This window comes from Hyalangium gracile (genome assembly GCF_020103725.1).
GTDB lineage: Bacteria > Myxococcota > Myxococcia > Myxococcales > Myxococcaceae > Hyalangium > Hyalangium gracile.
Map to the genome: position 1 here is coordinate 56,683 of NZ_JAHXBG010000008.1, position 56,563 is coordinate 113,245.

Sequence of the window (56,563 nt, forward strand, 5' to 3'; positions counted from 1 at the left end):
TGCGGCCCGGTGACGAGCACGAAGCCCGTCTGCGGATCCTTCAGCAGCTCCTTCACGCCCCTGGCCCGCTCGCGGAAGCCCTCGTTCATCGAGGAGATGGCCAGCATGAAGGCCGACAGCTCCTGCAGCGTCTCCACCCCGGTGAACTTCGACAGCGCCTTCGTCGCGTAGCTGCTGCCCAGGTTGAACAGCGACAGGCCGATCTTCCCCGCCTTCAGCGCCGGGGTGAGCAGCCACTTCGCCGCCTCGTTGTCCAGGAAGTCCAATATGCGGTTGGGCGCGTCCAGGAAGTCCAGCGCGTGCGCCGTGGGCGGGGTGTCCAGGACGATGAGCTCGTACGCGCTGCGGCGGCGCAGGTCCCACAGCTTCTCCAGCGCGATGTACTCCTGGCTGCCCGCCAGCGCCGTGGACAGCGACTGGTAGAAGCGGTTGCCGAGGATGCGCTCGCGCTGCTCGGGCGGGGCGAACCGGGTGATGAGCTCGTCCCACGTCTGCTTCATGTCCAGCATCATCGCGTGCAGCGAGGCCTTGGGCTTCACCCCCAGCCCCTCCAGCACCTGCGCCGGCACCTGAGACTCCGCGTTGCCCAGCGCCGACAGCCCCAGCGAGTTCGCCAGCCGCTTCGCCGGATCGATGGTGCACACCAGGCTGGAGCGGCCCTCCACCGCCGCGCGCAGGGCCAGCGTGGCCGCCACCGTCGTCTTCCCCACGCCGCCCGAGCCGACGCACACCAGGACGCGCTTCTTGGCCAGCGCGGGGCCCAGGGAGGTGGTGCTCATTTCGCTCCCGTCACCAGCTGCTCGAGGTGTCCCATCACCTGCTCGATGGCCGCCCGTCCGAACGTGGGGGTGAAGATGCGCGGCACCGTGAACACCGGCGCCTGCAGGTTGCGCTCCAGCTTCGTCTCCGCCAGCACCGCCAGCGCCACCCGGTCATGGTGCGCCTTGGCCACCCGGTGCAGCTCCGGGTGCCCCGCCAGCGCCTCCAGGTCTCCCTCGTTGAAGCGCTCGGTGAAGACGCCGTTGAGCACCGCCGCGTGGGTGCGGATGCGGACGTTGTCCCGGAGCGCCGCGTGCAGCTCCAGCGCCTCGTTCACCGGCAGCTCCTCCGGCAGCGCCACCAGCACCGCCGCCGTCACTTGCGGGTCCACCAGCAAGTCCCTCATCTTCAGCGCGTCGCGCGCCAGCGGGCCGGGCGGCACCGTGCGCAGCAGCACCTGCGGCACGTTGAGGAAGGTGATGGCGTGCCCCGTGGCCGGCGCGTCCAGGACGATGGTGTCGTAGCGGTAGCTCCCGTCCGGCAGCGTCTCCTGCAGGTGGTAGAGGATCTTCCCCAGCATCACCAGCTCCTGCAGCGAGGGGATGAAGCGCAGGAAGTAGCGCACCAGGCGGTTCTCGAAGACCGTCTTGTAGAGCGTCTCGAAGCGCAGGACCATCAGCGCGTACTCGCGCATGGCCTCCTGGGGCCGTACGTCCACCGCCCACAGGTTCTCTTCCAGCAGCGTGACGTTGGGGCCGGCGGCGGGGCGCTCGAGGAAGCGGCTGATGCGCTCCTGGGTGTTCACCTCGCACACCAGCGTGCGGCGGCCCGCGCGCGCGGAGCGCAGGGCCAGCGCGGCCGAGACGGTGCTCTTGCCCACGCCACCCTTGCCGGAGACGATCCACAGGCGCTTGTCGAGCAGGCCGGGCATAAGGGAGCGGCGAACCGTAGGGATGGGTCCGCCCTCTGTCAACGCACACTTTGCCCTGCTTGACACGTCGCGTTGGCCGCCCCCACAGTGCGCAGTCTTCTTCTCGACTCGCCGGTGCCCGGCGGGCCCCCCTGAGGACCCAAGACGATGCTCAAAGACAATCCGGTGATGAAGAAGCTGGTGGAGACGGGCGAGGAGCGCATCGGGAAGATCGCTCAGCAGCTGCTCTCCAATGAGAAGTTCGTCGCGATGGTGCAGTCCCTGGTGTCGCGCTCGCTGGCCGCCAAGGGCACCCTGGACACCGCCCTGCGCACCACCCTGTCCGCCATGAACCTGCCGTCCACCGCGGACCTGGAGCAGCTGCGCGCCAAGGTGGATGACCTGGAGAAGCTCCTGGCCTCCGTGGAGAGCAAGGTCGACACGCTGGTGGACAGCAAGAAGAAGTAGCCATGCGGCGCATCGCGTTCATCAACGAGAAGGGTGGCACCGGCAAGACGACGCTCGCGGTGAACACCGCCGCGTGGCTCGCCCGGGAGCGCGGGCTCAAGGTGCTCCTCGTCGACCTGGACACCCAGGGCCATGCCGGCAAGTCGCTCGGGGTGGATGTGCGCACGCTGCCGCGCAACGTCTTCCACCTGCTCACCGAGGACGGGGTGCGCCTGGAGGACGTCGTCCAGCCCTCCGCCGTGGACGGGCTGAGCGTGCTGCCCTCCTATAAGGAGATGGCCGACTTCCCCGTGGCCGTGGCCCAGGACGCCCGCCGCGCCCACCGGCTGGCGGACAGGCTCGCCCCCGCCGAGGCAGCCGGCTACCAGGCGCTCGTGTTCGACGCGCCGCCCTCCATGGGCCTCACCACCCGCAACATCCTCGTGGCCGCCACCGAGGTGGTGGTGCCCGTGGCGCTCACCTACCTGGCGCTGGATGGCTGCGCGGAGATGGTGGAGACGGTGCGCAAGGTGGGCGAGGCCGAGGGCCGGCCGGATCTGCGCGTCACCCGCGTGGTGCCCACCCTCTACCGCAAGACGGCCCTGGCCGACGCCATCCTCGAGCGCCTCAAGGCCTACTTCCCGGACTCCCTGGCCTCCACGCCCCTGGGCTTCAACGTGAAGATCGACGAGGCCCAGAGCCACGGGAAGACGATCTGGGAGTACGCCCCGCGCAGCCGCGGCGCGGAGATGCTCGCGGCCATCGCCGAGGAGATCCACGACGCGCCCACCCCCAGGAAGGGGAGGGCGCCTCGGGTGGCGTGAGCCCCCGCCGGGCGGCTCAGGACTTCTTCTGCTTCTCCAGCTCGTCGAGCTTCTTCTCCAGCTCCTCGAGCCGCTGCGTCAGCGTCGCCATGTCGCGGCCGAGCGCCGGCAGGTTGCCCGTCAGCCCCTCGACGACGTGCTTGACGCGCTCGTCGATCTTCCGCTGCCACTCCTCGAAGGCGCGCTGGCTGGCCTTGAGCAGCTCCGCGGGGTTGATGCCCGGGCCGCCCGCCGCGGGCGCCTCCGCCTCCGGCTCCTGCTGCGCCGGCTGGCCCTCCTCGGGCGCCCTGGCCTCGTCGCCGCGCTTCTCGTCGCGCCGCAGCAGCTTGTCCAGGCGGCTCTCGGCCTCCTCCCGGATGGAGGCCACGCGCGGCGTGACCTCCTTCTGGATGAAGCCCGAGATGGACTCGCCCGGGTGGCGGATGATCTCCCGCAGCACCGCCAGCGGCATCTGGTTCTTCTTCTTCTCTTCCTCGAAGATGATCTGGGCCAGCGTCACGGAGGTGAGATCCTCCTTGGTCCGATTGTCGACAATCCGGACCTCGACGCCTTCCTTGATCATCGCGGCGATCTCATCCAGCGTGACGTACCGGCTCTCCACGGTGTCGTAGAGCTTCCGGTTGGTGTAGCGCTTGATGACCTTGGGCTCCTTGTTGCTTGGAGCGCTTGCCTGCTCTGCTTCGCTCATGATCGGTTCTTCCTCCGCCCACGTCCGGGGAGCCTTCCGCGTGAAGCCAGGAAACTCCGACCCTGTAGCAAAGGGGGGATGGGGGAGCAAGCTGGCTCGGTTGCTTGCTCGCGATAGACGGGCCGGCGGCCTATAGTGCCCGACCTGAGCGAATGATCGTCAAGTGCGAGCAGTGCCAGACGCGATTCAAGATCCCCGATGAGAAGGTGACGGACAAGGGGGTCAAGGTCCGCTGCACCAAATGTAGCCATACCTTCCGCGTGACGCGGGAGTCGGCGGCGTCCGCCCCGGGAGCGCCTGTTGCGGCCCCCGCTGCGCCCGCTCCGGCCCCCGCCGACGGCGGGTTCGATCCCTTCGAGCGCTTTGGCACCGCCCCCGAGCCTCCCAAGGGAGTCCACATCACCCGTCCCGGCTTCTTCGCCGAGGGGGTCGAGGCCAGTCGCGCCACGCCACAGGGTGCCGGCGCTCCACCGCCTCCGGCGCCGTGGAACTCGGCGGACTCGGGGCTGCAGCAGGAGGTCTTCGAGGAGACCACCCGCGTGATGCCCTTCCAGGTGCCCACGGAGGCGCGGCCCCCCGTGCCCTCCCTGCCGCCCCTGCCTTTCGACGCTCCCGGTCAGGGTCTGCCCGGACCCGGGGCCGTCTCGTTCCGTCCGTCGGCGCCCGCGGGGGGCGTGCCGGGCGTTCCGAGCGTGGCTCCCTCCGTCACCCCGGTGGGGGCCCGAGGCCTGCCGACTCCACCCCCGGTGAAGCCCGGGCAGCTCGCCGCGCCGAAGTCGCCGAGTGGGTCCACTCCGAGGGTGCTGGCGCCTTCCGCGGTGCCCGTGCCCACGGCCGCGGCTCCCGCCGGCGGCGCGCGCCCCGGGCCGAAGACCCTGGCTCCGGCTCCCGCTCCGGCCCCCGCTCCGGCGGTGCCAGCGGCGGCGGACCTGTTCACGGAGTTCTTCGCCAATCCCGCCGGCGGCGCGGCGCCTCCGATGCCGCTGCCGGACCTCCCGCCTCCGGGCCCGTCGCCCGTCAGCGCGGCTCCAGCCCCGGCCCGGCCGGCCCCCTCCGCTCCCGCGTTCGGGCCTCCGGATGACGATCCGTTCGGCTCGGTGGGCGGCGATCTGAGCGAGCCCGCGCCGGACCTCGGGCCCGCGCCGGAGTTCGATCCCACGGCCATGTTCTCGGATCCGCCGCCCGCGGCTCCGCCCATGGCGCCGCCCGTGAGCCGGCCGGCGCCCATTCCGGTGGCCACGGCTCCCGCGCCCGTGGGACGGCCGCTGCCCGTGCCTCCGACGTCCGCGGCGCCTCCCATGGGCAGAGCGCCCGTGGCTCCGACGCCCGCTCCCATGCCAGGCCGGCTGGCTCCCTCGCCCATGGCGGCCCGGCTGGCGCCTTCGGCGATGCCTCCTCCGGCCGTTCCGGCGCCCGCGCCCGCGCCCGCGCCCGCGGCCATCCCGGACGATCCGTTCGGCCCGTCCAACGCCGACCTGAGCGCGCCCCAGAACGAGTTCGGCTTCGATGCCGATCCCGCGCCCGCGCCCATGGCCGCGCCCGCTCCGATGGCGATCCCGGACGATCCGTTCGGCTCGGCGGGGGTGGATCTCGGCGGGGCGGGGGATGAGCACGCCGCGCCCGCTCCGCAGTTCGCGGCTCCGGCGCCCATGTCGGCAGGGCCCGCGCCCGATGAGTTCGGTCCGAACTTCGGCTCTCCCGCGCCCCAGGCGCAGGCCTCGCCCCCGCTTCCGGCGAGCTTCACGCCTCCCACCAACATGGACTTCGGCATGCTCGGCGACGAGCATATGCCGGCGGGGGCGGATCCGTTCGCGGCTCCCGCGGGCGCGCCGGGCATGGCCGATCCGTTCGCGGCTCCCGCGGGCGCGCCGGGCATGGCCGATCCGTTCGCGGCTCCTGCTGGAGCGCCGGGCTTCGCCGATCCGTTCGCGGCGCAGGCGGCCCAGGCCTCGGGGATCCCGGATCCGTTCGCGGCTCCCGCGGGAGCTCCTGGCTTCGCCGATCCGTTCGCGGCGCAGGCGGCCCAGGCCTCGGGGATTGCGGATCCGTTCGCCACGGCGGAGCCTGCCTTCTCGCCCACGACGACGGGGCGGCAGATGCTCGGCAGTGGGAGCCCCTCCGAGGGCTTCCTCACCCAGACCGATACCAGCCACCAGACCATCGGCCCCACCGAGACGGGGCGCCACCGGCTCGACATTCCGCAGCCCGAGGGCGCCCAGCCGGGTCCGGGCGAGGAGTTCGGTGCGCCCGCGTCCCGCGAGCTGATCGATCTGCCGCAGCAGCCCCAGGAGGCCGCTGCGCCAGAGGCGAGGCCCGTGCCGACGCTGGCCGCTCCCGCCATTGCCCGCCCCGCGGGCCGTCCGGCGGACATGGGCATCCCCGAGCGGCGCAAGCCCACCGCGGCCCAGCAGGTGACGGGACAGGTGGCCTACCTGACCATCGCCGCCGGGTTGCTGCTGGCGCTCACGGCCGTCGGTGGCGTGTACCTGAAGGAGGGCAAGGTGGACGCGGACGCCCTGTCGCCCGCGCACCTGATGGAGCTGCTGACGCCCCGCGACTTCGTCATGCGCAACGTCACCAACGGCCTCTATGACACGCGCGGCGGCGGCTCGGTCTTCTATGTCCGCGGCGAGGCGGAGAACCGCAGCTCGAAGCCCGTGAAGGTGAAGGTCCAGGCGGGACTCTTCGATGGCGGTCAGCGGGTGAAGTCGGCGGAGGGGCTCGCGGGGGCGATCCCCTCGCCCGAGGAGCTGCACGCCGTCAACAGCCCCGAGGCCGCAACGCAGCTGCGCACCCGGCTGGACGAGAGCGCCACGGTGGTGGCTCCCGGCGGCAAGGCGCCCTTCTTCATCGTGTTCCAGGAGTACCCCCAGGAGCTCAGCGCGTTCCGGCTCCGTGTCACCCTGGAGCCGGCTCCCGAGGAGGGGAGCAAGCCGTAGGGAAGCAGCGGCCATGCCCACCCAGGAACAGGCCCGGAACCTCGCGCTGCGGCTGCACGGCCTGGGCGGCGGCAGCGAGATCCTCCGCAAGGCGGCGGCGCGCGAGCTGGCGCGGTTCGATCCGCTCGACGCCAACGAGCTGATCAGCCACCTCATCTCCCTGGCCCGCCTGGGCTGGGAGCCCGCGACGCACGTGCTCTCGGCCTTCGTGGCCGCCCTGGGCATGGAGGCGCAGCAGATCCCCTACGCGGACGAGCTGCGGCGGCTGGCGCAGATCCAGTCGCTGCCCACGGTGGCGGACCTCTTCGCCCAGGGCCCCGCCCGCCAGGAGCTGGATGCGGGCGCGGCGGCCAAGGCGGACGCGCGCCTCTTCACCCAGTCGCTGGGGCACCTGAAGCAGCAGGCGCGCCTCACGAGGGATCCGGACGTGCTGTCCCGGCTCGCCACGGCGAGCAACCCGTCGGTGGTGCGCAACGCGCTGCTCAACCCCCGCCTCACCGAGCCGCTCGTGGTGCGCATGGCCGCGCGCCGCCCGGCTCGGCCGGAGCCGCTGGTGGAGATCTGGAAGTCTCCGCGCTGGTCGATGCGCCACTCCGTGCGCCGGGCGCTCGTCTTCAACCCGTACCTGCCGCCCGAGGTGGGGGCGAAGATCGTCCCCCTGCTCAACGCCACGGACCTGGCGGAGCTGGCCGCGGACTCCTCCGTGCACCCCTCGCTGCGGGAGCAGGCCGCCCGGCTCCTGGAGCAGGGGCCGCTGAGCGGGTAGGGACTGGCGCTGCTGGAGCCTCCAGCGTTTCATGGGGGCGCCAAAGCGCCCGTGCTCACCTTCGAGCCGCTCCCTGCAGAGCCCCTCGGGTCCCAACACTGGAGATGCATCGCATGAGCAAGCATCCGTTGCCTGGACTCACCCGTGTCGATCACGTCGGCCTGACGGTGCCGGACCTGGACGCCGCCGTGAGCTTCTACACGGAGACGCTCGGGGCCACCGAGCTGTTCCGCCTGGGGCCCTTCGACGCGAAGGAGCTGCCGCGGATGGCGGATGGTCGAGACTGGACGGAGGCCCACATCAACGTCCCGGGCGCGCGGCTGTCGATCGCGATGCTCCAGCTCTGCGCCAACCTGAGGCTGGAGTTGTTCCGGTACGAGCTGCCCCAGGACGCGCGGACCACGCCGCCGCGCAACTGCGACATCGGCGGGCATCACCTGGCGCTCAAGGTGAGCGATCTGGACGCGGCGGTGGCGCACCTGCGCTCGCGAGGGGTGCGGGTGATGGATGGGTGCATCGCCGTGCCCAGGATGGGGCTGCGGGCCCACTACTTCCTGGATCCGTGGGGCAACCAGCTCGAGCTGGTGGAGTACAAGGACTAGCCCTTCTTGGGGTCCGTGTAGTCGGCGTCGGTGGTGCCGCGCCGGCTGTTGGGAGGCAGGGGCTTCACGTCCACGAAGTCCTCGCCCTTGGAGGCCTTCTTGAAGGAGTAGACGAACTTGCCCACGGCATTGCCGAGCTGACCCATCCTCGAGGCGGAGAACACCACCACCAGGATGAAACCGAGGACGATCATCTCTCCGAGGCCCAGCCCGAACATGGGCCCAACAGTGCAGCAAAGCCCTGGGCGAGGCAAGCCACCTGTCGGTGGAAGACGGAAGGGCGTACTTCTCCCGTCCCTTCGGGGCGGTTCTGACGCAGACTGGCCGCATGCTCCTGCTCGCTCACCGGGGCGCCAGCGCCGACGCCCCCGAGAACACCCTGGACGCCTTCACCGAGGCCGTGAGGCAGGGGGCCGACGGCGTCGAGCTGGACGCCATGGTGTGTGGCTCCGGCGAGGTGGTGGTCTGCCACGACGAGCGGCTGGACCGGCTCGCTCGCCTGCCCTGGGAGGTGCGCACCACGGCCTGGTGGAAGCTCCAGCGGGCGGACGTGGGCACGCCCCTGGGGTTCCGCCCCGCCCGGATTCCCCTGCTGGAGGAGGTGCTGGACGTGCTGCCCTCGCACTTCCTGGTCAACATCGAGCTGAAGTGCGACCACTTCGATGATGGGGGCCTGGCGAAGAAGGTGGCACAGATCGTCACGCGGCGGAGGATGGCCGAGCGGGTGGTCATCTCCAGCTTCAACCCGCTGTGCCTGTTCCGGCTGCTGGCCGCCGCGCCCATGCTGCGCCGAGGCTTCCTGATCGATCCGGACAAGCCGTGGGGGCCACAGGCGTACGTGGTGAGCCCACTGGTGTCCTCGCACTCGGTGCACCCCTTCCACGAGGCGTGCACGCCGGAGCGGGTGGCGCAGTGGACCGCGGCGGGCCTGCGCGTGGCCGTGTGGACGGTGGATGACCCGGAGCGGGCCCGGCAGCTGGAGGAGCTGGGCGTCTCCTACCTCATCACCAACCGGCCCGGAGCCATGCGCGAGGCCCTGCGCCGGGCGGCGTAGAGACCAGGGACCATGCAACTGGGGCAGCAGAAGCACGTGCTCGCCCTTCAATGCGTGCAGGAGGAGCTGGAGCAGCTGTGGCCCGCGCCGTTCAGCTGAGCCGCGGTGGACACGGTATCGAGAGAACAGTGCCTATGCTGGTTTCAGCCAGGGGGAGATCTATCAGCAAGCGCTGGGTGCAAAGGCAGTGATCCTCTCGCCACGGTCGGGGGTGATTCGGTGAGGGGGCACATTCCCGTCATCCGCTTGCGGAACAGGAGTGGCGTTCTGATGGCCCGTGACGGCGTCGTCGTCTGCTTCTTCATGCGCCGCCCCCATGGCGAGGTCGCGGCGCCTACTGGCTGACCTTACGGCGAAGCCCCAAAGCCTGCCGCGGTATCGGGCGCTGGCACACCTGCTGGAGCCCTTCCTCTATGAGGAGCGCACCGGCTGGTTCTCCCAGGACAAGGAGAACCTGCGGCGCTGGCTGCGGCGGCTCTGCCAGTGACGGGCAGAGGCCGTGAAGCTGCTGAGCCTAGAAGTCCAGGCCCAGCGAGGTGTTGAAGGTGACGACGGTGGGCAGGGCCCGCGTCTCGCCCTCCTCGGCATTGGGGTCCAGCTTCACGCTACCCAGCCGAGAGAAAGAGATCTCCGCGCCCAGCTGCAGCACGCCGCCGATGAAGCGCGCGCCGCCGTAGATGCGCTGGGTCATGTTGTCCGAGAGCTTCACGCGCTTGTAGACGCCCGTGTCCTGGAACGCGGCCAGCGAATCTCCCTCAAGCGACTCGTTGTAGGGGCGGTCCGGGTTGAAGTCGAGGGTGCTCGTGTCGGCGCCGACGAAGTTGAAGTCCAGGCCGCCGTACGGGGTGAGGGTGATCATCCCTCCCAGCGGGAACTGCTTGCCGATGCCCAGATCCAGGCCCGCCGACGTGAGCCCGAAGTCGCGCACGCCCATCAGCCGCGTGACGTGGGCGCGCACGCCCAGGTCCGGCAGGTACGTGAAGCCCTCGTTGACGGCCCACTTCAGCTCGCCGGTGGCCGCCACCATGCGGCTCTTCTCCACCCAGCCCACGCGCCCGCCCATCTCGATGGAGAAGGGCAGTCCCTTGCGGATGTGGAACGAGGGCACCAGCACCGTGCTCGGCTGCGTGCCCTCCGTGGGGATGGCGATGCTGCTCGGCAGGCTGACGACGGACAGCTCCAAGTTGAGGTTGAAGCCCGCGTGCCCCAGCGTCTCCGGCGGCATCAGGTTCGTCGAGGCAATGCCTGCGGCGAAGGCGCGCGCGAAGGCCTGGAACCGCGAGTTGCCCGTGGCGCACGTCTCCAGCTGCTCCTGGTTGCACTCCCCCGGCAGCTCATCCGGCTTACCCAGCAGGGTGATCCGCAAATCGTTCTGATCCGCGTACGCGGCGACCCCCGACAGGAGCGTCGCAAGGGCCAACCACCGACTGAACGCGTGCATCCTCAAACTGCCTCCCAGGCCCCTGCCGGCAACAGGTGCCAATCCGGCAGGACGCTAACGTGCGCTCGCCGAGAGCGTCAACAAAACGGGCGGCCCGCCAGGAGGCCTACGCCTCCGGGAGAGCCGCCCGGGATGAGCCCTGAATGTGGGTGCGGTTACTGCGCCTTCGGAGTCTCCACCGGGGTGGGCGTCGCCAGCTTCTGCGCCACCGCCTCCGGCCGGCGCCGGATGACCAGCGTCTTCCGGCTGGCGAAGTCCTGGTCCTCGCGCGCCACCACCAGCACGTTGTTGTTGCCCTCCTTCAGCGCGAACTCCGCAGTGAACTTCATCTTGCGCGGCTCCGTGCTCTTCGGGTCCGACGCCTTGAAGTACACCTTCTGGTCGTTCACCAGCACGTACATGTCCAGCAGGCCCTGCGGGTCCGCCACCGTGCCGCTGAGGGTGTAGCGATCGCCCGCGGCGATCACCCCGCCGCGAGAGGTGTCCACATCCAGGTGGATGTCCGGCGGCTGCAGGCTGGTCACCCAGTCCACCTTCTTGGGCAGCACGGCCTTGCCCACCCGCTGCTCCTTCGCGTCCGCGGTGCGCACGAAGGCGAAGCGGTCATCCTGCAAGGAGACCTTGTAGAAGCCCTTGCCCACCGCCACCGCGGGCAGCACCGCCTGCGTCGGCACCCGGGCCACCGCCAGCGCGTCCGGCAGCGGCGAGGCCAGCAGCTCCGTCTTCTCCGCCAGCTTCACCATCGTCTTGGTGGGCTCCAGCGCCAGGGCGGGCGCGTCACGCACCGGCAGCTCGAGCTTCTCGGTGACGAACTCCTCCAGCGGCTCGTCGATGATGGCCAGCTTCAGCGGGAAGGTGTCGCCCTTGTAGCCCTTCTTCACCTGGAGCTGGAAGCGCGCGGACTTCGTCTCGCCAGCGGCCAGCTCGCCCAGCTTGAAGCGCCCCTTCTCGATGAAGACGTTCGGGTCGCCCGCGTTCTTGATCTGCGCGAACGAGTCCATCGCCACGCCGGTGCCCACGTTGGTGACGTCGAGCACCACGGTGATGTCCTCGCCCAGCTGCGCCACGCCGTCGCCGTTGCAGCCGGAGCAGTCATCCAGCACCTGCCAGTTGAAGGCGAAGGCCGGACGCGGCAGCTCCAGGAAGCCCACCTCGCTCACCAGTGTCTTGTTCAGCGCCCCGCTGTCGTCGAAGAACTTCACCGTCACGTCGTCCCGGCGCGAGGTCAGGTCCTTCGGCAGCTTCACCGGCACCTTCCACGTCTTCTTCTCGCCCGGAGCGATGGCGCCGAAGATGAACTCGCGGCGATCGATGAAGACGTTGTCGCTCTCGGTCCACGCGCGCACGCGCTTGAGCGGCTCGGTGCCCTTGTTCTCGGCGGTGATGACCAGCTCCAGCGTCTCACCGGCGCGCACCGGCTGATCGGCGCCCGGAGAGAAGGTGGCGTCCAGCTGCACGTTCTTCGGCGTGGGGCCCGCGCTCCAGTCCACGCCCAGCCCCGCGATGGCGGAGCTGATGCGCTGCTCCTCCTCCTGGCGCTTCTGGTCGATGAAGGCCTTGCCCTGCTTGAGCTGCTGCAGGCGGTTGGTGGAGGTGGCCTTGAGCACGAAGTCCCGGGCGAACGTCACCTCGAAGTCCTCCTTGATCTCGTCCTGGCTCTCCGCGTCGAGCTGATCGTCCAGGTCCTCGGTCTGGCCGGCCACGTCCACGTCCAGCAGCGGATCCTTCTCGCCGTGCTTGGCGGCGTCCTTCGGATCCTTCTGGGCGGTGCGCGGGTTCTTCTCGGCCGTCTCCTTGTCCTTGGCCTTCTTCTCGGCGGCGGCCTGGGCCACCTTCTTCTCGTCGATCTTCAGGTACTTGAGGCTCTCGGCGGCCTTCTCGCGATCCAGCACCTCCTCGCGCTTCTTGGCCACCTTGTCCGAATCCGGGTTGCCGAAGTGCTGATCCAGGTCCGCCTCGCCGATGGAGCGGCGCGGAGCGAACACGTCGATGCTGGCCTGGGTGACGCGCGTGGGCACCAGCTGGATGTCCGGGATGATGCCCACCTCCTGGATGGAGACGTCGCCCGGCGTCAGGTACTTGGCGATGGTCAGCTTCAGCGCGCTGTCGTCCGGGAAGTCATACAGCACCTGCACGCTGCCCTTGCCGAACGTCTGCCGGCCGATGATGACCGCGCGGTTCAGGTTCTTCAGCGCGCCGGCCACGATCTCGGAGGCCGAGGCGCTGCCGGAGTTCACCAGCACCGCGATGGGGAAGGCGTCCTCGCCCTCCTGAGCCCGCGCGCGCTTCTCCTCGCGCAGCTTGTCGGACAGGCCCACCGTGGCCACCAGCACGCCGTTGGAGATGAAGGTGTCGGACACCTGGATGGCCTGCTCCAGCAGGCCGCCCGGGTTGCCGCGCATGTCCAGCACCAGGCCCTTCATGGTGCCGCCCTTGGCCTCGGCCTGCTTGCGGATGTCCGCCAGCGCCGCCTCGAGGTCCCTCGTGGTGTTGCCCTGGAAGTTCTTCAGGCGCACGTAGCCGACGTTGTGGGCCAGCAGCTTGTGCTGCACGCTCTCGATGGAGATGGTGGCGCGGCTGAGCGTCATCACGTGCGGCTTGTCCCAGCCCTTGCGCTCCACGGTGATGGTGATCTTGCTGTCCACCGGGCCGCGCAGCTTGGACACCGCCTCGTTGAGGTCCATGTTGACGGTGGACTCCTCGCCAATCTTCTTGATCTGGTCGTCCTTCTGGATGCCCGCGCGGTGCGCCGGCGTCTTGGGCAGCACCTTGACGACGGTGAGGTTGCCCTCGCGCATCTGGATGACGAAGCCCAGGCCGCCGAACTCACCCTTGGTGGACAGCTTCATCTCCCGGTAGAGCTCCGGGCGCAGCAGCACCGAGTGCGGATCCAGCGTGGACAGCATGCCGTTGATGGCCGCGTACTCGATGTCGCGCGTGTCCTCCATGGGACGCATGTTCTTGGAGATGAAGTCGAAGACGTCCTTGAGCGTGAAGGACAGCTTCCAGGGCGAGTCCACGTGGCTGATGTCGAACTCGCGCTGCTTGCCGTTGACGTTGAGGCTGAGCTTGCCCGTCTCGGCGTTGCCGTCCACGAGCACGTCCGGCACGCTCTTCTCCACGTACTCCAGCGCGGCGATCATCATCTCCTTGGGCTTCACGCGCTTGGGGTCTACGTAGTTGTCCTTCACGTAGAGGATGACCTTGGTGAAGACGCGCAGGGCGGACAGATCATGCTGAGGCTTCTCGCCCTTCTGCTGGGCGAGCGAGCCCTGCCAGCCTTGACTCGCCTGGGCGGCCCCCATGGTGAGGGGAATGGGCGCCCGGTCACTGCCCACGAGGGCCCAGGCGCCGAGGAGGACAGCGACGGCGATGATCCGGCGAAGCATTCGCGGCATTGGTTCATCCAAGCTGGGGCGGGTGGCGCCCCGGGGTGTTGCGTGAAGAAAAACCTTTAGATTTCAGGTGCTTGTCGAGGAAAGAAGAAGATCGAAAGCAGCCGGCCAAGCCTAATCATGGACTTCGGGTGCTTCAAGGCGTCCGCTGCTCGGTATCGATCAGGAACGTTCCTGGGAGGCACTGCGTTCCCGGGGGCCATTGGAGGCAGGGGGCGTCTTCCAGCGGAGACACCTGGGGCGGGCGTTTATTTCAGGAGCGGGTCGGGGTCGGGGGGCGGGGGCAGCTGCCCCGCGGCCACCAGGCCCCGGTAGAGCAGCGTCCCGGCGACGATGGCCACCGGCAGGAAGAAGGTGTTGAGGACGGGCACCCAGAGCAGCAGGTAGACGCCCGCGCCGAACCCCAGGCAGAGGGCCGTGCGCTGCCGCAGCATTCGACGCACCTCGGCAAAGGGGTAGAGGTGGCGCGTCATGGGCCCGGCCAGGTGCTCGCCGGCCATCCACATCATGCTCCACAGGCTGCCCAGCACGGTCCACAGGATGCTGCCTGCGACGGGGATCAGGTTCAGGGGCAGGAGCACGAGCAGCCCCAGCAGCAGGAAGAAGATGCGGGCCAGGGTGTGTGCGATTCCCGTCACCAGCCCCCGGAGGAAGCCCCCCAGGCTGAAGGGCGGGGAGGGCGGGCCGCCGCACAGCTCCTCGGTCGTCTCGGACAGCGGGTCCTGCAGCGGCGCCAGGAGCAGGGGCGGGACGGTGTTGGCGCCCACCACCAGGAGCACGACGAAGGTGAGGGTCAGCACCGCGTACCACGCGGCCTTGCCGTACCAGGCCTCCGGGCGGGCGAAGAAGCTGCCGACCAGCTCCGGGGTGTAGCGCCACAGCAGCGCCACCAGTCCTACCAGGGCCACCAGCGTGACGAGGGCGCACAGGGCCGACAGGAGGAAGAGCTTGCCGGAGCGGAAGATGAGGCCGAAGGCGCGCCCCAGCAACCCGACTCCCTGGAAGAAGTCCTTGAGGGAGGGGCGGGCGGCGATCTGCGGGACCAGGGAGGGTGGATTCATCCGGGGGGCGGTGCGTAATTGGGAGCGACGGGTTCAACGCACGTTATATAGGCGCGGCCATGTCCCTGGATCTCAAACGAGCGGTCGCCCAACCCATTACCTCCGTTGACGCGCTGGTGGACGTGTTCCGGGAGGCGGAGAAACCCCGGGCCGAGCACCGGCTGGGCATCGAGCACGAGAAGTTCGTCTACCCCAAGGCGGTGGCGAAGCCCGTGCCCTACGAGGGGCCGTCGGGCATCGGGGCGCTGCTGGAGAAGATGGCGGCGGGGGGCGGCTACACCCCGTTCCGCGAGACGCCGGACTCGCCTGTCATTGCGCTCCAGCGGGGCATGGAGACGGTGTCCCTGGAGCCGGGCGGGCAGCTCGAGCTGTCCGGAAGTCCCTTCTTCACCGCGCGTGAGGCCCACGCGGAGAACCTGCGGCACCTGGCCGAGGCGAAGGCCGCCGGCGATTCGCTCGGGCTGCAGCTGGTGGCGCTGGGGTACCGGCCCTTCGGTACGACGGCGGACATCCCGTGGATGCCGAAGACCCGGTACAAGGTGATGCGGCGCACGCTGCCGGAGCGCGGGCGGCTGGCGCTGAACATGATGCTGAACACCTCGACGGGGCAGGCCTCGTACGACTGGGCGGACGAGGAGGACTGTGTCCGCAAGACGGTGCTGGTGGCGCGGCTGGCCCCGCTGATGGTGGCCCTGTACGCCAACAGCCCGCTGGTGGAGGGCAAGCCCTCGGGGTGGATGACGTTCCGCAGCCGCGTCTGGGAGGAGGTGGATCCCACCCGCTGTGGCTACCTGCCGGCGTTCTTCGACGGCTCCTTCTCCTACCGGGCCTACGTGGAGTGGGCGCTGGATGCGCCGCTGCTCTTCCTGCGCCGGCGTGGGGAGTACCTCCACCCGAAGCTCTCGTTCCGCCAGCTCCTGAAGGAGGGCTTCGAGGGCCAGCCGGCGGACATGGGCGACTGGACGGACCACCTGTCCACGCTGTTCCCCGAGGTGCGGCTCAAGAAGGTCATCGAGGTGCGCGGCGCGGACTGCGTGTCGGCGGAGATGACGGGGGCGCTCGGCGCGCTGTGGCGCGGGCTGCTGTACGACAGGACGGCGCTGGAGGAGGGCGAGCGGCTGCTGCCGAAGCTGTCCTTCACCGAGCACCAGGCCTTCCATCAGACGGCGCGGCAGCAGGGGCTGGCCGGACGGCTGGGCCAGCAGGAGCTGCACCGGCTCACCGCGGAGATGGTGGCGATTGCGCGCCGTGGGCTGGAGCGGCTGGATCCGCGGGATGCGCCGCTGCTGGAGCCGCTGGCGCGGGTGGCGGCCTCGGGTCGGTCGCCGGCCCAGGCGGTATTGGATGCCTGGGAGAAGGACCCGCGCCCGGAGGCGCTGCTGTCGCGCTTCACGCTCTAGGCGCGGGTCGGAGGCCGGGGCGGGCTAGAAGCGTCCGCCCAGGGTGACGCTGGCGTTGAGCAGGTTGCCGCCGTTGTTGCCGGGGAAGGCGTCGTCGGCGAAGCCCTCGTTGAACATCAGCCGGTAGGTGGCTCGCGCTCCGGCGAAGATGTTGCCGAAGTTGTAGTCCAAGCCCGCGGCGAGGGGCACTTCCTGGGTGATGTCGTTGTCGAACACCGCCTCCGCGCCATCGCTGGCGTTGAAGTAGCTCAGGCCCACGCCCGCGCCGACGAAGGGCCGCCAGTGCCGCTCGATGAGCGGGCCGGCCTTGGCCAGCAGGCCCACGTTGTGGCGGTAGAGCGCCTCTCCGTCGCCCACGAGCGTGTCATTGATGGGGAGACGCTGTCCCTCGTAGCCCACCTCGACTCCGAGCAGGGGGTAGATCTGCGCTCCCGCCGCGATGCCCAGGAGCGGACCTGTGTCGAGCTGGTCTCCGATGTCGCCCGTCATCCCTCCCAGGCCGAGCCGGACATCCAGCCCCACTCGAGGCTCCTGCTCGTCGAGCTTGAGCCTGCTGCCCACCTCCGTGGCTTCCACCGCCAGCGCCGGGCCCGCGCACAGCACGAGGGCTGCCGCCAGGCCTCCCATCACCGAACGAATCGTCATCACGTCCTCCCGAAATGTGATTCAGGGGACAATCTCTGGACCCGCCCTTCTCAGGGGAAGAGGCGGCACAGGTGGGAGCCGCTCGAGGGGTGGCGCGTGCGCGAGGTGCCCGAGGTGGAGGGCCGAGGCCCGACTGCTCGCATGCGGCGCGAGGGAGGGGGCGCCTACTTCTTCCCGAAGAGCTTTCGCAGCCCGGAGAAGAGCCCGGCGGGGCTCTCCTTGGTCTCGGTCGCGAAGGGAGAGCGGGCGATGAGGGCCTCTCGGGCCGCGTCGTCCAGCTCCTCCGTGGCGAGCGTCACCGGCTGCCGCTTCGCTCCAGGCAGCGTGGCCGCCAGCGAGAGGGTGCCGTCCTGGGACAGCGAGAAGTGGATCTCCGCCTCACCCGCGCGCTCGAGCTGGAAGTGGAGCGCTCCGAGGTACTCGTTCTCGGAGGTGACGGGAGAGGACCCCTGGAAGAGGGCCAGCGAGAGCGGGCCCGGGGTGACGGGGATGACGAGCGTCTTGTCGGCGGGCAGGCGCGTGTTGCGCTCGAAGACGCGGCGGAGGCCTCCTCCGCGCTCCGCCACGCCGAGCGGGACGGAGAGGACGTCCGACACGGTGGCGCCCGGCTTGCCGGAAGCGATCTGCAGCAGCGAGTGACCCAGCAGCGCCGCGCCGAGCGCCACGGCGCCGAGCGGATCCACGTCCGAGCGCACCGGCACGCCCAGGCTCTCCTCGAGCCGCCGCCGCACCAGCGGAGCCCGGCTCTGGCCGCCCACCAGCACCACCGCGTCGAGCCCCTGCGGCGTGAGCGAGCTGGACTCGAGCACCTCGCGGGTGGCCTCCGTCACGCGCTGGGCGAGATCCGCGGTGAGCGCCTCCACGCGCTCGCGGTTGAGGGTGGGGCCGGTGCCTTCCCGGAGCCGGACGGGAGCCTCCTCCTGCTCGCTGAGGAGCACCTTGGCGGACTCGGCCGCGGCGCGCAGCGGGCCCCACTCGAGGGCCGCTTCCGAGGAGGAGGCCGCACCCTGGGAGCGAAGCTCGCTGACCAGGGCCTCGGTGATGCGCGCGTCGAAGTCCATGCCCCCGAGCGTCGGATCGCTGCCGGTGGTGACGACCTCGAGGTCATCTCCGGTCACCTGCACGACGGAGACCTCGAAGCCCCCTCCGCCCAGGTCCAGCACGAGGACGCGCTTGCGAGCCAGCCCCCGGCCATGCCCGTAGGCGAGCGTGGCCGCGGCGGGCGCATTGAGGATGCGCAGGATGGTGAGGCCGGCGCGCTCGGCCGCCTCGCGCAGGGCGGCACGCTGGCGGGCATCGAAGTAGGCGGGGACGCACAGCACCGCGCGCGTCGGCTCGCGGCCGAGGAACGCGGTGGCGGCGGACTTGAGCTCACGCAGGATCTGGGCGGCGTAGTCCGTGAGCGGGACGACGCGCCCGTTCAGCTCGATGCCCGCGTCGCCGCGCGGATCGGCCGCGACGGCGTAGGGGAGCCCCACGAAGCCGCGCAGTCGAGGAGAACGCGCGCGAAGCCCGAGCAGGCGCTTGAGGCCCACGGCGGCATGGCGAGGCGCGCGCTCGGCCTCGGCGATCGCCGCCGCCCCGACCAGCACCTGGCCCGAGGCATCCACGGCGAGCGCGGAGGGGAGGCTGCGGCTGTCTGAGCCCGGGATGGGGACGAGCCGGACCTCTCCCTCATGGAACACCGCGACGCGGGCCTGCGAGGTGCCCACGTCGATGCCGAGCACCACCTCGGGCAAGGAGGGCGCCACGGGAGCAGCGACGGGCACCTCGAGCACGGTCCTCCGACGGCTCCTGCCCTCGAGGCCTCGACCCGGGGGCTCCGGAGTACGCGGCTCGGGAGGCAGGGAGGGCGCCGCCGGCTGACGAGCGCCGGGAGGCTCGACAGGAAGAGCCGGGGCAGGCGTGGCGGAGGCGGGAGCCGCGGGAGCGAGCGTGGGAGCCGGCTCGACAGGAAGAGCCGGGGCAGGCGCGGCGGGGGCGGGAGCTGCGGGAGCGGGCGTGGGAGTCGGCTCGACCCGCGCGCTGGGAGGACTGACGCTGGTGGGGGGAACTGGCGGCGCGGGAGGTGGAGCCGCCGCCACCTCGGACAGCGCGGCGCTGAGCGAGGGGAGCGGTGTGGCGGGAGCCGGAAGAGGCTTCGCGGGAGTCTGACTCCTGGGCGGTGGCTCCGCGCGAGGTACCGGTGCTGGAACCGCGGGAGCGGACGCCTCCTGAGCCCTGGCGGGAGTCGGAGGTGCCAGTGGTGGCTCCACGGGCGGAGCCGAGGGAGCGGTTGGCGAGGGAATCGCCCACATCCGAACCGTCGGAGCCTTGGGCTCCTGAACCGGCGCCGAGCGCTGGACGGGGGCGGCGGGAGGCGCGGCGGGGGGAGCCGCCGGAGGAGCAGGCGGCGTGGCCTGTGGAGGCGCGGGCGCGGTGGGAGGCGGAGCCGTCCGACGCACCATTCCCGGAGGAGGGGCCACGGGTCGAGGCGTCGGCGGGCTCGGAGCCGAAGCAGGAGCGGGAGCAGACGCGGGCACCGCGGGCAGGCGCATCGACACGGCCGGCGGCGGAGTCGCTACCGGAGCTGGCACCGGAGGAGGAGTCGCCACCTGCGGAGAAGGCGGTTCCGCGCGCCGTGCCACCACGCGATCGATGAGGGCCTTGCTCGCCGCATCCAGCTTCGCGAAGCGCACGGTCATGCCCGAGCGTCCGCCACCCTCATCGGCCTGGGCCTTCACGACGATGCCCTCGCCGCGCAGCAGCCGGGTGCCGTCGGCGAGGATGAACTCGAACGCGATCGCGGTGCCCTCTTCCTTGAGGGCCCGGGTGGCGATGAACACACCGCCACGCCCCACGTTCGAGCCGTACTTGTCGATGAACTCCTCCTCCGTGGTGTACGGGAGGCGGATGCGCAACGGGAGGAGCTTGGGCGCGACCGTCACCGTTCACCGCCTCACGAGGAGCTCACCGGAGCGCGAGGCGGACGTCCCCGCTGCTCGCCGGAAGCACCAGCGTCAGGCCGGAGTCGAGGGCCTTGGGAGGGATTTCGAAGAAGAGCACCACCTCGGCACGCTCCTGGGGGCCCCAGGTGTGCGCCAGCTCGCGCGTCCCCGCGGCGATCTGCGCATCCCGCGCCACCGCATGCTCCTTGCCCTCCGCGTCCACCAGCCGAGCCTTGTCCAGCGCCAGGGGCGCCGGCGCCGCGCCCACGTTCTGGGCGATGAGCTGCACGCGCAGGAAGAGCTCCTCGGTGGTGAGGCTCAGCTTTCCTCCTTTGACCGAGTGCGAGGACTCCAAGGCCATGAGCTTCATGGCCACCGAGTCCACATGGATGGTGTCGTTGGGCTCGGGCAGCTTCAGCTTCTGCCCGGCGGCGGACTCGTCCGCCGTGGCCAGATCCGCCAGCTTCGCGTTGGGATCCTCGGGCGGCTGGAGCTGAGGAGGGGGCGCCGCGGGCACCCCTCCCTTGTTGACGCGCTCGGCCTCGGCCCGCAGCTTGGCCAGGGTGCGGTCATCCCGGGGCGGTTCCTCCTCCTTCGTGCAGCCCCACGCGAGGGCCGCCGCCAGGAGCATCCAGGAGGGGGAAGGGCGCCCGCTCATGCCCGGCCCTTCACCAGCTCGTACAGCTTGTCGAGCGCCGCGGGCAGCTTGGAGGCATCGGGGCCGCCGGCCTGCGCCATGTCCGGCTTGCCGCCGCCCTTGCCACCCACCTCCTTGGCCATCTCGCGCACGAAGTCACCGGCGCTGAAGCCCTTGGCCACCAGGTCCTTGGTGGCTGCCACGAGGATGAGCGCCTTGCCGTCCTTCTCGCCGCCGATGGCGATGACGCCCGAGCGGATCCGGTCACGCAGCTGGTCCGCCAGTCCGCGGTAGGCCTTGTCGTCGGCCGGGTCCACGCGCGTGGCCAGAACCTTGATGCCGTTCACCTCGCGCGCCTGGTCGAGCAGGTCCTTGCTGGAGGCCGACTGCGCCTTCACGGCCACCTCCTCGACCTTCTTCTCCAGCTCCTTCACGCGCTTCTGGGTGGCCTCCACGCGCTTGACCAGCTCCTTGGGCGTGGTCTTCAGCGCATCGGCCGCCTTGCGCAGCTCGCGCTCCGTCTCGCGCAGGTACTGGAGCGCGCCGATGCCCGTGACGGCCGTGACGCGGCGCACGCCCGAGGCGATGCCGCTCTCGCTGACGATCTTGAACAGGCCGATGTCACCGCTGCGGCGCACGTGGGTGCCGCCGCACAGCTCGGTGGACTGCGGGTGCACGGTGACGACGCGCACCGTCTCGCCGTACTTCTCGCCGAACATGGCCACCGCGCCGGACTTCTTGGCCTCGTCCAGTTTCATGATGCGCGTCTGGGACTCGGCGTTCTCGCGGATCCACCCGTTGACGAGGTCCTCCACCTGATCGAGCTGCTCGGGGGTGGGCACGGCGAAGTGCGAGTAGTCGAAGCGCAGGTAGTCCGGCGCCACCACGGAGCCGGCCTGCTTCACGTGCTCGCCCAGCACCATCTTGAGCGCCTTGTGCATCAGGTGGGTGGCCGAGTGGTTGGCGCGGATGGCCTTGCGCCGCTCGTTGTCCACGCCCGCCTGCACCATGTCGCCGACCTTGAAGGAGCCCTGCTTCACCTCCACCTGGTGGACGATGAGGCCCTGCACCGGGCGCGTGGCGTCGAGCACCTGCGCCTCCGCCTTGCCGCCGTGGCCGACGATGCGGCCGGTGTCGCCAATCTGACCGCCGGACTCGCCGTAGAAGGGCGTCCGGTCCAGCACCAGCTCCACCTTCTCGCCCGCGGAGGCCTGAGGCACCTCCTGGCCATCCTTGATGATGGCGCGCACGGAGCCCTCGCCCTCGTGGCCCTCGCCCTCGTAGCCGAGGAACTCGGTGGCCCCCAGCTTCTCGATGAGCTTCAGGTAGACGGCGCCCACCGCCGCGCCCGGGCCGATGGGCTTGTCCCCGCCCGACTCGCGGCCGGTCATGATCTCCTTGTACTTCTCCACGTCCACGTCGAAGCCACGCTCGCGGGCGATGATCTGCGTCAAGTCCCACGGGAAGCCGTGCGTGTCGTGGAGGAAGAACGTCACCTCGCCGGAGAGCACCTTGCCGCCGGACTCCTTCAGCTTGGAGATCTCCTCGTCGATCATCTTCAGGCCGCGGTTGAGCGTGCGCCGGAAGCTCTCCTCCTCGTGGCGGCACACCTCGAGGGTGAAGGTGCGGCTCTCGCGCAGCTCGGGGAAGGCGCCGCCCATCAGCTCGATGACGCGGTCCACCACCTTGAAGAAGAACATCTCCTCCAGCCCCAGCAGCGAGCCGTGGCGGATGGCGCGGCGCATGATGCGGCGCAGCACGTAGCCGCGGCCCTCGTTGGAGGGCTGCACGCCGTCGGAGATGAGGAAGGCGGCCGCGCGGCTGTGGTCCGCGATGACGCGCATGGAGGCTCCGCCCTCCTGCGTGTACGGCTTGCCCACCAGCTCGCTCACCTTCGCGAGGATGTCCTGGAACAGGTCCGTGTCGTAGTTGGAGCGCTTGCCCTGGACGACGGACGCCATGCGCTCCAGGCCCGCGCCCGTGTCGATGGACGGCTTGGGCAGCGGGATGAGCGGCGCGTCCTTCTCCTTGCGCTCGAACTGCATGAACACCAGGTTCCAGATCTCCAGCCACCGGTCGCAGTCGCACGCCACGCCCTGGCACTTGCGGCCCGCAGACACCTCGGCGCAGGGGATGTCATCGCCCTGATGGTAGTGGATCTCCGAGCACGGGCCGCACGGGCCGGTGTCGCCCATGGCCCAGAAGTTGTCCTTCAGGCCCAGCTTGTAGATGCGGTCGCGGGGCACGCCCTGCTTCGCCCACAGCTCGAAGGCCTCCTCGTCCCAGGGGATGCCGCCCTCGCCGTTGAACACGGTGACGGCCAGCCGCTGCGTGTCCAGCCCCAGCGTCCTGGTGACGAACTCCCAGCCGTACGCGATGGCGTCGGCCTTGAAGTAGTCGCCGAAGGAGAAGTTGCCCAGCATCTCGAAGAACGTGTGGTGGCGGGCGGTGTAGCCCACGTTGTCGAGATCGTTGTGCTTGCCGCCGGCGCGCACGCACTTCTGGGAGGTGGTGGCGCGGCTGTAGTCGCGCTTCTCGCGGCCGGTGAAGACGTCCTTGAACTGGACCATGCCGGCGTTGGTGAAGAGCAGGGTCGGGTCGTTCTGGGGAACGAGAGAGGAGGAGGCGATGCGGCGGTGGCCGCGCTCCTCGAAGAACTGGAGGAACGCCTCGCGAATCTGGGCGGCGGTCATGGCGGAAGGCATGGTGTGGGTATATGCCACAAGAGGGCGCCCCGCAGGAGTTCTTGCTCACCTGTGGCCCCCCAGCCGGGCAGCCGAGCGGCGGGGGAGGGCGGGAGCCCCGTGCGCAAGGGCCGGGTAGGGAAGACTGGGAGATCATTCCAGCGGGCGGGCCCGGTGCGCTAGACTGCCGGGCCACCCCATGCGGTTGCTGACCATTGCGCTCCTGCTGTTGGCCCTGCCTGCCCTGGCGCAGGTGGATGCCCGCGTGGCCTTCCTCACGAAGCAGCTCGAGAAGGGCAAGGATCCCCGCGCCCGCTCCCAGGCGGCCCTGGTGCTGGGCGCCACCGAGGAGCCCGAGGCCGTCCAGCCCTTGTGCACGGGGCTGGGGGATGCCAGCGAGCTGGTCCGCGCCGCCGCCGCCAAGGGGCTGGCCACGCTGCGGGAGATGGCCGGGCTGGACTGCCTGAAGAAGCACAAGGAGACGGACGCGGCCACCCTGGTGGCCGTCCGCGAGGCCATCAAGGCGCTCGAGGACTTCAAGGCCCGGCCCCCGCGCATCTACGTGGACTTCACCGGCGTGAAGGACAAGACCGGCGCGCTGCCGGCGCAGCTGGTGAAGGTCACCGAGGAGCGCCTCAAGCGGCGGCTCATCCAGGCCGGCGCGCTGCTGGCTCCAGCCAAGGAGCCGAAGAAGGCCGCCCAGGGCGTCCTCAAGAAGCACAACATCTCCGGCTTCCGCCTCAGCGCGGAGATCCAGACCACCGAGAGCGGAGGGTTGCGTATCGCACTTCTCTGCCTCAGCTATCCGGATCTGGCCCTGCTCGGTCAGGTAGACGTGCAGGCGAGCGGAGCCGGTCCCGAAGACCTCCTCAAGGCGCTGGTGCCCAAGGCCATCCAGGACGTCGCGCAAACCTTCGAGTGGAAGACATGAGAGACAACTCCCAACAGGACGGCAGCAAGAAGCGCCGGTGGCGCAACTTCCTCATCGAGCCGAAGTTCCAGCTCAAGTTCGCGGCCTACCTCATCGCCGTGACGCTGGTGGTGGCGGCGGTGCTGGGGGTGTTCCTCTTCAAGAACACGCAGGCGCTGCTGGACGAGGCCAGCCACTCGCTGGAGGCCCGCTCGCGCGCCGCGGAGGCCAGCCGCGAGCTGTCCAACACCGCCCTGTCCAACGAGCTCATCAAGAAGATGGGGGACCCCGTCTTCGTGGCGCAGCTGCAGTCCACCTCGAAGGCCATCGACGAGCGCTACGAGGCCGAGCGGACCGCCATCGTCGCCCAGCGCGAGGCGCTGGTGCAGCGCCAGCGCACCCTGTGGCTGGTGTTCTCGGGCACGCTGATCGGGTTCCTCGTCTTCGTCTCGCTGACCACCATCGTGCTCACCCACCGGGTGGCCGGGCCGCTGATGCGCATCCGCCGCATGGTGAAGGACGTGGCCGCCGGGCAGATCCGTCCGCCGCCCTATGGCCTGCGCGAGACGGACGAGCTCAAGGACATCTTCGACGCCACGCGTGGCATGATGCACGTGCTGCGCAAGCAGCACGAGGATGACGTGCTGGTCATCTCGCACGCGCTGGAGCGCGCGCAGGCGGAGGGGGTCAAGGGCGAGTGGGTCGACGACCTGCGCACCCTGGAGTCCCGTATCCGGGGCCGGCTCTGACGCCCGAGCCGGGACGCGGCGGCTGACGTCTAAGCGACGCTCCGTGAATTCCGCGCCGCTTGGCTGTTGTCAGGAAGGCATTCGCTGCGCATTAAAGGGGTTCTCCGCCATGAGCTGGCGCGGGGGAGGACCTGCTTGCACGACGCCTTCAAGGGCACGCTACCGCCTGGGCAGAAGATCGACCTGACGAACTGTGATCGGGAACCCATCCACATTCCCGGCCACATCCAGGCCCACGGCGTGCTCCTGGCGCTGGAGCCCTCGAGCCTGAACATCCTCCAGGCGAGCGACAACACGCTCCAGTACCTGGGGGTGCCCGTGGACGCCGTCCTGGGCAAGGGCGTGGATGCCCTGCTGGACACCGAGCAGCTGGTCTTCCTGCGGAGCACCCTGCGCACCGAGCGGCTGGAGGACAACCCGCTCTACGCCTTCACCGCCTACGTGCTCGGCAGCGGGCCCTTCCACGTCATCGTCCACCTGCATGACGGGCTGCTCATGATGGAGCTCGAGCCGGTGCGCGCCAGCTCCGTGCGCCAGCCGGACTTCTATGAGCTGATGAAGCGCGGCGTGGCGCGCTTCCAGTCCGCTCGGACGGTGCGCGAGTTCTGCCAGATGGTGGCCGAGGAGATCCGGCGCGTCAGCGGCTACGACCGGGTGATGATCTACAAGTTCCAGAAGGACTGGAGCGGCCACGTCATCGCGGAGGACATGGCCCGGGACATGGGCCTGCCCTCGTACCTGGATCTCCACTACCCGGCGAGCGACATCCCCTCCCAGGCGCGGGCGCTCTTCCTGCTCAACACGGTGCGGATGCTGCCGGACGCGCAATACGCCCCCTCCCGGGTGGTGCCGGAGCTCAACCCGCTCACGGGCAAGCCGCTGGACATGAGCTTCGGCTTCCTGCGCGGCGCCTCGCGGATGTACACCGAGTACCTCATCAACATGGGCGTGAGGGCCTCGCTCACCCTGGCCATCTCTGCGGGCGACAAGCTGTGGGGCCTGGTGGCGTGCCACCACTACAGCCCCCGTCAGGTGCCGTATGACGTGCGCACCGCGTGCGAGGTGATGTCCCGCGTCGTCTCGCTGCAGGTGGTGGACAAGGGCCGCCACGAGGACGCGCGCTACCGGGAGCGGATGAGCAACGTCCACCGGTGCATGGTCCAGAGCGCGGCCCGGCAGGAGCGTCTGCTGGAGGTGCTGACCGCGTGCCAGCCCGGGCTGGGAGACTTCATGGAGTGTGGCGGCGCGGCCATGCTGGCCGAGGGCGAGTGCCGGCTGCTGGGGACCACCCCGAGCGAGGCCCAGGTGCGCCTGCTGGTGGAGTGGCTCAGGAGCTCGCACGGCAGCGAGCTCTTCGCCACGGACATGCTGCCGGAGCTCTACCCGCCCGCGGAGGCCTTCAAGGACACCGCGTGTGGCGTGCTGGCAGTGCCCATCTCCCGCCCGCGGGGAGAGTACGTCCTGTGGTTCCGGCCGGAGACGATCCAGACCGTCAACTGGGCGGGCGATCCCTACAAGCCCGTGGAGATCGGGCCCATGGGCGACAGGCTGACGCCCCGCAAGTCCTTCGAGCTCTGGAAGCAGACCGTCGAGCGCCGCTCCCTGCCCTGGCTCGACGTGGAGCTGGAGGCCGCCCAGCTCTTGCGCGACGCCCTGACGGAGATCGTCTTCCGCCGCAGCGAGGAGATCTCCCGCCTCAACCTGGAGCTGTTCCGCAGCAACGAGGAGCTGGACTCCTTCGCCTACGTGGCCAGCCACGATCTCAAGGAGCCGCTGCGCGGCATCTACAACTACGCCACCTTCCTGACGGAGGACTACGCGCAGACGCTGGACGAGGAGGGGCGCCAGAAGCTGGCCACGGTGGTCCGGCTGAGCAAGCGCATGCAGGCCCTCATCGACTCGCTCCTGCACTTCTCCCGGCTGGGCAAGAGCCCGCTCCACCTCGAGCCGCTCGAGCTGGGGGCCCTGGTGAACGACGCCCTGGAGATGGTGGGCGCGCGTGTGACGGAGACGGGCACGGAGGTGTCGATCCCCCGGCCCCTGCCCACCGTCCACGCGGATCGCACGGGCCTGCTCGAGGTGTACTCCAACCTCCTGTCCAACGCCCTCAAGTACAACGACAAGCCCGAGCGCAAGGTGGAGCTCGGCTACGTGGCCGCGGGTGAGCCCGGCTTCCCGAAGGAGGCCGAGGGCGCCCGGCTGTGTCTCTACGTGAAGGACAACGGCATCGGCATTCCCGAGGACTCCCGGGAGGAGATCTTCCGCCTCTTCAAGCGGCTGCACCCCCAGACGGAGTATGGCGGAGGCACGGGGATGGGCCTCACCATCATCCGCAAGGTGATCGAGCGCCACGGGGGAAGGATCTGGCTCGCCTCTCGCGAGGGAGCGGGGACGACCTTCTACTTCACCCTCGGAAGGGAGTAGCGGCGGCCATGCAGCAGCGCCCGATTCTGCTCGTCGAGGACAGCCCCGAGGACGTGGAGGTGCTGCGGCGCGCCTTCCGCAAGCTGAACTTCACCCGGCCCGTCCAGCACTGCGACACGGCGCGCAACGCCTGGGCCTACCTGCGCGGCCCGAGCGCCGCGCTCGAGGCTCCCACGCGCCCCTGCCTCGTCCTGCTGGACCTGAACCTGCCGGGCGAGGACGGCCGCTCCTTCCTCCAGCAGCTGAAGGCCAGCGAGGACTTCAAGTCCCTGCCCGTCGTGATCTTCTCCACCTCCGCCAACCTCCGGGACGTGGACTTCTGCTATCGCCACGGCGCCGCCGCCTATCAGGTGAAGCTCATGGATATGGAGGAGCAGGTGCGCCACCTCCGCGCGATGCTGGACTACTGGTTCGGTGCCGCTGTTCTGCCCTCGAGGGGAGCGTAGAAGGAACCGGCGATGAAGCCCCAGCGGCGTATCCTGATCGTGGATGACAGCAGGGAGGACCGTGTCGCCTTCAGGCGCTTCCTCCTGCGGGACGTGGAGCACCAGAACCTCGTGGAGGAGGCGCCCACGGGGGATGTCGGCGTCGAGGCCTGTCGGAGGGAGACCTTCGACGCCGTGCTGCTCGACCACCACATGCCTCGCATGGGGGGCCTGGAGACGCTTCGGGCCCTGCGCGCCCTGCCTGGGTGGAACACGCCCGTCGTCGCGCTGACGAGCACCGGGCGCGCGGACGTCGCCCGCCAGATGCTCGAGGCCGGGGCCACCGACTTCCTCTTCAAGGACGACGTCACCGCCTCGTCCCTCAACCGGGCCATCACCAACGCCATCACGAAGGACCGGCTCCAGCGCCGGGTGGAGAAGGCGGCCTGGCGCACCGCCCGGCTGCAGCAGGTGACGGCGGAGCTGTCGCGCGCGCGGCTGCCTCGGCAGGTGGTCGACGTCTTCCTGCAGCAGGCGATGGATGCGCTGGGCGCGGCGGCGGCCTACCTGGCGCTGCTCTCCCGGGACGGGGACTCCCTCGAGCTGGACGCCAGCACGGGCTTCCAGCAGGAGGAGCTCCAGGACTGGAAGCGCATCCTGCTCAACGTCGCGCTCCCCATCACGGATGCGGCGCGCACGGGAGCGCTCATCACCAGCGAGAGCCTGGAGGATCGCGTCTCCCGCTATCCGGTCCTGAAGGGGGTTCATCCCCAGTACCCGGCGCTGGCGGCGCTCTCGCTGCGCGTGGGGGATCAGCGGCTGGGCGCCGTCATCTTCTTCTTCTCCCAGCCGCGCGTCTTCGAGGAAGAGGAGCGGGACTTCATCCTCGTGCTCGCGCGCCAGTGCGCCCAGGCGCTGGATCGAGCGCGCATGTACGAGGAAGCGCGCCTGGCGCGCGACTCGGCCCGGCTGGAAGAGGAGCGCTTCCGGGCGCTCATCCTGGCCTCTTCGCCCGTGGTGTGGCGCGCGGATGCGTCCGGCCAGGGGGCCACCAACATCACCGTCCACGAGGGGCGGTTGGGGCAGTCCCTTGAGCGGTCGACGGGGCTGCAGTGGATGGATGCCCTCCATCCGGAGGACCAGGAAGCCGTCCTGCGGCAGTGGAGCGAGGCCGTCCGGACGGAGCAGCTGTTCCGGGCGGAGTTCCGCGTCCGCGCGCGAGATGGGAGCTGGCGGATCCACCTCTCCCAGGGCGTCCCCGTGCGAGGCTCGGATGGGGTGGTGCGCGAGTGGATCGGCGCCAACTGGGACGTGACGGAGGAGCGGGGCGCGGAGGCCGAGCGCGCCCGGCTCTACGCGGCGCTCCAGGAGAGCGAGACGCAGCGGCGCATGGCGCTGGAGGCGGGCCGGCTCGGTACCTGGGCATGGGAGCTCGCGGCGGATCGCATCGACATGGACACGGTGGGCAGGGCGCTCCTGGGGCTGCCTGAGCAGGTGCCGCTCTCCGCGGGGATGCTGAGCGAGCACGTGCACCCCGAGGATCTGACCCGGGAGCGGGCCTTCTTCCAGGACTTCCTGAGGGCGGGCTCGAAGTCGGAGTATGAGCTGGAGTTTCGCGTCCTGCCGCCGGGAGGAGGCCTGCGCTGGGTCGTCTGCAGGGGCAGCATGATCCGCGACGGGCGAGATCCCCCCAAGCGCATCCTCGGCGTCTGCTACGACATCACCGAGCGAAAGACATTGGAGCTCGACCTGCTGCGCCAGAGGGAGGCCGAGCGCAAACGCGCGGACTTCGAGCGGCAGCTCGTCGGCATCGTCAGCCATGACTTGAAGAACCCGCTGTCGGCCATCCTCATGCAGTCGGCCATGGCCGTGGTCCAGGGGGGCCTGGACGAGCGCACCCTGAAGATGATGACGCGCATCCAGTCCTCCGCGGAGCGCGCGAGCCGGATGATCCGCGACCTGCTCGACTTCACCCAGGCGCGGCTGGGAGGCGGCATCCCCCTGCAGGTGCGCGAGCTCGACGCGCGCGAGGTCGTCGCCCAGGTGCTGGAGGAGGTGCGCCAGGCCTTCCCGTACCGGCGGCTCAGCCTCGAGGCGACGGGAGACACGGCTGGCGCGTGGGATGGGGATCGGCTGGCGCAGGTGCTCACCAACCTCCTCCAGAACGCGCTGAAGTACAGCCCCGAGGACACGGGCATCCAGGTCCGCCTGCACGGGGAGGGCGCGGAGGTGGAGCTGTCCGTCCACAACCAGGGCGCGCCCATTCCCGCCGAGCGGCTGCCGCACCTCTTCGAGCCCATGCAGCGCGCCACCTCCCAGGAGGACAAGGCCAGCCGGAGCGTGGGCCTGGGGCTCTACATCGTGAAGCACATCGTGGAGGCCCACCGCGGCACCGTCTCCGTCAGCTCGCGGGAGGGCGAGGGCACCGTGTTCAGGGTGCGTCTGCCTCGGCGGGGGCAGGCGCCTCGCCCGTGAGCAGCCAGGGCAGCAGCAGCTCCCGGAGCTGCAGCAGCGTCCGGCCCTCCTCGATGTTGGCGAGCAGCTTGTCGAAGAGGGGGCGCGTGAGTCGGTCGAACGCCGCGACGCACGGCTCGTCCGGCAGGGCGATGGGGTAGCGCGCCATGCGCTCCCAGCTCGTGCGAGGCATCCGCGTACCATCGGAGCCGGCGTTGGCGAAGCTGACGAACTCGACGCTGGAGAGGTGTCCGAGCACGAAGCTGAAGAAGGACTCCTCGAAGGGCTCCACCACGAGGATGTCGGTGGAGCAGACGCCCTCGACGGGGGCGATGCCCACCTTGTGGAAGTAGGGGCGCAGCTTGCCGAACAGCACGTGCCCCTTGCGGAAGCGGGACTTCTGGCTCTGCACCTGCGCGGCGGTGCCCCAGTGGGCCAGGGTGATGGAGCGCTGGGGCATGTGCTCCAGGCCGATATAGGGCGTGGAGCCCTCGAGCCCTCCCGGGCGTGTCCGCTCGCGCACCTGCCGCGCGACGTCTCCCAGCGTGCCCCAGCGCCAGCCCTGGGGCAGCGGGTCGCCCTCCGTCATGACGAGCTCGTCCGGGAACAGCGCCGCGACCTCTTCGCTCATTCCCAGCGGCTGCCGTCCCTCGGACTTCGCCACCACGGGGTAGAACTCGACGAACCAGGCCTGGAACAGCTTCGAGGCCAGCGCCTCGAGCGTGCGGTTGAGCTGCCGGGCGAGCTCGATGCGCTCGTCGATCGTCCCGAGCACCTCCGCGATGCGCCGCTGCTCCTGGAGCGCAGGCAGCTCCACCTCGATCTGCTCCAGCACGGACGCCTTGAGGTACGGCAGGGCCGAGCCCTCGATCTGCTCCTCGAAGTCGAGCGTGCACAGCAGGTAGTAGAGGAAGCGGGGCTCCACGCCCTCCCGGGGGACGGCGGCCATCAGGTTGTTGTCCAGCAGCGTGGGGCGCGTGGTCAACCGCTTGCGGTTCTGCCGGATCGCCTCGCCCACCTTGGCGAAGATGATGGAGGAGGCCGGCACGGGCCTGGCCCTCAAGGCGGAGGCGGTCTCCGCGTCCACCCAGTGCTCGGCGCGAGAGATGAACAGCTCGTTGCCCGGGCGGCTCAGGTCGCTGACCTTGATGAACGGGAAGTCGCCCCGGGGCCGCCCCTGGTACCGGAGCGGGAAGGCCACTCCGCCGCGGAACTCGCAGAGCTCTCCCAGCGTCACGGTCCGGCGCTCACGCCCCACGGAGGAGGTCCTTCACCAGCGCGCGGAGCCGCTCGTCCAGGCTCTCGGCCCTGGCGAGCTCCTTCTCCAGCTGCGCGGTCAGCCGGGGCAGTCGCTCCTCGAAGTCCTCCGCCTCCTCGACGTCGGCGGACCCCACGTAGCGCCCGGGCGTGAGGGCATAGGCGTGGTCGCGCACCTCCTGGAGGGTGGCCACTCGCGCGAAGCCCGGCACCTCCTCGGGGCGGCCGGTGCTGCGGAACTCGCGGTAGACGGACGCGATGCGCTCCACGTCCTCGTCGCTGAGCTGCCGCTGCTTGCGCGAGCCCGGAATCATGGCTCCCAGCGCTCGCCCGTCGATGAAGAGGAGCTCTCCCTGCCGCTTGCGGCCGCCCCGTCCCCCGGCGCGGGCCTTCGAGAGGAACCACAGGGTGCACGGGATCTGCGTGTTGGCGAAGAGCTGCGAGGAGAGCTGCACCACGCAGTCCACGAAGTCGGACTCGATGAGGGTGGAGCGCACCTCGAGCCGCCCCGCGTGGTTGTTGGAGAGCTCTCCGGCCGCCATGACGAAGCCCGCCGAGCCGCCCTCCTTGAGGTGATGCAGGAAGTGCATCATCCACATCGGGTTGGCGTTGCGGGACGCGAGCGGCATCCGCTTGCCGGCGATCTCCAGGCGGGGATCCTCCTCGGAGAGCTTGTCGGCGCCCCAGCCCTCGCGGCCCTTGGAGCCATCATTGAAGGGCGGGTTGGACAGGATGTAGTCGGCCTTCAGCGTGGGGTGCTTGTCCTCGAAGTAGGTGTTGCCCAGGCGGATGTCGCCATCCAGGCCGTGGATGAACAGGTTCATCCGGCACAGGCGGTAGGTGAACTCCTTGCTCTCCTGGCCGAAGAACGCGAGCTGACGGCTGTGCTGGGCGAAGAGATCCGACTGCACGAACATGCCGCCCGAGCCGCAGCACGGATCGTAGACGACGCCCCGCATCGGCTCGAGCATGGCGACGAGCAGGCGCACGATGCTGGCCGGGGTGAAGTACTCGCCGCCGCGCTTGCCCTCGGAGGAGGCGAACTCGCCGATGAAGTACTCGTAGACGCGCCCGAGCAGATCCTCTCCGCCCAGCCCTCGGATGAAGACCTCGCGGGAGAACAGGCGGAGCAGCTGCGCCACGTTGTGCCGGTCCATGTTCGACGCGGCATAGAGCCTCGGCAGCAGGCCTCGCAGCCTCTCGGGGTAGGCCTCTTCCAGCGCCTCCAGCGCGTCGTCGAGGCGGACCTTGATGTCCTCCTCGTCGGCGTGCGCGAGCAGCTCGCTCCACCGCGCCTTCCGGGGCACGGCGAAGGCGCCCGGGCGGCGGTGCTCGTGTCGCAGCGAGAGGAAGCGCAGGAAGATGAGCGGCAGGACGAAGCGCTTGTACTCGGCCGGCTCGATGGAGCCGCGGAGCGTGACGGCGGCCTGCCAGAGCTCCTTGACGAGCTCCGCGACACCAGTGCCGGTGGGTTCCCGGACCGGGTGGGCTTGTTTCCGGACTCCGCGTGCTGGGTTCCTGGACAACGTTCCCCCCCAATGGGAATGCTCCGCGAGTGTATCACTTGCGGCACCCAACTCCCATGGGACCCGTGTATACAGCGAAACGATACATTTTTGGATGTATCACCCCGGAGGTGAGGATTTGTCCTCAGGGTCGCGTCAGGTCCACTGTGAGACCCATGGCGCGCAGCTCCGCGTGGAGCTTCAGCCGGGCCTGGGCCCAGGGCAGGGCCTCCACCCGGTAGCCGGAGAGCGCGTCGAGCAGGTGGCCCCGGTAGCTCGGGTTGCCGGGGTCGGCAATCACCACCACGCCGCGGTCGGCATGGGAGCGGATGAGCCGGCCCACGCCCTGGCGCAGCAGCAGCAGGGCCCGGGGCAGCCGGTACTGGACGAAGCCCAGGTAGTCGCTGCCGCCGCGCGTCAACGCCTCCTCGCGAGCGGCCACCAGCGGCCGGCTGGGGGGCTCCAGCGGCAGCTTGTCGATGAAGACGCACCCCACGCCGCGCCCGGGGATGTCCACGCCCTGCCAGAAGCTCTTCGTCCCCAGCAGCACCGTGCCGGCGTCGCGCTCCTGCCGGGCCACCAGCGAGCGCCCGTGGCCGCGCGTCTGCCGCAGCACCTCGATGCCCAGCGGCTCCAGCCGTGTCTGCACCTCGCGCGCCACGCGCTCCATGCGCCGCGTGGAGGCGAACAGCCCCAGCAGCCGGCCGCCCATGGCCTGGGCCAGCCCGGAGATGCGCATCGCCGCCCAGTCCACGAAGGGCTCCTCGTGGGCGCGCGGCGCGTCCGTCACCAGCACCACCAGCGCCTGCTCGCGCAGCCGGAACGGGGAGGTGGCTCGCAGCAGCCGGGGCGGGGGGAGCTCTCCGCGCCCGTTCAGCCCCAGGCGCCGCAGGACGAAGGGGCTCTCGGGGCCCGTGCTCAGCGTCGCCGAGGTGAGCACCAGCGCCCGCTTCTGCGCCGCGAAGTCGCGCGACACGTACGCCGAGACGTCCACCGGCTGGGCTCCCACGCTCCACCGCTGCCGCTTCGGCTCGGCCGTGGCCGCGTAGCACCGCCCCTGGGCAGGCTCACCGGCCAGCTCCTCCGCCAGCGCCGTCAGGTCCGCCAGCTCCGACACCGCGCCGGACAGCTCGCGCTCCAGCGCCGGCTGCCGCACCGCCAGCTCGGGCAACGCCTCCAGCAGCCGCACCGAGAGCAGCTTGTGCAGCTCCCGCAGCGCGGCGTGCACCTCCTGGATGCCGTCGCGTACGGGGGCCCAGGCGGGCTGGGCGCGCACCGCCTCCGTCACGCGCAGCTCGGGCGCGTAGGCCGCCTCGTCCGAGTCCTCGTTGGGCGCCGCGGCGGGCTCGCACAGCGTCGTCACCCGGTCTCCCAGCTCCCGGGCCGCGGAGAGCAGGGCATTGAGCGCGGACTCCACCTCGCTCATCAGCACGCGCCCCTCCGCCTTGCGCGTGCTGGCCAGGGCCTTGCGAAGCTCGGCGAAGAGGCCGCGCCGCCCGTCCCGCCCGTGCAGCCGCTCGGTGAGCCGGAAGAAGGCCGCATCCGACAGCTCCACCGTGAGGGCGGTGGTGGCCACGTCCTCCACCTCGTGCGCCTCGTCCAGCACCAGGTGATCCAGCTTGGGGTAGCGCGGCGGCCAGGCGAAGGCCAGGGACTGGTTGATGACGAGCACGTCCGCGGCTCGCGCCTGCGCCACCGCCGAGTGGTAGTAGCAGCGGTGGTAGTGGGGGCAGCGCTCGCCCAGCGTCGTCGCCGCCTCCGAGCGCACCGCCGGCACCAGGCTGTTGAGCACCGGGAAGCGCTCGCGGAACCAGTGGCTCAGGCGATCCAAGTCTCCATCCGGGCTGCGCCGCAGGAAGGCCCGCAGGTACGCGCGAGGGGCGCGGGCCTCGTGCCGCATGCCCGGCTCCACCAGCGTCGCGTCCAGCGCGCGGCGGCGGCAGATGTAGTTCGTCTGCCCCTTGAGCAGCGCGTAGCCGAAGGCGCCGCCCGTGGCGCGGTGCAGCCGTGGCAGGTCCTTCTCGATGAGCTGGTCCTGCAGCGTCTTGGTGTGCGGCGCCACCGCCACCTTCCGGCCGTTGCGCGCCGCGAACAGCGCCGCCGGGGCCAGGTAGGCCAGGGACTTGCCGGTGCCGGTGCTCGCCTCCACCGCCAGCTGTCCGCCCTCGGAGAGCGTGCGCGCCACCGCCTGGGACATCTCGAGCTGGGCCGGCCGGCTCTTGAAGCCGCCTTCCTCCATCCGCTCCAGCGCGCCGCCAGGGCCGAGCAGCGCCGCCACCTCGTCCGCCTTCACGGGCTGCACCGGCGTCCCGGGCTCGGGCTCGGGCGGAGCCTTGGCGCCTCCCGCGCGCAGCCGCTCGGGCCGTCCCGCCAGGAAGCCGCCGGTCATCTCCAGCTTCAGGGACACCGGCGTCGCGCGGCACGCCTCCCACAGGCGGGAGAGCATCGCCACCAGGGGGCGCTCCTCGGAGGCACCCTCCAGCTCCGCCTCACCCGCCTCCACCTGGGCCAGCCGCAGCGCCGCGCGAGGGCGGGGGTCCAGCGTCGTCAGGAGGTCCGCGACGTCGTCCGCGCGGCCCTCGCGGATGTAGCCGTCCAGCGCGTGCACCAGCACCGCGTGCGTCGCCAGGCAGTCGGTCACCACGCGGTGCGCGGTGCGCGGCTTCTGCCCCGCCCACCGCAGCATGGCCTCCAGCGAGTGGCTCGACAGCTCCGGGTGCAGGTAGTGCAGCAGCTCGCACGAGTCGAGCACCGGAGCGCGGATGGGCCCTAGCAGCTCCGGCAGGAAGCCCTTCTCGAAGGGCGCGTTGTGGGCCACCACCGTCCAGCCGGCGAGCGCCTCGCGCAGCTCGGCCACGTCGCTGCCGAAGCGCGGCCTGCCCGCGATCATCCCATCGTCGATGCCGGTCAGCCGGCGGATGGTGATGGGCAGGGGGCGAGAGGCCGAGTACAGCCGGGCGATGCGGCGCACCTCCTGGCCGTTCTCGAAGAAGAGGGCACCCAGCTCGATGACCTCGTCCACGCGGGGATCGAGCCCCGTCGTCTCGAGGTCGAGGAACACATGCCGAGTGAAGAGCTCCGCCGCACCGCCCATGGGTAGGGCCCAGCCTAGCCGCCTTCCGGCGTCGGGCCGAGCCTCACTCCACCATGAACGCGCCGCTGATCATCTGCCCCATCGCGCAGCCGTAGGTGAGCGTTCCCGACTTGTTCGGGGTGAACGCGATTTCCACGGGCTGGTTGAGCGGGAGCGGGGTGTTGATGTTGTAGTCCTTCATCACCAGCTCGGTGGCGCAGGTGTGGTCCGTGGTCCGGGTCACCACCAGCTTCACCGGCTCGTCCTTCTTCAGGGTGATGGGGCTGGGCTCGTAGCCCTTCTCCGTCACGCTGAGGGTGATGACGCGGGGCCCATCACCGGGCTTGCGGGCCTGCGCGGGGGCCGCTGCCGCGGCGGCGGGGGCCGACTCGGCCTTCTGCTCCTTGGAGCACCCCTGCTGGGCGAGGACGGCTCCGGCGAGCGCCAGGGCCAGCAGCGGCTTGATCATCTTCGAAAAGAAACGCATGCGGTTCTCGGCTCAGGCCTCGGAGTCCGGCTCGGAGGGAGCCTGGGCCTCGAAGCGCAGGATGGCGTGGAGCGGGACGAAGAGCTCGCTCCCGGGCTCGCCCAGGAGCAGGTCGAACCGCCCCGCCTTCTGCAGCGGCATCTTCAAGGTGATGCCGTTGCGCAGCACCAGGCGAACGGTCTGCCCCACCTGCGGCAGGAAGGGGCGCGGATCGGAGAACGGGCGCTTGTCTGGCTGCCGGGCCACGCTGGCGGGCTTCTGGGTGAGCTTCTGGTCGCGCTCCAGCGTGGGCAGCAGCTTCTCCCAGTCCGAGCGGCGCGCCAGCAGCACCACCTGGAGCTTCTCCAGCCGCCCCGTCCGCTCGAAGGAGAAGGCGATGGGCTCCTCGGCCCTGAGGGTGTCCAGCACCGTCCGCTCGGCCAGCACCACCGCCACTTCCGTCTTGGCGGACACCAGGCCGGCCAGGAAGTCGGCCACCGCGGCGTTGTCCACCTCGCCGCGCGCCTGCTTGATGGCCGCCTTGCGCTGGGTGCGCTCCTTGCGCGCCATGAACTCCGCGACGGTCATCCCGCTCTGCAGCACGCCGAACGCGTCCCCGAGCGACAGCCCGGGGTTCTGGCCCATCAGCTCGTACACCTGGTCGAAGCGCTTGGCCTCCTCGGCGTGCAGCTTGCGCCAGATGCGGCACTTCATCTTCCCCTCGAGCTCGCCCTTGGCGATGCGCGCCGGGACGTGCTCCTTCTGGGCCAGCGCCTGGATCTGCTCGGGCGTGGGAGGCGGCCTGGGAGCCCCTCGCGGCGGCGGGCGTCCGCCCATGGGGCGTGACCCGAACCCCGAGCCGCCGGGCCGGGGGCCACTGGAAGGACGGGGCGAAGGGCCCGCGGGCCGGGGGCCCGGCGCGGGAGCGCCCACCGAGGGCTTCGGCGCGGGAGCCGGGGCAGGGGCGCTCGGAGCCGGTCGCGCCGTGGGCGGCGGCGCAGGAACGCTGGCGGCGGGCCGGACGGTGGGCGCCGGCACCGGAGCGCTGGGACTGGGGCTGGGAGGCCTCGGGGTGGGCGATGCCGCCGTGGGCCGTGGCGTGGGGCTGGGACTCGGGGTCGGGGACTGCGTGGGGGACACGCTGCCCGGCGTCGCCGCTGCTGGGCGCCGGATGACCTCGACTGCGGGAGCCACCCGCCGTGGTTTCCGATCGTTCACGGTCTCACGCTACCTGATAGCCATGGCTTGGGGGAGCACAAGGGGCTCATGGCTTGAGAGATTCTGATAGGTCAATCTTCCATCCCGAGGGCTCGCGGACCAGCTTCACCTCGCGCTCCTGCCCCGAAGAGAGCACGCGGACGGTTGCTACGTCCCCTTCCTCACGGACCAACGTAACTTCCGTAACATCCGACGGCGGAGCGGAATTCGTGAACAGCAGGTCATACGGCTCGGCCTTCAGGCTCCCGCCGGAGCTGTCCTTCAGGGCCTGGGTCCGGGCTGACAGCGCATCCCGGGTGGGCTGGGACAGCCCGGCATAGGCCTTCTTGTAGTCCCCCTTCTTCACCAGCTCATGGAAGGTGGTGTAGGCATTCACCGGTGTATCGGCGCGCTTGCAGCCGCCGAAGGCGAGCAGGGCCAGCACGAGGAGCGGCATCGCGGAGGGGCGCATGCAAGCAGATCTAGGGCAAAGTGCGCCCGCCGCAAAGCGCCTCGGTGTCACTCTTCATGCTGGCGAACGCGATTGCGGCCTGCTCCCTTGGCCGCATAGAGGCACTCGTCGGCCGCGCGTAGCAGGTCCTGGGAGGTCTGAAGGGTAGGGGAGGGGATGGAGGCCACCCCCAGCGACGCGGTGCAGCGCACCGTCCGCTTCGAGCCGTCCAGGCCCTGGTACTCCAGCTGCAGGGCCTCGATGGCCTCGCGTACCCGCTCGCAGGCAATCAACGCGTCCGCGGGGCTCGTCTCCGGCAGCAGGGCGATGAGCTCCTCGCCGCCGTAGCGCGCCAGCAGGTCCACCTCTCGCAGCCGGGCCCGCGTCACCTGGGCCACGGCGCGCAGCACCTCGTCCCCGAACGGGTGGCCGAAGGTGTCGTTGATGCGCTTGAAATAGTCGATGTCCAACATCACCAGCGACAGCGGCGAGCGGTAGCGCCGGGCGCGGGCGAACTCCTCCTCCAGCCGCTCCTCGAAGTAGCGGCGGTTGGACAGGTGGGTGAGCGGATCGGTCCGGCTGAGCGCCAGGAGCTCCTCGCGCTTGCGGGCCAGCTCCTTGTTGGCCCGGTCCAACTCGCGGTTCTTCTCGATGAGCGCGTCCTGCAGCGCCTTGAGCCGCAGCATGGACTTCACCCGGGCGCCCAGCTCCAGCATGTCGAAGGGCTTCACCAGGTAGTCGTCCGCGCCCAGCTCCAGCCCCTCGACTTTTCCGGCCGCCTGGCGCGCCGTCATGAGGATGACGGGGATGAAGCCGAAGCCGCCCTCGCCCGAGTTGGCCTTGATGATGCGGCACACCTCCACGCCGCCCAGGCCGGGCATCTCCACATCCATCAGGATGAGGTCCGGCCGGTGCTCGCGGATGGCGGACAGCGCCTGCGCTCCGTCCCGGGCCTCCCGGAAGCGGTAGCCGTGAGGGGCCAGGCCCTCCCGCACGTGCTGCACGTGCGCCGGATCGTCGTCGACGATCAGGACGGTTCGGTCCGAATACTCTCCCGTGGGCCCCGCTCGGCGGCCGCCCTCCGGGGTCCTCTTGGTGGCACTGCTCTCCGGCATCATCTTCCCCACCCCCGAAGAACCCTCATGCCGCACGGGCGTTCCCGGATTCTCTCCGGGTGGATGGGCGATGCCAAGTCGCCCCCTTGGGGATTCGTCAGGCAGGCTTGACGAGCCGCCCCCTGTAGACGGGCTCGCCGCTCTGGAGGTAGCGCCGCTCGCGCGTGGAGGGCACCTCCTCCGGATCATACGGATGGAACACGCCCTGCCCCAGCGGGTTGACGAAGCCGGCCTCCTCCAGCACGGCGAGCATGGTGCGGCCGCGGTCCTCCACGTCCGTGCGCATGTCGAACCGGCCTCCCGGGGCCAGTCTGTCCAGCAGCAGACGCGCGAACTCCGGCTGGATGATGGCGCGCTTGAAGTGGGCGCGCTTCCACCACGGGTCGGGGAACTGGAGGTGGACGGCGGAAAGCGAGCCGGAGGCGAAGATGCGGGGCACCACCGCGCGGGCATCGGCCTCGATGACGCGCAGGTTCTTCAGCCCCAGCTTCTCGCCGCGCGACTGGGTGTCGCGGGCGTACTTCTTGCGCCACTCGAAGGCCACGTAGCGGACGTGGGGGTTGCGGCGGCAGTACTCCAGGGCGTGGCCGCCGGCGCCGGAGCCGATCTCCAGCTCCAGCGGCCCGGAGAAGCCGAACTCCGCGTCCCAGTCCGGAGGGGCTTCGAGCTTGACGAACTTCAGGCCGACCGGGTCGGGCAGCAGGCGGGGACGAGCCATGACGTAGGCGGCGCTCTATGCCCCAGGGCGGCGGGCTTGAACAGGGCAAAAGCGCGGGGTTGAAGGTATATCCACGGCCCATGAAGGTCTTCCACTCGGTGTCGGAGGCGCGGGAGCTGGCCGGCGGGGCCGTCGCGCTGGGCAACTTCGACGGTGTCCACGTGGGCCACCAGGCCCTCTTCGCGGAGGCGCTTCGCCACGCGCCCGCCGCCGCGGTCACCTTCCAGCCCCATCCGGGCAAGGTGCTCCAGCCGGAGCTGGCCCCCAAGCTCATCACCCTCCTGCCGCGCAAGCTGGAGCTGTTCGCCGCCCACGGCCTCACCGCCGCGGTGGTGCAGCCCTTCACCCGCGAGTACGCGCGCACGCCGGCCGCCGCCTTCGAGGAGTCCCTGCTGGACGTGCTGGGCGCCCGGCACGTGGTGGTGGGCAGCGACTTCACCTACGGAGCGGCGCGCGCGGGCACGGTGGCCACCCTGCGCCAGGCGGCGGCCCAGCGCGGCGCCCAGGTGCACGTGGTGTCGCCCGTCACCGTGGACGGGGTGGTGGCCTCCTCCAGCAAGGTGCGCGAGTACATCCTCGAGGGCCGGGTGGCCGCGGCGCAGAAGCTGCTCGGGCGGCCCTTTGATCTGGACGGCACGGTGGTGCCGGGCGCGGGCCGGGGCAGGGGCATCGGCTTTCCCACCGCCAACGTGGACACGCAGAACGAGCTGCGGCCCGCTCCGGGGGTCTACGCCATCCGCGTGCGGCTCTCGGAGGACCCGCCCACGCAGTGGCGCCCCGCCGTGGCCAACATCGGCGTCAAACCCACCTTTGGCGGCTCGGTGGTCACCATCGAGGCCCACCTGCTGGACTTCCAGGGGGATCTCTATGGCAGGGAATTGCGGGTGCAGTTCCTGGAGCGGCTGCGCGCCGAGCAGCGTTTTGGCTCCGTGGCCGAGCTCGCGGGCCAGATCAAGCGGGACGTTGAGTCTGCCCGGACGGTCATCGCCCGAGCGGACGTCTGAGGGTTTTCACGGGGTTTCCCGTGTCGGTTCAATGGTTTGCCGCTTCTGGAAGGTTCCGGCAGTTACCTTGACAGGCCGTGCATGGGTTCTCTCTAATCCGGGGCGGATTCTGACAACAGGTCCGTTCCACCCTGCCTCTCGGCAGCGCCCAGCGCTCCAGGGGCAACTGCGCGTCTTTCCTACTGCTCGAGGCTGCTGAATGTCCGGTCGACTTGGTGAACTGCTGGTCCGCGAGAACCTCATCACCGTGCAAGCGCTACGCAAAGCGCAAGAGGAGTCGCAGAAGAGCGGTGCGCGCATCGGCACGGCCCTCATCAAGACGGGGGCCATCGAGGAGTCCAAGCTCACGGACTTCCTGTCCAAGCAGTATGGCGTGCCGGCCATCAACCTGAAGGACTTCGACATCGACCCGGAGATCATCAAGCTGGTCCCCAAGGAGGTCGCCGAGAAGCACCTGGTCATCCCCGTCAACCGCGCCGGCCCGTCGCTCATCGTCGCGATGTGCGATCCGTCCAACATCTACGCGGTGGACGACCTGAAGTTCCTCACCGGCTACAACATCGAGTCGGTGGTGGCCTCGGAGATCTCCATCCGCGAGGCCATCGAGCGCTACTACGCGGAGAAGGGCCCCTCGCTGGACGCCATCGTCGGCGAGCTGAACGACGCGGACATCGAGGTCGCCAAGGAAGAGGACGACAACATCGAGGAGATGGCCAAGGCCGCGGACGACGCGCCGGTGGTCAAGCTGGTGAACCTCATCCTCATGGACGCCATCAAGAAGGGCGCGTCCGACATCCACGTGGAGCCGTACGAGAAGGACTTCCGCGTGCGCTTCCGCATCGACGGCTCGCTGTACGAAGTCATGCGCCCGCCGATGAAGCTGCGCAACGCCATCACCAGCCGTCTGAAGATCATGGCGGAGCTGGACATCTCCGAGCGCCGCCTGCCGCAGGACGGCCGCATCAAGATCAAGATGGGTGGCGGCAAGGAGATGGACTTCCGCGTCAGCGTGTGCCCCACGCTGTTCGGCGAGAAGGTCGTCATGCGTCTGTTGGACAAGTCGAACCTCCAGCTGGACATGACGAAGCTGGGCTTCGATCCGCAGCCGCTGGCCTGGTTCCAGGAGGCCATCAACCGTCCATACGGCATGGTGCTGGTGACGGGCCCCACGGGCTCCGGCAAGACGACGACGCTGTACTCGGCGCTCTCGTCGCTCAACCAGATCGACACCAACATCTCCACCGCCGAGGACCCGGTCGAGTTCAACTTCGCCGGCATCAACCAGGTGCAGATGCATGAAGACATCGGCCTGAACTTCGCCGCGGCGCTGCGCTCCTTCCTGCGTCAGGACCCCGACATCATCATGATCGGCGAGATCCGAGACTTCGAGACGGGCGAGATCGCGGTGAAGGCGGCGCTCACGGGCCACCTGGTGCTCTCCACGCTGCACACCAACGACGCCCCGGGCACGGTGAGCCGTCTGCTCAACATGGGCATCGAGCCCTTCCTCGTGACGGCCTCGCTGAACCTCATTCTGGCCCAGCGTCTGTGCCGCCGTCTGTGCAAGGAGTGCAAGCGCCCGGCGGCCGACGTGGACGAGAAGGCCCTCATCGACGCGGGCGTGCCCCCGGAGAAGATCGGCACCTTCACCATGTACGAGAAGGTTGGCTGCCGCGAGTGCAATGACCGTGGCTACCGTGGCCGCGTGGCCGTCTACGAGGTCATGCCCTTCTGGGACGGCCTCAAGGAGCTGGTCATCAACGGCGCCTCGGCCAGCGAGCTCAAGCAGGAGGCCATCCGCCTCGGAATGAGCTCCCTGCGCATGTCCGCCCTGGCGAAGATGATGGACGGCGTCACCACGCTCGAAGAGGTGGTGGGCAACACCGCTCCGGACCGCTTCTAGGCTTCACCTTCCTCCTCACACTTCACCGCAGCTCGAAGGACTTCCTCCGTGGCAAACCTGCACCAGCTTCTGAAGGCGATGGTCGAGAAGGGCGCTTCCGACCTCCACATCACCACTGGCTCCCCGCCGCAGCTCCGCGTGGACGGAGAGTTGGTGCCGCTGAAGACGGCGCCCCTCACGCCGGTGGAGACCAAGCAGCTCTGCTACTCGATCCTCACGGACGCCCAGAAGCACAAGTTCGAGGAGGACAACGAGCTGGACCTGTCCTTCGGCGTGAAGGGCCTGTCGCGCTTCCGCGCCAACATCTACATGCAGCGCGGCGCGGTGGCCGGCGCGTTCCGGACCATTCCGTTCAAGATCCTGACGTTCGCCGAGCTGGGGCTGCCGCCGGTGGTGGCGGAGCTGGTGAAGCGTCCTCGCGGCCTCATCCTGGTGACGGGCCCCACGGGCTCGGGCAAGTCCACGACGCTGGCCTCGATGATCGACAAGATCAACACCGAGCGTCATGAGCACATCATGACGATCGAGGACCCGATCGAGTACCTGCACCCGCACAAGAACTGCCTGGTGAACCAGCGCGAGGTGGGCGCGGACACGCGCAACTTCAAGACGGCGCTCAAGTACATCCTGCGTCAGGACCCGGACGTGGTGCTGGTGGGCGAGCTGCGAGACCTGGAGACCATCGAGGCGGCGCTCACCATCGCGGAGACGGGCCACACCTGCTACGCCACGCTGCACACCAACAGCGCGGTGCAGACCATCAACCGCGTGCTGGACGTGTTCCCGCCGTACCAGCAGCCGCAGGTGCGCGCCCAGCTCTCCTTCGTGCTCGAGGGCGTGATGAGCCAGTCGCTGGTGGCCAAGGCGGGCGGCCCCGGCCGCGTGCTGGCGCTGGAGGTGATGGTGCCCACGCCCGCTATCCGCAACCTCATCCGCGAGGACAAGGTGCACCAGGTGTACTCCTCGATGCAGGTCGGCCAGGCCAAGTACGGCATGCAGACCTTCAACCAGGCCCTGGCGGCGCTGTTGGCGCGGCGGCTGATCAGCCAGGAAGAGGCCTTTGGCCGCTCGAGTGATCCCGAGGAGTTGCGCAACATCCTGGCGGGCAGTGTTCCCGGTGGTGCCCCGCAGCGGCCAGGCGGCGGAGCCCCCGGCCGTTAGTTATGGGTTTTGAAGACGCGCGGTAGAGTGGCAGTCCCCCGCGGAGGTCCAGAGTCATGGCGGCACCAGCACAGAAGCAGGCAATTCAAAAGAAGACCACCCAATGGCTCTGGGAGGCCAAGACCAAGGGCGGGGAGACCAAGAAGGGAGAGATGGAGGCCGGTGACGCCGAGGCGGTCAACGCGCGCCTCAAGTCCCTGGGTCTCAATCCCGTCAAGGTCAAGAAGAAGCCTTACGAGATCAACATCAACATCGGCAGCGGAGTGACGGGCAAGGACATCCTCGTCTTCACCCGTCAGTTCGCGACGATGATCGACGCCGGCCTCCCGCTGGTGCAGTGTCTGGACATCCTGGGCAGCCAGATGGACAACCCCGCCTTCAAGCGCGTGGTGTTCGCCATCAAGGGCAAGGTGGAGCAGGGCTCCACCTTCGCGGACGCGCTCAAGGAGCACCCCAAGGTCTTCGACGAGCTCTTCGTGCAGCTGTGCGCCGCGGGCGAGGTGGGCGGTATCCTCGACACCATCCTCAACCGTCTGGCGGCCTACCGCGAGAAGGCGGAGAAGCTCAAGCGCAAGGTCAAGAGCGCGATGACCTACCCGGCCATCGTCATCCTGGTCGCCATCGGCGTGACGGCGCTGCTACTGCTCAAGGTGACGCCAGTGTTCGCCAAGATGTTCGCGGACTTCGGCTCGGCGCTGCCGGCACCCACCCAGTTCGTGGTGGACATGTCCGAGTGGCTGCAGAACTACATCTTCCACCTGCTGGGCAGCATCGGCTCGGTCGTCTTCTTCTTCGTCTACACCTACAAGAACCCGAAGGGTCGGAAGATCCTGGACAAGGTGATGCTGAAGATGCCGCTGTTCGGGCCCGTCATCCGCAAGGTGGCGGTGGCGCGCTTCACCCGTACGCTCGGCACGATGATCTCCTCGGGCGTGCCCATCCTGGACGCGCTGGACGTGACGGCGAAGACGGCCGGTAACCGCACGGTGGAAGAGGCCATCTATTACGTCCGCGGGAAGATCGCCGAGGGTAAGAACATCGCCGGCCCGCTGCTGGAGACGGGCGTGTTCCCCTCCATGGTGGTGCAGATGATCGGCGTCGGCGAGGCGACGGGCGCCATGGACGCGATGCTCAACAAGATCGCCGACTTCTACGACGACGAGGTGGACACGGCCGTCGCCGGCCTCACGGCGATGATCGAGCCGCTGCTGATGGTGTTCCTGGGCGGCGTGGTGGGTGGCTTCCTCATCGCGATGTACCTGCCCATCTTCTCCATCGCCGGCGCCATCAAGTAGAGCCTCGCCGGTGACATCCAGTCGAGCCGCGGTGCTCCCTCCGCTGCCGGGGGAGCCCGAGCTGCGCGTCCGGTTGACGTGGCTCACCGTCTTCCGGACCGTCGCGACCAGTCTGCTCCTGGCGGTGTTCGCGCTGCGGCTGCTCGCCTCGTCTCCCACGAGCGAGCTGTCGCGCCAGGACACGCTGGGCTTCGTCGGAATCGGGACGGTCTACCTCCTCACCCTCATCTACGGGCTGTGGCTGCGGCGAGGCCAGGTGGGCCGGGTCGCGGCGATGGTGCAGGTGGCGGGGGACGTGCTGATCGCCTCGGGCCTGGTGTCCATCACCGGCGGGGCGGACTCGCCGTTCAGCTTCACGTACTCGCTGGCCGTCATCGCCGCCTCCATCCTCCTGTCGCAGCGGGGGGCCTTCGTGACGGCGGCGGCGTGCTCGGGGGCGTATGGGGCCATCGTCCTCACGCACCTGCTGCGGCTGAGCGCGCATCCGCCCGCGGCCATGGTGGTGCGCTTCAGCTTCACCTTCGCCAGCAACGTCCTGGCGCACTTCCTGATCGCCGTGCTGGCCGGCTACCTCAGCCGGCAGCTGCTGGCGGCCGGTGGGCGGCTGTCGGCGAGCCAGGCGGACCTCAAGCGGCTGGCCACGCTCCACGAGCAGATCCTCGACAGCACGCCCTCGGGGCTGCTCACGTGCGAGGAGGACGGGAGCGTCACCTTCATCAACCGCGCGGCCCTGAGCATCCTCGGCCTGGAGGAGGGGGCGGTGAGCCACCGGCAGGTGCAGGAGCTGTTGCCCGGGCTGCCGGGGATGGAGCGGGTGCCGCGCTCCGAGCTGAAGGTGGAGACGCCGAAGGGGCCTCGCATCCTGGGGCTGACGCTGGCGCCGCTGGAGGGCACGGGCCGCGCCACGCGCCTCATCGTCTTCCAGGACTTGACGGCGCTGCGGCGCGCCGAGGACGAGCTGCGGCGGGCGGACCGGCTGGCGGCGCTGGGGACGCTGGCGGCGCAGCTGGCGCATGAGATTCGCAACCCGCTGGCGGCGATGCGCGGCTCGGCGCAGATGCTCGCGCAGGACGGCTCGGAGGATCCGGGGGTGTCGCGGCTGACGGCCATCCTGCTGCGCGAGTCGGACAGGCTCTCTCGGCTGGTGGAGGAGTTCCTGCGCTTCGCGCGGCCGCCGAAGCCGGTGCGCCGGGGGGTGGAGCTGGAGCAGCTCGTCCAGGAGACGATGGAGATGCTCCAGACGGATCCGCTCAGCCGGGGGGTGGAGCTGGAGATGGACCTGCGGCCGGTGTCGGCCACGGTGGATCCGGATCAGCTGCGGCAGGTGCTCCTCAACCTGGCGCGCAACGCCTTCGAGGCGGCGGGAGCGGGGGGGCGGGTGCGCGTGTCCCTGGCGGGGGAGGGAGGGATGGCGCGGCTGTGTGTGTGGGACTCGGCGGGGGCCATTCCGGAGTCACACCTGGGGCGTATCTTCGAGCCATTCTTCACCACGCGCAGTGGCGGGACGGGATTGGGGCTGGCTACGGCATACTCCATCGTGCGGTCGCACGAGGGCCGTCTCCAGGTGACGTCCACCCCCGAGGCGGGGACGGAGTTCACGGTGGAGCTGCCGCTGGCCGCGGAGGAGGTGCAGGGTGCACGTGCTAGTAGTGGATGACGAGCTGTCGATGCGCGAGTACCTCGAGATGCTGCTGGCGCGGGTGGGCTACCGCGTGAGCATCGCGGGGAACGAGAAGGCGGCCATCGAGACGCTCGGGGCCGGTGGCGTGGACGTCGTCATCTCCGACATGAAGCTGGGGACGGGCAGCGGGCTGAACGTGCTGAAGGCCGCGCGGGCGCTGTCGGCGCCGCCAGAGGTGATTCTCATCACGGCGTTCGGGACGCCAGCGGCCGCCGTGGAGGCGATGCGGGCGGGCGCCTACGACTACATCTGCAAGCCCTTCGACAACGAAGAGCTGAAGCTGCTGGTGCAGAAGGCCCTGGAGAAGCGGGGGCTGCGCGAGGAGAACCGGAACCTGCGCCGCTCGCTGAGCGGCATGCGCGGGCTGTGGGTGGGAGACAGTCCGGCGATGCAGGAGGTCTGGGCGCTGGTGGAGAAGGTGGCGCCCAGCCGCACCACGGTGCTCATCACCGGCGAGAGCGGCACGGGCAAGGAGCTGGTGGCGCGAGCGCTCCATCTGCGCAGCACGCGCGCGGGCGCGCCGTTCACGCCCGTCAACTGCGCGGCGCTCAACGAGGGCGTGCTGGAGAGCGAGCTGTTCGGCCATATCAAGGGCGCCTTCACCGGGGCGCAGACGGACCGCTCGGGCATCCTGGTCTCGGCGGGGGAGGGCACGGTCTTCCTGGACGAGATCGGCGAGGTGCCGATGTCCACGCAGGTGAAGCTGCTGCGCGTGCTGCAGGAGCGGCGGGTGAAGCCGGTGGGCAGCTCCACGGAGGTGCCCTTCCACGCGCGCGTGGTGGCGGCCACCAACAAGCGGCTGGAGGCGGAGGTGAAGGCCGGCCGCTTCCGCGAGGACCTGCTCTACCGCCTCAACGTCATCACCGTGGATCTGCCGCCGCTGCGCGAGCGCACGGGGGACATTCCGCTGCTGGCGCGCCACTTCCTGGCGCAGATGCGCGAGGAGCTGGGGCGGCCCAACCTGGACTTCTCGCCGGCGGCCATCCAGGTGCTGGAGAGCTACTCCTTCCCGGGCAACGTGCGGCAGCTGCAGAACATCGTCGAGCGTGCCGCCACGCTGGCGGACGTGGACGTACTGGGGCCGGAGACGCTGCCCTCGGCGCTGCGCGGAGAGCGGGAGCCGGAGCAGCAGGCGGCCGGCGCGGTGGAGCTGCCGAATGGCTTCTCGCTGGAGCGCCACCTGGATGATGCGGAGCGGCGCTACCTGCTGGCCGCGCTGCAGCGGGCGGGCGGCGTGAAGACGCGAGCGGCGGAGCTGCTCGGGCTGAGCTTCCGTTCCTTCCGCTACCGGGCCGCCAAGCACGGCCTGGGAGACCGAGAGGACGGCGGCGACTCCGGTCCGGCGTAGGCCCCGGAAGGGAGGGAGGGCTCTCGAGAGGCCCTCCCCGTTCGCCTTACTTGAAGTCGCGGCGCGAGAAGAGGATGACGGCGATGCCGATCATCACCGCGGCGTAGGCCACCGCGTAGAGCATGGAGGGCGCCAGCTCCGAGAAGGGCGTGGGTAGCTCGTACGTGGCCTGGACGCGGTAGTTGAGCCGCGAGAGGTTGGGCAGCGCGTAGTAGACGCCCTTGCCCACCCACTGGAGCAGGGGGCTGTCGGCCTTGCGCGACATCTCGTAGATGTCGCCGCCCAGGTGGCCGGCGAAGTACGCGCCGATCGTCACCGTGGCGGACACCATCTGGCTGGAGAAGCTGGACATCGCGAAGCCGATGCTGCTGAGCACCAGCAGCTCGAAGAAGAGCATGAAGATGGCGACGAGCTGGGCCTGGGTGAAGACCGTCCCATAGAGGGCGATCTGCCCGAAGAAGAGCAGCCCCATGGCCACCAGCAGCACTCCCAGCGTCAGCATGTTGCCGGCGAAGCGCGCGGTGAGGAACAGCCCGCGGGAGATGGGCTTGGAGACGATGAGGAAGAGCGTCTTGCGCTCGATCTCCCGGCTCAGCATGCCGCTGGACAGGAAGACGGCGAGCAGCACCAGCACGATGCTCATCACCCCGATGCCCACATCGGTGAGCACGCGGTCGAAGGTGGAGACGCTCAGGTTGGTGAGCAGCGTGGAGGCCACCAGGAGCCCGAAGGCGAAGGCGCCCACCACCACGGTGACGCGGTTGCGGCGGGCCTCCCGGAAGCCGTTGAGCGTGAGAGCAAGGAACGGCCGCATCATGACTGAATCTCTCCTCCGACAGTGCCGTGCTTGGCCTCGCTCATCGCCTGGAGGAACAGGTCCTCCAGCGAGAAGCGGGATGGCTGCAGCTTGGTGACGCGGCCGCCCGCGCTCAGCACGCTCTTGAGCAGCGGCTGCACGTGGGCATCTCCGGCGCGCACCAGCACGCGGTTGGTCAAGTCCTGCACCTGCTCGAGCGGGTGGCCCAGGCCGCGCAGCGCCTCCAGCGACAGGCCCTCGATGGTGAGCTCCACCTGCGGCACCTGCGTCGTGAGCAGCTCCTGCACGCTGCCCTCGCGCGCAAGCTTGCCGTTGACGAGCACCGCCACCCGGTTACAGAGCGCCTCCACGTCCGGGATGATGTGCGTGCAGAAGAGCACCGTGGTGCCGCGCTCGCGCTCCTGGAGGATGAGATCGCGGATCTCCCGCCGTCCCACCGGATCCAGGCCGCTGGTCGGCTCGTCCAGGATGAGCAGCTTGGGCCGGCCGACGATGGCCTGCGCCAGGCCGATGCGCTGCACCATGCCCTTGGAGTAGCGGCGGATCTGCAGGCCGCCGGTGCGGGCCATGCCCACCGCGCCCAGCACCTCCTTCACCCGCTGATCCAGGTCCTGCCCGCTCAGCCCCACGAGCTGGCCGGCCAGGCGGACGAACTCCTCGCCCGTGAGGTACTCGTACGGGGCGGGGTTCTCCGGCAGGAAGCCCACGTTGCGGCGGGCCTCCTTCGCGTCCGGCGCGTGCCCGAAGATGCGGGCCATGCCGCTCGTCGCCTGGACGAGGTTCATGAGGATCTTGATGGTGGTGGACTTGCCGGCGCCATTGGGGCCGAGCAGGCCATAGACCTGCCCGGGCTGGATGGAGAGGGTGAGGCCCTGAAGTGCCAGAACCCGCTTGTTCATCCAGAAGCCCAGCCGATACGTCTTCGACAGGTCCCGGGTCTCGATGGCTAGCGTGTCGGGAGCGCTCATGGGGTGTTTTGGGCTGCGTCCTGTTGTTGCTGCTGTTGCTTCTGAAGCTTCTTGTCGAACTCCGGCGGCCGCAGGCGGACGCGCCTCATGCTGGAGTAGCTCTTTCCGTCCGGCTCGAAGCCGATGTAGCCGCCCATGGGATCGGGGGGAATCTCCGGCAGGTCTCCCTTGGCCACCAGCTCCGACATCGTCGCGGGCATCCGGCCCTCGCGCTTCTTGAAGGCCGCGATGGCGTCGTCCACCTTCACCAGCAGCTGCTCGAGCTGGATCTCCGCGACGCGCTCCTCGAACATCTCGCGCATCTCCGGATCCGTCTCGTTGTCTCGGAACGCCTCCACCAGCGCGAGCGCGGCGTCGAAGCGGCGGTTGAACGCCAGCATGCGCGAGGCGAACTCCGGCACGTACTTGTTCCGGTTGGGCAGCGTGGCGGCGATGCGCAGGTGCTCGGCGGCGGCCTCGTGCTCCTCGAAGAAGTAGCTCAGGTTGTAGGCGAGGAACAGGCGCAGGTTGGCGTCCTCGGGGAACTGCTTCACGCCCTTCTCGAGGATCTTCCGCGCCTCCGCCGTGTTCACCCACTGCTCACGGCCCAGGTTCGTGGGGATGGTGTTGCCCGCGTACTGGTAGACCTTGTGGAACTTCGGGTCCAGGTCGGTGACGAGGTCCGCGTAGTAGAAGAGGTCCAGGTACCGGGTGGGGTCCTTGCTCTCGCTGCCACGGCCGGCGGCCTGGATGGCCTGCAGCCAGTAGTAGTCCGTCACGAGCGAGCGCTGTCCGGCACCCAGCACGCGCAGCATCTCGAGGCGGGGGAGCAGGGGGGCCCGGTAGGGACCGCGGGGTGGGTCTCGGGGAGGCTCCGAGAGCGCGACCACGGTCCCAAGTCCAGAGAGGATGATCGCCAGTGTCAGGAGGGACTTCATGGCTTTGTGTGCCGCACACTACCGGCGGGGCGCGCAGCAGACCAGAGGGAGCTCAATCCGCAAGAAGCGTTCGGTTGCCTAGTCGCAGTTGACGTCGTTGTTGACGTTGAACGGCTCGCCGGCGGCAACATTCTCGGCAACGCCACCCGTCGTGGGGCACGCAGGGGTGAGCTGTCCATCCGATGACGAGACCAGCCAGGTGTCCGCCGAATCGGTAGGGGTGTTGTCTACATCTCCCGCCGCGAAGCCCAGGAAGTCCCAGTTCTCGCCCGTGCCGCGCAGGCCGGGCGACATGGCCAGGCCGTTCTGGGTGGCCTTGGTGTTCCAGGTGGCGGACAGCGGAGAGACCCAGGTGAAGGTCGGCGGGAAGGAGGTGAACTTGAAGGTGTCCACCCCGACGCAGTCATCATTGGGGTTCTGGACGATGTTGACGGTGGTCCGATCCTCCACGGTCGTGCAGGGATCGTTCATGTGGTAGCTGTAGCGGTTGCCACGCTCGGGCGAGAAGCCCGGGACGCGGATCTCCGGGTTGGGCCGCTTGGACAGTGTGCGGAACCCGGTGAACAGCGTCTTGAGGTTGGAGTTGGCCTCGGACTGCCTTGCGCGTGCCTGGAATCGCAGGAAGTTCGGAATGGCGATGGCCGCCAGGATGCCGATGATGGCAACGACGATCATCAACTCGATCAGCGTGAAGCCGCGCGAACTCTGCCGGGGCATGCGGAGGTCCTCCCAAACAAAAACAGGCCGGGATGAACGATCATCCCGGCCTGTTCAGACATGTTCAGCGATGCGCTGAAATCAGTCGCAGTTCACGTCGTTGTAGATGTTGAACGGCTCGCCGGCGGCGACGTTCTCGGCGGCGCCCGTGGCAGGGCAGGTCGCCTGGAGCTGGCCGTCGGAGGAAGCGATGGACCAGGTGTCAGCCTTGTCGTTGGCCGGGGTGTTGTCCACGTCGCCCGCGCCGTAGGCGAGGAAGCACCAGTCGTCCTGGCTGCCGTGGATACCGGACTGAACGGCCATGCCGTTGGTGGTGCACTTGGTGTTCCAGGTCGCGCCGCCCAGGGCCTCAACCGTGAACGTCTGGGGGAACGAGGTGAACTTGAACTGGTCCACGCCGATGCAGGTGTCGGTGTTGTTCTGCACCGCGTTCACCTGGCTGCGGTCCTCGACGGAGGCGCAGTTGTCCTCGAGGTGGTAGCTGTAGCGGTTGCCGCGCTCAGGAGCGAAGCTGGTCGCGCGGATGGCCGCGGGGGGCTTGCGCTGCTGGGTCCGCAGACCCGTGAAGAGGCTCTTGAGGTTGGTGTTCACCTCGGACTGGCGCGCACGGGCCTGGAACCGGATGAAGTTCGGGATCGCGATGGCCGCGAGGATGCCGATGATCGCCACCACGATCATCAGCTCGATGAGGGTAAAGCCACGGTTGCGACGGGTCTGGGTCATATCTGCTGCTCCTTGCAGTCGGCGAGGACTGGGGGTGAACGACAGGCTCAGTCATAGCAAGGGAAGGGCCACCCACGCCAGATCTGCTAAGTGGGCTGATCTCCTGGAATGGGGCCCAGGGGTGCCGGATCACGTCAGGCGGTGATCGACAAAATTTGGCACCCAGCGACGAATTTGGGCACCCGGACCAGAGAGGCTAGCCTCGGAAACCGCGCTATGGCTCAGGAGCTACCGCCCTTTTTCTTCTCTCTGCTGACGGTCTGGCTCTTCGTATTGGGCCTGTGCGTCGGCAGTTTCTTGAATGTCGTCATTGCCCGCGTGCCGCACGGAGAAAGCGTCGTCCATCCGCGCTCCCGCTGCCCGAAGTGTGGGCACTCGTTGTCCTGGTACGAGAACATTCCACTCATTTCGTGGCTGGCCTTGAGGGGCCGCTGCCGGAACTGCAAAGCCCCCATCTCTATTCGCTACCCTTTAGTGGAGCTGCTCGTCGGCCTGCTCTTCCTGGCGTGCGTGCGGCGCTTCGACTTCACCTGGGAGCTCGTCTCCGCGCTGGTGCTCGTCTCGCTGCTGGTGCCGCTCACCTTTATTGATCTGGAGCACTGGATTCTCCCCTTCTCCCTCACCATCCCGGGGATCGTCGCCGGAGTGGCGCTGGCCGTACCCAGGGGGATGGAGGCGCTGCGGGACGCGGCCCTGGGCGCCGGGGTGGGATTCCTGGCCTTCCGCCTGATGGAGTACCTGGGCTGGAAGATGTTCAAGAAGGAGGCGCTCGGGGGCGGCGACAAGTTCCTGGTGGCGCTGCTGGGCGCGTTCCTCTCATGGCGGGCGCTGCTGGGCATCCTCTTCCTCTCCTCTCTCCAGGGGGCGGTGGTGGGCGTGCTGTTGATTGCGCTCACCGGCCGGGCGGGCCCTCGCGCCGAGCCCGAGCCTGGGAAGCAGGGCACTCCGGGGCCGGAGGCTCCCGAGGCAGCAGCTCCCGAGGCAGCAGCCCCCGAGGAGGAGCCGCCCGAGCCCGAGCTGACGATGACGTGGGAGTTCACGAAGCCGGGCATCCCGCTCTGGAAGCGGCTGCTGCTGGTGCCCTGGTGCCTGCTCGTCCAGCCCATCCCGGACGAGCCGAAGGACGAGGCCGGGGAGGAGATCGACTGGGTGCCGGGCAAGACGAACATCCCCTTCGGGCCGTGGCTGGCGCTGGCGGGCCTGGAGCTGCTGCTGATGACGCCGTGGCTGGCCCGGGTGCTGCCGCCGCAGTTCGCGCTGCTGCTGGGGGGCATGCGGTGAGCGGGGCTCGGACGAGATGAAGTGGCGCATCGCCAGCGTGGCCTTTCTGCTGGCCTCGCTCACCACGGGGCTCTCGTGGCTCACACTCCAGCCGGTGCTCATCCAGCTGGTGGAAGTGGTGCGCAGACTGGCCCCTCCGGGCAGCCCCGAGGCCGAGACGCTCTCTCGCGTGCGGGGCTTCCTTCCCTTCGCGCTGGGGTTGGATCTGCTCCTGCTGGGCGCGCTGGTGTACTTCATCCTGGACTTCACCGTGGGCCGCCCGCTGCGCAGCACGGAGGCGGCGGTGGAGCAGCTCGGGCGGCTCGAGCTGGACCTGGCCCCGGTGTCCCAGGGCGGGCCCCTGCTGTCGCGCATCCAGAGCGCGCTCAACCGCATGGCCGAGGCGCTGCGCCTGGAGCAGGCCAAGACGCGCTCGCAGCTCGAGGCGCTCCAGCAGGCCAACGCCCGGCTCTCGCGAGCCCAGACGGAGCTGGTGTCCGCCGAGCGCCTGGCCACCGTGGGCAAGCTGGCCGCGGGCGTGGCGCACGAGGTGGGCAACCCGCTGGCCGGCATTCTCGGCTACCTGTCCCTGGCGCGCATGCGGGCCCCCACGCCCGAGCTGAAGGACTACCTGCAGCGCATCGATCACGAGGTGCAGCGCATCGACGGCATCGTCCGGGGGCTGCTGGACCTGGGGCGCCCGAAGCCCGCCACGCTGACGCCCGTGGACGTGAGCCAGGTGGTGGAGACGTGCGTGAAGCTGGTGCGCGCCGGGCCGGAGCTGTCCCAGGTGAAGGTGGACTTCGCGCTCGAGCCAGGGCTGCTGGCGCGCGCGGACGCGGGCCCGCTGTCGCAGATCGTCATCAACCTCATGCTCAACGCCGCGCAGGCCATGGGAGGGGAGGGCGGTGTGCGCGTCTCCACCCGGCGCGAGGGTAGCGAGGTGCGGCTGGAGGTGGAGGACACCGGCCCGGGCATCCCCGCGGACGTCATGCCGCGCCTCTTCGAGCCCTTCTTCACCACGAAGGAGGGCAAGGGCACGGGGCTGGGACTCGCGGTGTCCATGCACCTGGCGCAGAGCATGGGCGGCCGGCTCACCGCGGAGAACGTTCCGGGCGGCGGCGCTCGCTTCTGCGTCCACCTGACGGCCCCATGAATCGAGAACTCCCTTTCGTCAGGGCGCTGGGGGATGATGAGGCTCCGGCCTGATCATGCCCACCTTCCGCTCCATTCTCGTCGCCGACGACGAGCCGTCCATCCGCCATGTCCTCACCCTGGTGCTCACCGAGCACGGGTACGAGGTCCGCGCCGTCGCCGACGGCGAGGAGGCCGTGCGCGAGCTGTCCGCGCGCAGCTACGACGTGCTGCTGTGTGACGTGCGCATGCCCAAGCGCGACGGCCTGTCCGTGCTGCGCCAGGCCAAGGCCGAGCACCCCGGCCTCACCGTGCTGGTGATGAGCGCCTACGGCTCCCAGGAGCAGGCGCTCGAGGCGGTGGGCTCCGGGGCGTACGACTACGTCCAGAAGCCCTTCAAGCCCGAGGAGATCGTCTTCGTCCTGCGCAAGGCCGAGGAGCGCGAGCGGCTGCTGCGCGAGAACCGGCGCCTGAGGACGGCCGCGGCGCCTCCGCCCGAGCGCATCCTCGGCGACAGCGAGGGCCTCAAGGCGGTGCTGCGCCAGGTGGACCGGCTCGCGCCCGTGAACACCACCGTCCTCATCACCGGCGAGAGCGGCACCGGCAAGGAGCTCATCGCCCGGGCGCTCCACGAGCGCTCGCCGAGGGCCTCTCACCCCTTCGTCGCCGTCAACTGCGGCGCCATCCCCGCCGGCCTCATCGAGAGCGAGCTGTTCGGCCACGCCAAGGGCGCCTTCACCGACGCGCGCACCGCCAAGCAGGGCCTCTTCAGCGAGGCCGACAGCGGCACGCTCTTCCTGGACGAGGTGGGCGAGCTGCCGCTGCCGGCCCAGGTCAAGCTGCTGCGCGTACTCCAGGAGGGGGAGATCCGCCCGGTGGGCGAGAGCCGCGCCGAGCGCGTGGACGTGCGCGTCATCGCCGCGACGCTGAGGGATCTCGGCAAGCTGGTGGAGAAGGGCGAGTTCCGAGAGGACCTCTACTACCGCCTCAACGTGGTGAACCTGCGGATGCCGCCCCTGCGCGAGCGCCGCGAGGACGTCCCCCTGCTGGCGCGCGCCTTCATCCACCGCTTCAACCGGCAGCTCAACCGCGAGCCGCCCGTGGAGGGCCTCAGCCCCGAGGCCGAGGCGCTCCTGGGCGCCTACGGCTGGCCCGGCAACGTGCGCGAGCTGGAGAACGCCATGGAGCGCGCCGTGCTCCTGGCGGATGGGCCCCACATCCTCCCCTCCAACCTCCCCGAGCGGCTCTGGACGGCTCCCCAGCCGGCTGCCGGCTCACCTGCCGTGCAACAGGCCGGTAGCGACCTGTCCCTCAAGCGCGCCATGCGAGAGCTGGAGGAGACATACATCCGCGCAGCTCTGCGCCGGACCCGTGGCAACCGTACCCGCGCCGCGGAAGTCCTGGACATCAGCCATCGCGCGCTCCTGTACAAGATCAAGGAGTACGGAATCGATCCGGACGCCGAGGCCGAGAAGGGCAGCTGAGCGTCCGGCGGAGCACACTGTGGGGATTTGACGGCGCGCGTCCCAGGCCAGAAAATCGGCAGTCGCGGCGTTACGAGGGGAGCGGCCGAAGGGTACCTGTTCGTGCCCGACCGGCCGCGGAGCGAGCGGGCGCCGGTCAACTTTTAGGCGGGGTTGCGCGCTGATGCTACGCTGGCGCCCTCTCCACGGGAGAACTGCATGGCGAAGGGCAAACTGGCACTCGGTCTG

Annotated in this window: 47 protein-coding genes (2 of these 47 running past the window's edge); 23 read left to right on the forward strand and 24 right to left on the reverse strand. The window is 69.7% G+C overall.

Annotated features, from left to right (window positions below; translation table 11 throughout):
* Window positions 1-779 carry the 5' portion of an ArsA family ATPase gene (locus KY572_RS17565; protein WP_224243920.1) on the reverse strand. 340 nt of this gene lie to the left of the window's left edge, so 779 of the gene's 1,119 nt are visible here — the first part of the coding sequence; the start codon lies at window positions 777-779; its stop codon lies beyond the left edge, outside the window.
* A complete protein-coding gene (locus KY572_RS17570; protein ID WP_224243921.1) occupies window positions 776-1,690 on the reverse strand; it encodes an ArsA family ATPase in 915 nt (304 codons plus the stop codon). The genes KY572_RS17565 and KY572_RS17570 overlap by 4 nt, the downstream gene beginning before the upstream one ends.
* A 147-nt stretch (window positions 1,691-1,837) precedes the next feature.
* On the opposite strand from KY572_RS17570, the gene KY572_RS17575 reads away from it, so the two are divergent.
* Together KY572_RS17575 and KY572_RS17580 are read left to right on the forward strand one after the other, a co-directional pair.
* The gene (locus KY572_RS17575) at window positions 1,838-2,137 is read left to right on the forward strand and encodes a hypothetical protein (RefSeq protein ID WP_224243922.1); all 300 of its coding nucleotides are present in this window, start codon (window positions 1,838-1,840) and stop codon (window positions 2,135-2,137) included.
* A gap of 2 nt (window positions 2,138-2,139) precedes the next feature.
* Window positions 2,140-2,940: a ParA family protein gene (locus KY572_RS17580; protein ID WP_224243924.1), complete on the forward strand. Its 801-nt coding sequence runs from the start codon at window positions 2,140-2,142 to the stop codon at window positions 2,938-2,940.
* A gap of 16 nt (window positions 2,941-2,956) precedes the next feature.
* Here the strand turns inward: KY572_RS17580 and KY572_RS17585 are convergent, their stop codons facing one another.
* Complete coding sequence (locus KY572_RS17585) at window positions 2,957-3,628, reverse strand: polyhydroxyalkanoate synthesis regulator DNA-binding domain-containing protein (RefSeq protein ID WP_224243926.1); 672 nt, start codon at window positions 3,626-3,628, stop codon at window positions 2,957-2,959.
* 152 nt (window positions 3,629-3,780) lie between these two features.
* Here KY572_RS17585 and KY572_RS47245 point away from each other — a divergent pair, with 152 nt between their 5' ends.
* The 3 genes from KY572_RS47245 to KY572_RS17600 all read left to right on the forward strand — a co-directional run bounded on the left by KY572_RS47245 (window position 3,781) and on the right by KY572_RS17600 (window position 7,935).
* Window positions 3,781-6,567 (forward strand): zinc-ribbon domain-containing protein, encoded by a 2,787-nt coding sequence (locus tag KY572_RS47245; RefSeq protein ID WP_263451769.1) that lies wholly within the window; start codon window positions 3,781-3,783, stop codon window positions 6,565-6,567.
* A 13-nt stretch (window positions 6,568-6,580) separates the two neighbouring features.
* The gene (locus tag KY572_RS17595; RefSeq protein WP_224243927.1) at window positions 6,581-7,333 is read left to right on the forward strand and encodes a hypothetical protein; all 753 of its coding nucleotides are present in this window, start codon (window positions 6,581-6,583) and stop codon (window positions 7,331-7,333) included.
* Window positions 7,334-7,446: 113 nt separating this feature from the next.
* On the forward strand, window positions 7,447-7,935 hold the full coding sequence (locus KY572_RS17600; RefSeq protein ID WP_224243928.1) for a VOC family protein: 489 nt from the start codon (window positions 7,447-7,449) through the stop codon (window positions 7,933-7,935).
* Here the strand turns inward: KY572_RS17600 and KY572_RS17605 are convergent.
* The gene (locus tag KY572_RS17605; protein WP_224243930.1) at window positions 7,932-8,153 is read right to left on the reverse strand and encodes a twin-arginine translocase TatA/TatE family subunit; all 222 of its coding nucleotides are present in this window, start codon (window positions 8,151-8,153) and stop codon (window positions 7,932-7,934) included. The genes KY572_RS17600 and KY572_RS17605 overlap by 4 nt on opposite strands.
* Before the next feature lie 110 nt (window positions 8,154-8,263).
* Here KY572_RS17605 and KY572_RS17610 point away from each other — a divergent pair, with 110 nt between their 5' ends.
* On the forward strand, window positions 8,264-8,989 hold the full coding sequence (locus tag KY572_RS17610) for a glycerophosphodiester phosphodiesterase (RefSeq protein ID WP_224243932.1): 726 nt from the start codon (window positions 8,264-8,266) through the stop codon (window positions 8,987-8,989).
* Between the two features lie 316 nt (window positions 8,990-9,305).
* Window positions 9,306-9,476: a DUF3396 domain-containing protein gene (locus KY572_RS17615; protein WP_224243933.1), complete on the forward strand. Its 171-nt coding sequence runs from the start codon at window positions 9,306-9,308 to the stop codon at window positions 9,474-9,476.
* Window positions 9,477-9,503: 27 nt separating this feature from the next.
* On the opposite strand, the gene KY572_RS17620 is transcribed toward KY572_RS17615, so the two are convergent.
* From KY572_RS17620 to KY572_RS17630, 3 genes are all read right to left on the reverse strand, one after another.
* Entirely contained in the window at window positions 9,504-10,430 is a 927-nt protein-coding gene (locus KY572_RS17620; RefSeq protein WP_224243935.1) for a hypothetical protein, read from the reverse strand.
* A gap of 155 nt (window positions 10,431-10,585) precedes the next feature.
* A complete protein-coding gene (locus tag KY572_RS17625; protein WP_224243937.1) occupies window positions 10,586-13,828 on the reverse strand; it encodes an MXAN_5808 family serine peptidase in 3,243 nt (1,080 codons plus the stop codon).
* 245 nt (window positions 13,829-14,073) lie between these two features.
* Complete coding sequence (locus tag KY572_RS17630; protein WP_224243939.1) at window positions 14,074-14,886, reverse strand: EI24 domain-containing protein; 813 nt, start codon at window positions 14,884-14,886, stop codon at window positions 14,074-14,076.
* A 59-nt stretch (window positions 14,887-14,945) separates the two neighbouring features.
* Here KY572_RS17630 and KY572_RS17635 point away from each other — a divergent pair, with 59 nt between their 5' ends.
* The gene (locus KY572_RS17635) at window positions 14,946-16,286 is read left to right on the forward strand and encodes a glutamate--cysteine ligase (RefSeq protein ID WP_224243941.1); all 1,341 of its coding nucleotides are present in this window, start codon (window positions 14,946-14,948) and stop codon (window positions 16,284-16,286) included.
* A 24-nt stretch (window positions 16,287-16,310) separates the two neighbouring features.
* Here the strand turns inward: KY572_RS17635 and KY572_RS17640 are convergent, their stop codons facing one another.
* The 4 genes from KY572_RS17640 to alaS all read right to left on the reverse strand — a co-directional run bounded on the left by KY572_RS17640 (window position 16,311) and on the right by alaS (window position 23,200).
* Entirely contained in the window at window positions 16,311-16,931 is a 621-nt protein-coding gene (locus KY572_RS17640; RefSeq protein ID WP_224243943.1) for an outer membrane beta-barrel protein, read from the reverse strand.
* 164 nt (window positions 16,932-17,095) lie between these two features.
* Window positions 17,096-19,858 (reverse strand): TIGR02266 family protein, encoded by a 2,763-nt coding sequence (locus tag KY572_RS17645; protein WP_317987862.1) that lies wholly within the window; start codon window positions 19,856-19,858, stop codon window positions 17,096-17,098.
* 22 nt (window positions 19,859-19,880) lie between these two features.
* Window positions 19,881-20,516, reverse strand: a complete 636-nt coding sequence (locus KY572_RS17660; protein WP_224243944.1) for a hypothetical protein — start codon at window positions 20,514-20,516, stop codon at window positions 19,881-19,883.
* Window positions 20,513-23,200: an alanine--tRNA ligase gene (gene alaS / locus KY572_RS17665; protein WP_224243945.1), complete on the reverse strand. Its 2,688-nt coding sequence runs from the start codon at window positions 23,198-23,200 to the stop codon at window positions 20,513-20,515. Before alaS ends, KY572_RS17660 begins: the two co-directional genes overlap by 4 nt.
* 178 nt (window positions 23,201-23,378) lie before the next feature.
* Here alaS and KY572_RS17670 point away from each other — a divergent pair, with 178 nt between their 5' ends.
* The 5 genes from KY572_RS17670 (at window position 23,379) to KY572_RS17690 (ending at window position 30,162) form a co-directional block, all read left to right on the forward strand.
* Window positions 23,379-24,110 carry a HEAT repeat domain-containing protein gene (locus tag KY572_RS17670; protein ID WP_224243946.1) on the forward strand — a complete coding sequence of 244 codons (732 nt, stop codon included), beginning with the start codon at window positions 23,379-23,381 and terminating at the stop codon, window positions 24,108-24,110.
* Window positions 24,107-24,838, forward strand: a complete 732-nt coding sequence (locus KY572_RS17675; RefSeq protein WP_224243947.1) for a methyl-accepting chemotaxis protein — start codon at window positions 24,107-24,109, stop codon at window positions 24,836-24,838. Before KY572_RS17670 ends, KY572_RS17675 begins: the two co-directional genes overlap by 4 nt.
* Window positions 24,839-24,973: 135 nt before the next feature.
* A complete protein-coding gene (locus tag KY572_RS17680; RefSeq protein ID WP_224243948.1) occupies window positions 24,974-27,262 on the forward strand; it encodes an ATP-binding protein in 2,289 nt (762 codons plus the stop codon).
* An 8-nt stretch (window positions 27,263-27,270) separates the two neighbouring features.
* A complete protein-coding gene (locus tag KY572_RS17685) occupies window positions 27,271-27,708 on the forward strand; it encodes a response regulator (RefSeq protein ID WP_224243949.1) in 438 nt (145 codons plus the stop codon).
* Between the two features lie 12 nt (window positions 27,709-27,720).
* Window positions 27,721-30,162, forward strand: coding sequence for a PAS domain-containing protein (locus tag KY572_RS17690; RefSeq protein ID WP_224243951.1), 2,442 nt, complete (start codon window positions 27,721-27,723; stop codon window positions 30,160-30,162).
* Here the strand turns inward: KY572_RS17690 and KY572_RS17695 are convergent.
* From KY572_RS17695 to trmB, 8 genes are all read right to left on the reverse strand, one after another.
* Complete coding sequence (locus tag KY572_RS17695; RefSeq protein WP_224243953.1) at window positions 30,119-31,399, reverse strand: restriction endonuclease subunit S; 1,281 nt, start codon at window positions 31,397-31,399, stop codon at window positions 30,119-30,121. The genes KY572_RS17690 and KY572_RS17695 overlap by 44 nt on opposite strands.
* Window positions 31,389-32,924: a type I restriction-modification system subunit M gene (locus KY572_RS17700; RefSeq protein WP_224243954.1), complete on the reverse strand. Its 1,536-nt coding sequence runs from the start codon at window positions 32,922-32,924 to the stop codon at window positions 31,389-31,391. Before KY572_RS17700 ends, KY572_RS17695 begins: the two co-directional genes overlap by 11 nt.
* 124 nt (window positions 32,925-33,048) lie before the next feature.
* Window positions 33,049-35,997: a helicase C-terminal domain-containing protein gene (locus KY572_RS17705; RefSeq protein ID WP_224243955.1), complete on the reverse strand. Its 2,949-nt coding sequence runs from the start codon at window positions 35,995-35,997 to the stop codon at window positions 33,049-33,051.
* 43 nt (window positions 35,998-36,040) lie between these two features.
* The gene (locus tag KY572_RS17710; RefSeq protein ID WP_224243956.1) at window positions 36,041-36,463 is read right to left on the reverse strand and encodes a cupredoxin domain-containing protein; all 423 of its coding nucleotides are present in this window, start codon (window positions 36,461-36,463) and stop codon (window positions 36,041-36,043) included.
* A gap of 12 nt (window positions 36,464-36,475) precedes the next feature.
* On the reverse strand, window positions 36,476-37,279 hold the full coding sequence (locus tag KY572_RS17715) for a hypothetical protein (RefSeq protein WP_224243957.1): 804 nt from the start codon (window positions 37,277-37,279) through the stop codon (window positions 36,476-36,478).
* A gap of 427 nt (window positions 37,280-37,706) precedes the next feature.
* Window positions 37,707-38,111 carry a hypothetical protein gene (locus KY572_RS17720; RefSeq protein ID WP_224243958.1) on the reverse strand — a complete coding sequence of 135 codons (405 nt, stop codon included), beginning with the start codon at window positions 38,109-38,111 and terminating at the stop codon, window positions 37,707-37,709.
* 47 nt (window positions 38,112-38,158) lie between these two features.
* Complete coding sequence (locus KY572_RS17725) at window positions 38,159-39,208, reverse strand: diguanylate cyclase (protein WP_224244355.1); 1,050 nt, start codon at window positions 39,206-39,208, stop codon at window positions 38,159-38,161.
* Window positions 39,209-39,302: 94 nt separating this feature from the next.
* On the reverse strand, window positions 39,303-39,923 hold the full coding sequence (gene trmB / locus KY572_RS17730) for a tRNA (guanine(46)-N(7))-methyltransferase TrmB (protein WP_224243959.1): 621 nt from the start codon (window positions 39,921-39,923) through the stop codon (window positions 39,303-39,305).
* Between the two features lie 80 nt (window positions 39,924-40,003).
* Here trmB and KY572_RS17735 point away from each other — a divergent pair, with 80 nt between their 5' ends.
* From KY572_RS17735 to KY572_RS17760, 6 genes are all read left to right on the forward strand, one after another.
* Window positions 40,004-40,927, forward strand: a complete 924-nt coding sequence (locus KY572_RS17735; protein WP_224243960.1) for a bifunctional riboflavin kinase/FAD synthetase — start codon at window positions 40,004-40,006, stop codon at window positions 40,925-40,927.
* A 199-nt stretch (window positions 40,928-41,126) separates the two neighbouring features.
* On the forward strand, window positions 41,127-42,830 hold the full coding sequence (gene pilB / locus KY572_RS17740; protein WP_224243962.1) for a type IV-A pilus assembly ATPase PilB: 1,704 nt from the start codon (window positions 41,127-41,129) through the stop codon (window positions 42,828-42,830).
* A 48-nt stretch (window positions 42,831-42,878) separates the two neighbouring features.
* A complete protein-coding gene (locus KY572_RS17745; RefSeq protein ID WP_224243964.1) occupies window positions 42,879-43,991 on the forward strand; it encodes a type IV pilus twitching motility protein PilT in 1,113 nt (370 codons plus the stop codon).
* Between the two features lie 56 nt (window positions 43,992-44,047).
* Window positions 44,048-45,286 (forward strand): type II secretion system F family protein, encoded by a 1,239-nt coding sequence (locus tag KY572_RS17750; RefSeq protein ID WP_224243965.1) that lies wholly within the window; start codon window positions 44,048-44,050, stop codon window positions 45,284-45,286.
* A gap of 10 nt (window positions 45,287-45,296) precedes the next feature.
* Complete coding sequence (locus KY572_RS17755; protein ID WP_224243967.1) at window positions 45,297-46,943, forward strand: two-component system sensor histidine kinase NtrB; 1,647 nt, start codon at window positions 45,297-45,299, stop codon at window positions 46,941-46,943.
* A gap of 10 nt (window positions 46,944-46,953) precedes the next feature.
* Entirely contained in the window at window positions 46,954-48,315 is a 1,362-nt protein-coding gene (locus KY572_RS17760; protein WP_263451791.1) for a sigma-54-dependent transcriptional regulator, read from the forward strand.
* 46 nt (window positions 48,316-48,361) lie between these two features.
* On the opposite strand, the gene KY572_RS17765 is transcribed toward KY572_RS17760, so the two are convergent.
* The 5 genes from KY572_RS17765 to KY572_RS17785 all read right to left on the reverse strand — a co-directional run bounded on the left by KY572_RS17765 (window position 48,362) and on the right by KY572_RS17785 (window position 52,457).
* Complete coding sequence (locus tag KY572_RS17765) at window positions 48,362-49,129, reverse strand: ABC transporter permease (protein WP_407659975.1); 768 nt, start codon at window positions 49,127-49,129, stop codon at window positions 48,362-48,364.
* Window positions 49,129-50,100, reverse strand: coding sequence for an ABC transporter ATP-binding protein (locus KY572_RS17770; protein WP_224243970.1), 972 nt, complete (start codon window positions 50,098-50,100; stop codon window positions 49,129-49,131). Before KY572_RS17770 ends, KY572_RS17765 begins: the two co-directional genes overlap by 1 nt.
* The gene (locus tag KY572_RS17775) at window positions 50,097-51,017 is read right to left on the reverse strand and encodes a tetratricopeptide repeat protein (RefSeq protein ID WP_224243971.1); all 921 of its coding nucleotides are present in this window, start codon (window positions 51,015-51,017) and stop codon (window positions 50,097-50,099) included. The genes KY572_RS17770 and KY572_RS17775 overlap by 4 nt, the downstream gene beginning before the upstream one ends.
* A gap of 78 nt (window positions 51,018-51,095) precedes the next feature.
* Window positions 51,096-51,734, reverse strand: a complete 639-nt coding sequence (locus tag KY572_RS17780; protein WP_224243972.1) for a prepilin-type N-terminal cleavage/methylation domain-containing protein — start codon at window positions 51,732-51,734, stop codon at window positions 51,096-51,098.
* An 81-nt stretch (window positions 51,735-51,815) separates the two neighbouring features.
* Window positions 51,816-52,457, reverse strand: a complete 642-nt coding sequence (locus KY572_RS17785; protein ID WP_224243973.1) for a prepilin-type N-terminal cleavage/methylation domain-containing protein — start codon at window positions 52,455-52,457, stop codon at window positions 51,816-51,818.
* A 216-nt stretch (window positions 52,458-52,673) separates the two neighbouring features.
* Between KY572_RS17785 and KY572_RS17790 the strand changes: the two genes are divergently transcribed.
* The 4 genes from KY572_RS17790 to pilM form a co-directional block, all read left to right on the forward strand.
* Window positions 52,674-53,738 (forward strand): prepilin peptidase, encoded by a 1,065-nt coding sequence (locus tag KY572_RS17790; protein ID WP_224243974.1) that lies wholly within the window; start codon window positions 52,674-52,676, stop codon window positions 53,736-53,738.
* A 16-nt stretch (window positions 53,739-53,754) separates the two neighbouring features.
* The gene (locus KY572_RS17795; protein WP_224243975.1) at window positions 53,755-54,873 is read left to right on the forward strand and encodes a sensor histidine kinase; all 1,119 of its coding nucleotides are present in this window, start codon (window positions 53,755-53,757) and stop codon (window positions 54,871-54,873) included.
* Between the two features lie 55 nt (window positions 54,874-54,928).
* On the forward strand, window positions 54,929-56,335 hold the full coding sequence (locus tag KY572_RS17800; protein ID WP_224243976.1) for a sigma-54-dependent transcriptional regulator: 1,407 nt from the start codon (window positions 54,929-54,931) through the stop codon (window positions 56,333-56,335).
* Between the two features lie 198 nt (window positions 56,336-56,533).
* On the forward strand, window positions 56,534-56,563 hold the start of the coding sequence (pilM, locus tag KY572_RS17805) for a type IV pilus assembly protein PilM (RefSeq protein ID WP_224243978.1). The gene runs 1,053 nt beyond the window's last position; only the first 30 of its 1,083 coding nucleotides appear in the window; its start codon is at window positions 56,534-56,536; its stop codon lies beyond the right edge, outside the window.

What these genes read in the sequence shown, in the direction of transcription:
- KY572_RS17570 (WP_224243921.1), bottom strand. Translation starts at nt 1,690, where the DNA reads ATGCCCGGCCTGCTCGACAAGCGCCTGTGGATCGTCTCCGGCAAGGGT.
- KY572_RS17575 (WP_224243922.1), top strand. Translation starts at nt 1,838, where the DNA reads ATGCTCAAAGACAATCCGGTGATGAAGAAGCTGGTGGAGACGGGCGAG.
- KY572_RS17580 (WP_224243924.1), top strand. Translation starts at nt 2,140, where the DNA reads ATGCGGCGCATCGCGTTCATCAACGAGAAGGGTGGCACCGGCAAGACG.
- KY572_RS17585 (WP_224243926.1), bottom strand. Translation starts at nt 3,628, where the DNA reads ATGAGCGAAGCAGAGCAGGCAAGCGCTCCAAGCAACAAGGAGCCCAAG.
- KY572_RS47245 (WP_263451769.1), top strand. Translation starts at nt 3,781, where the DNA reads ATGATCGTCAAGTGCGAGCAGTGCCAGACGCGATTCAAGATCCCCGAT.
- KY572_RS17595 (WP_224243927.1), top strand. Translation starts at nt 6,581, where the DNA reads ATGCCCACCCAGGAACAGGCCCGGAACCTCGCGCTGCGGCTGCACGGC.
- KY572_RS17600 (WP_224243928.1), top strand. Translation starts at nt 7,447, where the DNA reads ATGAGCAAGCATCCGTTGCCTGGACTCACCCGTGTCGATCACGTCGGC.
- KY572_RS17605 (WP_224243930.1), bottom strand. Translation starts at nt 8,153, where the DNA reads ATGTTCGGGCTGGGCCTCGGAGAGATGATCGTCCTCGGTTTCATCCTG.
- KY572_RS17610 (WP_224243932.1), top strand. Translation starts at nt 8,264, where the DNA reads ATGCTCCTGCTCGCTCACCGGGGCGCCAGCGCCGACGCCCCCGAGAAC.
- KY572_RS17615 (WP_224243933.1), top strand. Translation starts at nt 9,306, where the DNA reads ATGGCGAGGTCGCGGCGCCTACTGGCTGACCTTACGGCGAAGCCCCAA.
- KY572_RS17620 (WP_224243935.1), bottom strand. Translation starts at nt 10,430, where the DNA reads ATGCACGCGTTCAGTCGGTGGTTGGCCCTTGCGACGCTCCTGTCGGGG.
- KY572_RS17625 (WP_224243937.1), bottom strand. Translation starts at nt 13,828, where the DNA reads ATGCCGCGAATGCTTCGCCGGATCATCGCCGTCGCTGTCCTCCTCGGC.
- KY572_RS17630 (WP_224243939.1), bottom strand. Translation starts at nt 14,886, where the DNA reads ATGAATCCACCCTCCCTGGTCCCGCAGATCGCCGCCCGCCCCTCCCTC.
- KY572_RS17635 (WP_224243941.1), top strand. Translation starts at nt 14,946, where the DNA reads ATGTCCCTGGATCTCAAACGAGCGGTCGCCCAACCCATTACCTCCGTT.
- KY572_RS17640 (WP_224243943.1), bottom strand. Translation starts at nt 16,931, where the DNA reads ATGACGATTCGTTCGGTGATGGGAGGCCTGGCGGCAGCCCTCGTGCTG.
- KY572_RS17660 (WP_224243944.1), bottom strand. Translation starts at nt 20,516, where the DNA reads ATGAGCGGGCGCCCTTCCCCCTCCTGGATGCTCCTGGCGGCGGCCCTC.
- alaS (WP_224243945.1), bottom strand. Translation starts at nt 23,200, where the DNA reads ATGCCTTCCGCCATGACCGCCGCCCAGATTCGCGAGGCGTTCCTCCAG.
- KY572_RS17670 (WP_224243946.1), top strand. Translation starts at nt 23,379, where the DNA reads ATGCGGTTGCTGACCATTGCGCTCCTGCTGTTGGCCCTGCCTGCCCTG.
- KY572_RS17675 (WP_224243947.1), top strand. Translation starts at nt 24,107, where the DNA reads ATGAGAGACAACTCCCAACAGGACGGCAGCAAGAAGCGCCGGTGGCGC.
- KY572_RS17685 (WP_224243949.1), top strand. Translation starts at nt 27,271, where the DNA reads ATGCAGCAGCGCCCGATTCTGCTCGTCGAGGACAGCCCCGAGGACGTG.
- KY572_RS17690 (WP_224243951.1), top strand. Translation starts at nt 27,721, where the DNA reads ATGAAGCCCCAGCGGCGTATCCTGATCGTGGATGACAGCAGGGAGGAC.
- KY572_RS17705 (WP_224243955.1), bottom strand. Translation starts at nt 35,997, where the DNA reads ATGGGCGGTGCGGCGGAGCTCTTCACTCGGCATGTGTTCCTCGACCTC.
- KY572_RS17710 (WP_224243956.1), bottom strand. Translation starts at nt 36,463, where the DNA reads ATGCGTTTCTTTTCGAAGATGATCAAGCCGCTGCTGGCCCTGGCGCTC.
- KY572_RS17715 (WP_224243957.1), bottom strand. Translation starts at nt 37,279, where the DNA reads ATGGGCGGACGCCCGCCGCCGCGAGGGGCTCCCAGGCCGCCTCCCACG.
- KY572_RS17720 (WP_224243958.1), bottom strand. Translation starts at nt 38,111, where the DNA reads ATGCGCCCCTCCGCGATGCCGCTCCTCGTGCTGGCCCTGCTCGCCTTC.
- KY572_RS17725 (WP_224244355.1), bottom strand. Translation starts at nt 39,208, where the DNA reads ATGATGCCGGAGAGCAGTGCCACCAAGAGGACCCCGGAGGGCGGCCGC.
- trmB (WP_224243959.1), bottom strand. Translation starts at nt 39,923, where the DNA reads ATGGCTCGTCCCCGCCTGCTGCCCGACCCGGTCGGCCTGAAGTTCGTC.
- KY572_RS17735 (WP_224243960.1), top strand. Translation starts at nt 40,004, where the DNA reads ATGAAGGTCTTCCACTCGGTGTCGGAGGCGCGGGAGCTGGCCGGCGGG.
- pilB (WP_224243962.1), top strand. Translation starts at nt 41,127, where the DNA reads ATGTCCGGTCGACTTGGTGAACTGCTGGTCCGCGAGAACCTCATCACC.
- KY572_RS17750 (WP_224243965.1), top strand. Translation starts at nt 44,048, where the DNA reads ATGGCGGCACCAGCACAGAAGCAGGCAATTCAAAAGAAGACCACCCAA.
- KY572_RS17760 (WP_263451791.1), top strand. Translation starts at nt 46,954, where the DNA reads ATGCGCGAGTACCTCGAGATGCTGCTGGCGCGGGTGGGCTACCGCGTG.
- KY572_RS17765 (WP_407659975.1), bottom strand. Translation starts at nt 49,129, where the DNA reads ATGCGGCCGTTCCTTGCTCTCACGCTCAACGGCTTCCGGGAGGCCCGC.
- KY572_RS17770 (WP_224243970.1), bottom strand. Translation starts at nt 50,100, where the DNA reads ATGAGCGCTCCCGACACGCTAGCCATCGAGACCCGGGACCTGTCGAAG.
- KY572_RS17775 (WP_224243971.1), bottom strand. Translation starts at nt 51,017, where the DNA reads ATGAAGTCCCTCCTGACACTGGCGATCATCCTCTCTGGACTTGGGACC.
- KY572_RS17780 (WP_224243972.1), bottom strand. Translation starts at nt 51,734, where the DNA reads ATGCCCCGGCAGAGTTCGCGCGGCTTCACGCTGATCGAGTTGATGATC.
- KY572_RS17785 (WP_224243973.1), bottom strand. Translation starts at nt 52,457, where the DNA reads ATGACCCAGACCCGTCGCAACCGTGGCTTTACCCTCATCGAGCTGATG.
- KY572_RS17790 (WP_224243974.1), top strand. Translation starts at nt 52,674, where the DNA reads ATGGCTCAGGAGCTACCGCCCTTTTTCTTCTCTCTGCTGACGGTCTGG.
- KY572_RS17795 (WP_224243975.1), top strand. Translation starts at nt 53,755, where the DNA reads ATGAAGTGGCGCATCGCCAGCGTGGCCTTTCTGCTGGCCTCGCTCACC.
- KY572_RS17800 (WP_224243976.1), top strand. Translation starts at nt 54,929, where the DNA reads ATGCCCACCTTCCGCTCCATTCTCGTCGCCGACGACGAGCCGTCCATC.